We start from the raw sequence: 56907 nt of genomic DNA, 5'->3' as shown, positions 1-56907 counted from the left end.
AGTACACTATATCCTTTAGACGTAAACTCTTTTGCATATGAAGGCGTTTGCAAATAATGAGCACCTTTTAACAGCTCTTCCTTCCCATTCACATAATTCCCGCCATGAGAGTGCTGGAACAGTACTACGGGTCTTTTTTTCACTGTATCCTTCGGTTTCACAAAATAAGCAGGGACTTCCTCTACACCATTCATGGAGAGAATCAGTGTTTCCACTACATATGATTCACGTTCCTCCATTTTTAACGTATAAGCCTCCACGCGATGACGTTCTGGCATTTCTCCTAACAGACTGAGCAGTTGTTCACGTTTGCTTTTCTTTTCCATTGACGTCACTCCTCATTTTCTTGATCACCTGTTAAAATACGAGACCGATGCAGGAATCACCTTGTTTTCGACAAAATTATGTCCCGGGAAATAAAGAACACCCACCGGTTCATACCGATGGGTGTGATCATTAGTTCGCAACAATATTGACAAGCTTCCCAGGAACCGCAATTACTTTACGAATGGTCTTCCCTTCAAGCTGTTCTTTTACGCGTGCATCATTTTTCGCGAGTTCTTCTAACTGCTCCCTTGTTGCATCAGCAGGAACGGTTAATTTTGCTTTCACTTTACCGTTAAGCTGTACGACAATTTCTATTTCATCGTCGACAAGCTTTGACTCATCATATTGTGGCCATGCTTCATAAGAAATGGACCCTTCATGACCGAGTTTATTCCAAAGCTCTTCTGCTAAATGCGGTGCAATTGGAGAAAGAAGCTTCACAAAGCCTTCTGCATATTCTTTCGGCAGTGTATCAGCCTTATAGGCGTCGTTGATAAACACCATTAATTGTGAAATGCCTGTGTTGAAACGCAAGCCTTCATAATGATCCGTTACCTTCATGACTGTTTCATGATAGCTGCGTTCTAAAGCGCCGCCAGATTGCTCTGTCACTTTATCGCTGAGTGAGCCATCTTCATTTGTAAATAGTCGCCATACACGATCAAGGAAACGACGAGCGCCATCAAGTCCTGTTTCAGACCAAGCAATTGACGCATCTAAAGGTCCCATGAACATTTCATAAAGTCGTAATGTATCCGCACCATGAGATTCTACGATATCATCTGGGTTGACAACATTTCCTTTTGACTTACTCATTTTTTCATTATTTTCCCCAAGAATCATGCCTTGGTTGAACAATTTCATGAAAGGTTCTTTTGTTGGAACAACACCGATATCATAAAGGAACTTATGCCAGAAGCGTGCATATAAAAGATGCAGTACAGCATGTTCTGCTCCGCCGATATACACATCAACTGGAAGCCATTTCTTTAGCTTCTCAGGAGATGCAAGCTCTTCTGAGTTATGAGGATCAATATAACGTAAGAAATACCAGCAGCTGCCTGCCCATTGCGGCATTGTATTCGTTTCGCGGCGGCCTTTCTTACCTGTTACAGGATCTACAACCTCAACCCAGTCTTTAATATTGGCTAATGGTGATTCACCTGTTCCACTTGGCTTAATCTCAGTCGTCTTAGGCAAGATCAGTGGAAGCTCTTCTTCTGAAACAGCTGAAGATGTTCCGTCCTCCCAATGAATGATTGGAATCGGCTCACCCCAGTAGCGCTGACGGCTGAACAGCCAGTCTCTTAAACGATATGTGACTTTCTTTTCACCTTTTTGATGTTCTTCAAGCCATGCAATCGCTTTTTCAATCGCTTCTTCTTTTCCTAAGCCATTTAGGAAATCAGAGTTAATGTGCTTTCCATCACCTGTGTAGGCTTCTTTTTCGATGTCTCCGCCTTCTACAACTTCTTTGATTGGAAGATCAAAAGTTTTAGCGAATTCATAATCACGTTCATCATGAGCAGGAACCGCCATAATAGCTCCAGTCCCATAAGTAGCCAGCACGTAATCGGCAATCCAGATCGGCATCTTTTCACCATTTAAAGGATTGATGGCATACGCTCCTGTGAAAATACCCGTCTTCGTTTTAGCAAGATCTGTCCGCTCTAGGTCGCTCTTTGATTGAATCTCTTTGATATACGCTTCGACAGCTTCTTTTTGAGCAGCTGATGTGATTTTTTCAACAAGTGCATGTTCTGGTGCAAGCACCGCATATGTTGCGCCAAATAGTGTATCAGGACGCGTTGTAAAAACCGTAAACTGCTCGTCATGACCTTCTACTTCAAAATGAACGTGCGCACCTTCAGAACGTCCGATCCAGTTGCGCTGCATATCTTTGATGCTTTCAGGCCAATCAATGTCCTCTAAATCTTCTAACAGCCTGTCCGCATATGCCGTAATCTTTAGCATCCATTGCTTCATAGGACGTCTTTCAACAGGATGCCCTCCGCGTTCACTTTTTCCATCAATGACTTCTTCATTTGCAAGCACTGTGCCAAGCGCTGGGCACCAGTTCACTGGTACTTCATCGATATAGGCCAATCCTTTTTCATACAATTTTAAGAAAATCCATTGTGTCCATTTGTAGTAATTCGGATCTGTCGTGTTAATTTCTCGATCCCAATCATACGAGAACCCTAGTGATTGAATTTGGCGGCGGAAGTTATTGATGTTCTCTTCTGTAAAGGCCGCCGGATCATTTCCTGTATCAAGTGCATACTGTTCTGCTGGGAGACCAAATGCGTCCCATCCCATTGGATGAAGAACATCATATCCCTGCATGCGTTTCATGCGTGATAAAATATCCGTTGCTGTATAGCCCTCAGGGTGCCCGACATGAAGCCCTGCTCCTGATGGATATGGAAACATATCAAGTGCATAAAACTTCGGTTTATCTTCCGAGTCAGATGTGGCGAATGTTTTATGTGTCAGCCAATAATCCTGCCACTTCTTTTCAATTTCCCGATGCTGAAAACTCAATGTGAAAACCTCCTTTAATATGTACGGCTTTATCTGCTTAGATGACCACTGCAAGAATTCAGATTTTTCTAAAATCAACAAAAAACCCTCATCCCTGGAAAGGGACGAGAGATTTTTTGGTTCCCGCGGTACCACCCTTGTTAGCGTAACATGCTGTTCGTACGCTCACTTAATATCTTTAACGCAGACATGCGACAGAAGCTTTAACGCAACTGCAACTCTGAGGCGAGTTCAGAAGCAGATTTGATTGACTTTCACCAGCCGTCAATTCTCTAAAGACAAATACTGCTTTCCTACTACTCCTCTTCACTGTTCTTATCGTAACCGTCATCTAAGTAGTATTTTATAGAATTATGATCATAAGTGCAAGCAGGTTTGTATACAATGGGAATGTACCCTAGACTAGGGTAAAGTGAGGATATTATTCGTGTGGAGATCGGTTATGACGGTTGGAGCCTGCATCCTGTGAACGTTCTTCTCTCACAAAATCGAAGCTTCGCAGAACTGCTTCTCCTCCGTAACCTGAAATTATGGATAAGATGATCAAGTGCAGACTAGATTCGGGATTTGAGGATAAGACAAGCAGTGTAGCGGCAATCATCCCAACGAGCCAATCTTCAATAAACCCTAGATAAATAAACTTTTTTGTCATTCTGGGCTTCTCTAGCCTGCCTTTTTTCTTTACGTGACCGAGAATGCCCATGACCCCTCCAATGGCGCAAGCAATAATGACTTGTTGCAGCATTTTCATCACCTTCCTAAAGCCCTTAGAATAGTAAAGCGACTTCAGGCTGTCCAGCCCCCTGTAATGCCATTCTGCTGTTCCGTCATAATCCATGTAAAAGGTCTATTCTCTCTAACGAAGAAAAAAAGCTTGTTTCTTCCATTATATGTGAATGACCCAAGAACAATCTTGATGCATTGGAATCATTTTTACCTAATCCATATTAACTATTTTTGTCATTTTATGAATTATGAGCAATTGATTCCTTCTTTTTCTAATGAAAAGTCTCCTTACTTACTCTATTCTAATGGAGGACAAACTATGATGACAAATTTAACAAAGCGTTTGCAATCGTTGAAACAGAACATATGTTATGTTACGTTTATAAGGATTCATTTGGTTGAAAAGATAACCATTTGATATGTCTTATCGCAACAATAAAGGAGGGTAATATGGTCAGCTCGAACATCTTCGGCTTGCAAAAACAGCTTGAACTCATCAAAAAAGCGCTGGATCATGCGCGGATCGGTGTTGTCATTACAGACCCTTCCTTAGAGGATAACCCTATCGTTTATGTGAATCATGGTTTTACACAAATGACTGGATACAAACCAGATGAGATTCTTGGGCGTAATTGTCGATTCCTTCAAGGAAAAGACACAGATCAAAAGCAGCTTGCTTTAATTCGTCATGGAATTCAGAACAAAACACCTATTACCACACAGCTAAAAAATTATAAAAAAGACGGCACTTTTTTTTGGAATGAACTCAATATAGATCCTCTATACATTGAACAAGATGACAAAACATTTTTCATTGGTTTTCAAAAGGATATTACGAAACAGAAAGAATATGAACAGCTCCTAGAAGATTCCTTACAGGAAGTCACCTCTCTTTCGACGCCAATCGTCCCAATCAAAAATGGTGTATCTGCCCTTCCGCTTATCGGAAAATTATCTGAAGAACGCTTTGATGCCATTGTCGCTAAGTTAACTTGTATATTAGATGATTCAAAGGATGATTATTTAATTGTCGACCTTTCTGGTTTAATCGATGTCGATGATTCCGTTGCAGCACGTATTTTCAAACTGCATCATCTCCTCAATTTAACTGGAACCGAACTAATCATCACTGGGATCAAGCCGCAGCTTGCGATGAAAATGAAAGACCTGGATACAGATTTCCAGAATACGATCACTTATTTGACAGTAAAAGAAGCCATAAAAGGATTACCATTAGCTGAAAACCCTGTGTAAACAGGGTTTTTTTATTTGAACCGGTCCCCAAAATGGAAAAATGAGGTATGATAGGGTTAAATAGCGATTTAGGGGGGCTGCTAGATATGATGTTACTCATCATAGGGCTTTTATGTGTTTGTTTTGCCATCGGATATGCCGTCAATTTCTTCTTACTCAAACGCCAGAACGAGCTGATTTTTTCAAAGAAACTATTTTATCCTTTTTTGATCATTGGCCTTGTCTTTTCCATTATGTCATTACCGTTTGCAAGTGCAAATGCGCCAAAGGCACAAGCCGATCCATCTTCCGAACAGCTGTTAAAGGAGCAAAAGGAGCTCTCAGCTGACATTTCGAGCTTAAAAGCTGATAAAGAGTCGCTTACCTCCTCTTTAGAAGATGCAGAGAAGGAAAAAGAAAAGCTGGAAAAAAAGCTAGAAACCATCACCTCAGAAAAAGATACGGTCAAACAGCAAGAGAAGACCATTCAATCGCTTGAAGAGAAAATAGACAAGCTCACCTCCAGCAATGAAACACTCAAACAAGAAAACAAGAATAATAGCAGTGATACGAAGTCTTCCACCGTCCAGCGCTCTGCTCCTAAAGATGAAGGAAAAAGCACAGGCGGTCATGAATCTCAAAAGGAAACAAAAAAAGAATCAGCTGCCTGTAACATTAAAGGGAGTGTCAACGGCATTTATCACACACCGAGCAGCAGATACTACTCTAGAACAAAGAATGTAACAAAAATGTTCTGCTCTGTTGAAGAGGCAGAGCGTGCCGGATACAGGGCACCTAAGCAATAGCGATGTTTATTTAAGATAAAAAAGAACCTCCTGTGCGCCCGATCGGGTTTCCAGGAGGTTCTTTTTTAGATTTCTCTTCTTAAAGCTGCTAATACATTCGTTTTTGTTGCCTTACGTGCCGGGTTAAGCCCTGAGATGATCGCTACCCCTGCGCTGATCACTGTCGCTGTAATGACAAGGCTGAGAGGAATATAGGAAAAAGTAATCGAGAATTGATCGCTTGATCCTCCCTCAGACATGGACGACAAAATGGCTGGGATGATCAAATTAACGGCGAAACTAATCAAATATGAGATGATAATACCGATGATTGATCCGATTACTCCAATATAAGCACTTTCCATTAGGAACATTCGCTTGATAATGGATGGATTCGCGCCAATGGCTTTCATAATCCCAATCTCTTGTGTTCGCTCTGTTACCGCCATGGTCATCGTATTGAAAATTCCGATGGCAGAAATAATGACTGCAATACATCCGACAAAAATGAGTCCAATTTTGAAGACCGTAAAGAACATATCCATTCCTTCAAGCTGGTTCGTTACAGAGATGACTTGATAGCCCTCATCTGTCAGTTTATTCGTGAGCGTACCGACATTGTCGAATTTATCTGCATAAACAGAAGTCATTTTCTCGACATTTCCTGCTTCAGGAGACAGGTCGAGTATTTGACCAAATTCTTTTTCATAAGCATTCGGAATCAGAATTTTATGATCCTCCTGCCACTCCAAATTCGGCTTTTTCAAAACACCTACTACACGGAAATCAAATGTTTTTTCTTTAACGACTTCCCCTTCTTCATTTAGTTTTGGCACTTTGATTTGAATTACTTTATTTAAAATATCCTTCGTGTAGCCTTTTGGCTCCTTCGGTGTTTCTTCCCCATTTGACGTCTGGTTTAATTCTTTTTCATAGGCTTCGCGTTCTTTTTTTGTCCACAGTTGCTGCGCCATATGATACCCGACCACAATTTCGTTCGCTGATGTTGGAACTTTTCCTCGGTCTAGTTCAAGCCCTGCTTCTTTTTCCTCTTTCATATCAGTCAAAGCAGCCTGCGTTTCACTTGAACGGTCATCGAGCTCGACGTTAACCGATGGATTGATCGCCGTTCTTGAGACGACAGATTTCACATGATCATATTTCTTTAAATCATCAATCTTAACGTCTCCTTTTTCTTTTCCTAACACTTTAATTTCTGTGATGATTTGCTGCTTCATGATTTCATCTTGAGCTGATTTTTGCAGACCAAAACCGACAGACGCTAGAACGATTAAGAAAGAGCATGCCATTGTCGTCGCAAGAATGGTCATAAACACACGCAATCTATTTTTCTTCATATTTCTTCTTATGAATTTGACCTGATCTCTAAATTTCAATGGATTGTTCCCCTTTCTTTAATACACCATCGTGAAGCTGGAACGTTGTGTCTGCGATTGAAGCCACTTCATCGTCATGTGTAATGATGACAAATGTAATTCCTTTTTCACGATTGAGCTGCTGAATAAAGGCTAAAATTTCTCCTTCAGTTTCTGAATCCAGACTACCTGTTGGTTCATCCGCTAAAATAATAGATGGATTTAAAATCAAGGCTCTTGCAATACTCACACGCTGCTGCTGTCCGCCTGACAGCTCATTTGGGTAATGTCCTCCGTGATGTTCAAGTCCGACTCGTTTCAGCATTTCTTTTACTTTTGCTTTTCGTTCAGACGGCTTCACACCTTTTAAAGTGAGCGGAAGTTCAACATTCTCATACGTTGTTAAGCTCCCGATCAATTGAAAGCTTTGAAAGATAAAGCCAAAATGGTCTAAGCGAAAGTCTGCCCATTCTTTTTCGTTAAAGCCGGTCACATCGGTGCCATCAATGACAATTTGTCCGCTCGTTGGCGTAATATAGCCTGATATTAAGTTCAATAAGGTGGATTTCCCCGAACCACTTCTTCCCACAATACAAGCAATATCGCCTCTTTTGATGGACAGGTCAATCCCTTTCAGCACAGGAATTTCATTTTCCCTGCCTTTTTTACCAATTTTAAATACATGATCTAATGCTTGAATCTGAATCATCTCTACTCCCCTGCTCTCTGTTTATCTTTTTCGATAGATTAAGAAATAACTCGTTAGTGCGCCCACAGCTCCACCGATGAGCATGCCAGCGATATAACCAAATATGGAATTATCTGAAGCAAATCCAAACCACCCAAACCCTAGAACACCGAAGACAATGACCATAATCTGAATCGGTCTATCCATATTTGAGTAAAGGAAGAAGCGGCCATTTCTTTCAATTGGATGTTTTATAAAACTAATTAAGCCAATTAGATAGAACAGAACCATCATGACAATAGGTATAATGAATTCTTCACCCGTGAACCAATAAGGATAATCGGGTTGGAAAGGGTGCATTGTAATATAAGTAATTGGAGACATAGGCACTAACAAATACGTGAAGCTCTTATCTACCCAACTACCACTTGTCTTGATGATAATATCTAAATGAAGAAGCGGTAATCCGATCACTAAAAAGGGTAAAAAAGCTGTGCTGAACCCAACAATTGCTTGTGAAATGGAACTTCCAGTTAAAGTACCCGCTGCAAAAAATAAACTATAAAACATCAAGGAGGTTACAAGCGAAATGACATAACCGTTATGAAAACCAGATGTTTCCATTGGATTAAGTCCTAAAATAAGTAAATAAGTAAGAACAAAAGAAATGGCATGAACGACTGCAATGATTCCAGCACCTAAGAAAAACTTTGTGTGATAAATTGCACTTCTACTAAATGGTAAAGATAAGGTAAAGTCCATATGCCCTTTATTTCTCTCAAATCCAAGCTGAATGACAGCAAAGAAGAACCCCATTAACCAAGAAAGGGAGAGAAAAGCATCTGTATTAAAGAAATATGAAAAACGCGGTGAATTGACAATACACCCAGTATCGTTTAGACACGATTGAAAAGAAGAATAATCCATTAAAAATGCGAAGGGCGTCGCAAGCGCAGCAACAAGCATCACTAAAATGAATGTCAGCTCTGATTGCTTCCACTCCTTATATAATAATTGCCGCTTTACCATCTGCGTTTCCCTCCAAACTTCGCAATGAATACTTCTTCTAAATTTACAGGCAGTTCATGCCATACTTTTGGTTTCAGTGACTTCAAATACTCTTTAGCCTCTACGTCGGTTTTTAGAACAAGCGCTGTATAGAAAACGCCCGCTTGATCCAAAATCGCCACGCCATTTTTTCGAATACTTAAGTTCATATCTTCTTCAAAGGCCATTTGGATTTTGACATAGTCATTCTTTAATTCATCTAAATCCATGACACTTGTGAGCTGATTTCCTTCTAAAAATCCAATTCGATTACACATGCGCTCAATATCCTCTAAGCGGTGAGATGTAATTAAAATCGTTGTTTGTCGTTCTGCCACCTCGTCAATCATCAGCTGAAGAACGTCATTTCTTGTGACGGCATCAATTCCATCAGTCGGCTCATCTAATAAAATGACCGCTGGTTTAATGGCAAAGCTTAAAATTAATGACAGCTGTTTCTTTAACCCTGTCGACAATTCACGATACTTCACTTTTTCCGGAATTTCATAGCGGTTCACAAGCTCATTGGCATAGGTCACATCAAATTTTGGATAAATATGCTTTAACAGCTGGACAAGCTGTCCGTAATTGTATCTGTCAAAGTAAGGATTCACGACCGGCATGTATACAATATTTTGCTTTACTAAAGGGTGGTCTCTCACCAGTACGTCTTTAAAATAAATCTCTCCTTCATCTGGAAGAAGAATTTGCTGAATCAATCTGAGAAGTGTTGTTTTCCCAGAGCCATTACGGCCAAGCAGACCGAAGATCTCACCTTCGCCTATTTTGAAGGAAACGTCGCTGAGTACTTCGCGTCCATTTAATTTCTTCGATACATTTCTGACCTCAATCAACTTGTTTTCCTCCTTTTAGACTTGAGCCGATCTCTTCTAGCCATTCCTTGAGCTGATGAATATCAATACCAGCATGATGGGCTTCTATGATGAGTTGTCTTAACTGTTCTTTCATCTGGAGCACCTTCCCTTCATTCAGCTTTAACTGAGCACCTTCTGTTACATACGTACCGCGGCCCCGCAGAGTTTCAATAATCCCTTCCCGCTCTAGCTCTTTATACGCTTTACTGACGGTGTTTGGGTTGGCAATGATAATGGTGGCGAGCTCTCTAACAGAGGGCAGTTTGTCACCAGGCTTCATCACGCCTTTTAAACATAAAATTTTGAGCTGCTCAATGATTTGTTCATATATTGGCGCAGCGCTTCTTGGATCTATTTGAATCATGATGACTCCCTCTTTCCTCATTCATGCTTTTGCAGTCCTATCGCTTGTTCATGTCCTTGCATTAAAGGAACTGAATTGGGTATCAAATCTTTTTGAACTTCAAAACCAATGAAAACGAGAACGAAAAAAAATGTACATGCTAACGCAACAGCCAGCACCATCCACTTCAAATTAATTGGCTTTTTTTCTTTTTTCATGGTTGAACACCTTTCTTCACTTTTTAAGTGTCTATAGTGTATTAGTTGATGTAGTACACTTAATACAATATAGACACCCAACATAAAAGTCAATAACTTATTAAAAAAATAAAAAACAGACCCTTAAAAGAAGGATCTGTTCATCATTCATTATCGTAAGAAATCCCTAAAATCATTTGATTTTGCAAGCTCTGAATTTGAACACGCGCCCTGTCTAATCGTTCTCTTTGCTGGTCATTGGCGACATCTTTTAATTTTTCTAATTCGTTGACCGTATTCTCAAGCATGAGCTGTGCTTTAGAAAACTCTTCCTCATTATAATGTTCCTGACGTGAGCTTAAATCAAATTGTTCATTTGCAAACTCAAGGGTTTCAGTACTTTTTTGGATAAATTCATCGATCGACTGCCTTGTTGCCATCTTACATTCCCTCCATTTCATCATCGCTCCCGCCTATTTTGCCCATGTAAAGCTTTTTCACTAAAGAAAATGTTGGACAGATTCAATTGTCCTCCTTCATGATTTTTGTTAAACTTTAAGGATGCCTATTATTATGCAAGGAGGTTACTGACTTGGATCAGCATAACCCTTTTTTATATTCAAACAGCGAAAAACGTTATCACACATGGAATTATCATTTGCGTGAACACTTTGGTCATAAAGTATTTAAAGTAGCCTTAGACGGCGGCTTTGACTGTCCAAACCGTGATGGTACTGTAGCCCACGGCGGCTGTACATTTTGCAGTGCCGCTGGATCTGGTGATTTTGCAGGAAACCGGGCTGATGATCTTATCACTCAATTTAACGAAATCAAAGACCGGATGCATACAAAATGGAAAGACGGAAAATACATGGCGTATTTTCAGGCGTATACAAACACACACGCGCCGCTTCCTGTCCTAAAAGAAAAATATGAAACCGTCATGAATTTGGATGGCGTCGTAGGTCTATCCATTGCAACAAGACCTGACTGTCTGCCGGATGACGTAGTGGAGTACTTAGCCGAATTAAACGAGCGCACTTACCTGTGGGTAGAGCTTGGTCTTCAAACGGTACACGAACGGACAGCTATGCTCATTAACCGTGCTCATGATTATGAATGCTACGTTGAAGGTGTAGAAAAACTGCGAAAACACGGAATTCGTGTCTGCTCGCATATCATCAACGGATTGCCTCTTGAAAATCGGGACATGATGATGGAAACAGCAAAAGCTGTTGCGGATTTAGATGTGCAAGGAATTAAAATTCATTTGCTTCACCTTTTAAAAGGAACCCCAATGGTCAAGCAATATGAAAAAGGAAAGCTTGAGTTTTTAAGCCAAGAGGAATATGTTCAGCTTGTTTGTGATCAGCTGGAGATCCTGCCGCCAGAAATGATTATTCACCGTATTACAGGCGACGGCCCAATTGAATTAATGGTTGGTCCGATGTGGAGTGTAAACAAGTGGGAAGTGCTAAATGCCATTAATGCTGAGCTCGAAAGACGGAACAGCTACCAAGGGAAACGTTTCGTCAGATTGGAAGAAGCAGCCAAATGATTTTGAAACGCATGCTTCCTTTTAGTAAAGAGCTGTTAGAACGCGCGTGTCAAAAAGGTGACATCGTCATAGATGCAACAATGGGAAACGGCCACGATACACTCTATTTAGCTGACCTTGTAGGAACTGATGGACAAGTGTTTGCATTCGACGTGCAAGAGGAAGCCTTGCAGCAGACAAGCAAAAGGCTTGGCGATCAATATCCTTACGTTCACCTGATCCATGATGGACATGAAAAACTGGCGGATCATCTGCCGAAGGATGTTTATGGACATATATCTGGTGCAGTGTTTAACCTTGGGTATCTGCCCGGAGGCGATAAAGCCGTCACCACTCAGGCTCATACAACCATTGAAGCGATCAAACAACTCCTCGAATGGCTCAAACCTGGAGGTCTGATCGTCCTTGTGATCTACCACGGACATCCCGAAGGTAAAAGAGAAAAAGAAGTGCTTCTCGACTATTGCAGATCACTGCCTCATGAAGAGGTACAAGTTTTATCATATCAATACATGAATATTCAAAACGACCCGCCTTTTGTGGTCGCCATTGAAAAAAAGCTAAAATGATGTGCATTTTAGCTTTTTTTCTTCTTTTCAGCGTGATAGAAAACCTTTGCAGCCCTAGGAAGGGCAAGCACCGGAACGGAGCGAATTTGACATTCGTGAGTACCGGCGCGCAGACCTGACACCGAATGCGATGGTTTGTCTACACGCTGAAGCTCAAATCCTAATGGATTTGAGCTTTTTTATGATGATTTCATCCAAGGCATTTTCTGATAGGTCCGATAGGCTCTTCCGTTAATATAGAAAAAGAACGATGTTTTCCCGCTTGATTTGATCAGCCGTTTTGCCAGCTTGTTCATTTCTTTTTGGGCTGTCACTTTTTCATCGGACAAATAGACCGCCAGTAATCCTCTGTTAATCAATTTGTGAAAGTTTTCGTGCGGAATACCTTTCAGCTGCTCATCCGCTTTTTCGATAAAATGCTGAAGTCTATCCATCATCTCATGATGAGAATCATAGTATGAGCAAAAATTCAGATCTCCCCCAAGCCGGTCCTCTTCTTGGTCAATTAAATAATCGAGTAAAATGTGCAGACCTTGAATATAAGGGAAATAGCTTTCATAAATTTGCTTCGCCTGCTTTTCTGTAAAATCAGGCTGCAGCGCATACGCCACAAGACAGAATATCCCTAACGTTGATCCTGCACAAGCTGAAAACTCATACCATTCCATCTTCGGCAAATCCTTTTCATATTGGCGGAACCACGACTCTAGCCTTGGCACACGCTCATGAGGAACAACGTGCTTATGTACTTGCAGATCACTATAGTAATCACACAGCGTATGTAAATATGGCTGAATGATTGGATAATGCTCAAGGCGCGTAAGCACGTCTTGACATGTGCGGACAAGCGCATGTAAATATCCATGATCCTCTTGATCCTCACGGAATTGATAGTATGGCTTGAGCTCAGCATGAATATCAAGCGCATCTCTCATCGCTTGATGCAGCATATGAAAATCCTTTGGATCAAGCGACGTGCTGCGGTCACATAGATTATCTAAGTAATCACTGATAGTTTGATACGCCACAATAAATTCTATACACGTTTCTTTCTCTTCACCTGCTAGAAGAGATAAAATGCCTCCGCCTTCACAGTGAAACGTTTTACTCGATAAGCTCGCTAGTGCCTGCGTTCTCAGTTCTTCATTTTCAATCAATTCTGCATGAGCCCGCCACTTTTTCAGCTCCTGATGAACAAGCGGAAAAATATCTTTATACACTTTTGTCATCAGTGCAAAAGGACGCTCTGGTACTGACAAATCACTCCACCCCCAACTTAAAGCTCACAATCAAATATATTGATCTGTAAAGGCTCTTGCCGCCTTAAACACATCTTCTCTTTCTGGTTCATTAAAAATTTCGTGATACAGCTCTTCCCATTCACGGTATGATTTATTGGTTGATTCTATGCCATTGAACCATTTGATCACCCTCGTTTTATCGACGATCTTATCATCACCCGCCTGCATTAAAAGGAGCGGGATCGATTTAAAGACATTCGTCGGCTGCATCGCCGCATCGATATTTTTGATCAGCTCTCGATACCAGCGAACCGACACCTTTGTCACGTAAAGAGAATCATTTGAGTCTGCCTCAATGACCGCCTGATTTCGTGTGGCTAGTTCAATCGACAGACCTGACTCCACTTTAAAGGACGGTGCCAGCACATTTAGACCTTTTGACGCAAAATCCATCAGCTTCTTCGGTTTAAATTGCAGACCTAAACAAGGTGATGATAAAATAAGGCCATTCAACTTTGTATGGGTATACTGCTTCATCCACTCAATTGAAATGAGTCCACCCATACTGTGTCCAAGTAAAAAAGTAGGAAGTCTGAATGATTTCGCATGTTCGATCCATTCATCGACTGTATCAATGTATTCTTGAAACGAACGAATGTGGCCTCGCGCACGTGTCGATGTTCCTTGCCCAGGCAAGTCACCCATGACGACGTGATAGCCTGCATTCCGCCACATTTCAATCAGCCATTTATATCGGCCGTGATATTCACTCGCACCATGTACAATCACAATTGTACCAACTGGTCTTTCAGCATGCCAAGTCCACAAAGTAAACACCTCACAAATGTTGTATTAAGAAAGGAAGTCGAAAAAGTGATTTATCCATATCATCAGTTTACACCTGAGATTCATGAATCGGTCTTTGTCGCAGATAACGCCACCATTACCGGTGATGTCACAATTGGAGAATATTCGAGCGTGTGGTTCCAAACCGTCATTAGAGGCGATGTTGCACCTGTGAGAATTGGAAAGAACGTCAACATTCAAGATTTATCGTGCCTGCATCAAAGTCCTGGAAAAACACTTCTTATTGAAGATGGTGCTACCATTGGACACCAAGTCACATTACATAGCTCAATCATTCGAAAAAATGCCCTCATTGGCATGGGGTCTATCATTCTCGATGGTGCGGAGATTGGCGAAGGCGCCTTTATCGGTGCAGGAAGTCTTGTCCCTCAAGGAAAGGTCATCCCAAAAGGATCACTCGCTTTTGGCCGTCCAGCCAAGGTCGTTCGGCTGTTAACAGATGAAGATATCCAAGACATGGACCGAATCCGCAGAGAATATGTAGAAAAAGGACAATACTATCGTTCCCTTTTATCTCGTTAACATCATACGTGTATCTTCACTTTATCATGTTTTTTTCAGGATATTAAGCAATAACTATGAACCGCTTGTTATTTTACCCTTTTCCGCCACTTTCTATCATGACAAAAAAGGTTTTCAGCACAAAGCTGAAAACCTTTTTTCATTAACTAAAGATGACTTCTTTCGGTTGATGATTCAATTGCTCTGGATCAATACTGCGCTCTACGTAAATACTGTGCCAAATCATAAAGATGAGGACAGTCCAAATCTTACGGCTATGATCTGCTTTACCAGCACAATGTTCATTTAACAAATCAAGCACATACTCTTTGTTAATATATTCGTCTGTTTGACTGTTTTTAATGATGTCTTTCGCCCAAGCGTTCATCTCATTTTTCAGCCAATGACGAATTGGAACAGGGAAGCCAAGCTTCTTGCGGTTTAACACATGGTCAGGCACAATGCCTTCTGCTGCTTTACGCAATAAATATTTCGTTGTGCCATCTTTTGTTTTCAGCTCTTCTGGAATTTTAGAAGCCGCTTCAAATACGACCTTATCAAGGAATGGAACACGAAGCTCAAGAGAATTCGCCATTGTCATCTTATCTGCTTTCAGTAAGATGTCTCCGCGCATCCACGTATGGATATCAACATATTGCATTTTGTTAATATCACTGTAGCCTGCACTTTCCTCGAAGTATGTCTTCGTCACATCACGATACGTAATGTTCGGATCATACTGCTTTAAGAGGTTTTTCTTTACTGGCTCTTCAAAGATTTTCGCATTACCGATATAACGTTCCTCTAATGGTGTACAGCCGCGGACGATAAAGCTTTTTCCTTTCATTCCTTCTGGCATTAAGCGCGCCAGACGAAGAAGAAGCTTTTTCAGCATAGATGGAACAGATTCAAATGGTTTAAGAGAAAGCGGCTCACGGTAAATATTATAACCACCGAACAGCTCGTCTGCTCCCTCACCAGAAAGAACAACCGTCACTTGTTTCTTCGCTTCCTTTGCCACGAAATACAAAGGAATCGCCGCCGGATCAGCTAAAGGATCATCTAAATGCCAGACAATCTTCGGAAGCTCATTCATATATTCCTCAGGAGAAATCACAGCGCTGAAGTTTTGTAAGCCAAGCTTATCAGCCGTTTCCTTCGCCACATCTACTTCACTAAAACCGTCCTGCTGGAAGCCAACAGAGAACGTCTTCAGCTCAGGATGAAATTCCTTTGCAACAGATACGATGAAAGAAGAATCGATACCACCTGATAGGAATGAACCAACAGGAACATCACTTCTCATGTGAACTTTCACAGAATCATAGATTGCATCGCGTACTTCTTCAATCAGCTTCTGTTCTTGTGTTTGCTCAGGCTTAAATTGAACTTTCCAGTAAGTCTTAAATTCAATCTCCTGTCCTGGGCGTAAAGTAAACTGATGACCAGGCTCTACTTTGTGCACCTTTTGATCAAGTGTATTTGGCTCAGGTACGAACTGGAATGACATGTATTGCTGCAAGGATGTCTCATCAAATAAAATGTTCTCGCTTACTGCCATCAAGCTTTTGCGTTCAGACGCAAAGTACACTTGCTCATCCATTTGTGTAAAATAAAGCGGTTTGATGCCAAAAGGATCTCTTGCGCCATATAATAATTGCGCTTCTTTATCCCAAATTAAAAATGCAAACATGCCGCGAAGCTTAGAAGCCGCTTCTTCTTTATAATGACGGTATGTGGCAAGAAGTACTTCTGTATCAGAGTCTGTGCTGAACGTATAGCCCTTTTTCACAAGCTCTTCCTTCAGCTCCACATAGTTATAAATTTCACCGTTGAAAATAATCCAATACTTTTCATCTTCATAAGAAAGCGGCTGCTTTCCGTGCTCAACATCTATAATACTTAAACGTCTAAATCCAAATCCTACATGCTCATCATGAAAGTAACCCTCATCATCCGGACCGCGATGAACGATGAGACGATTCATTTGTTTAATTAGCTCTTCCTGTTCAGTAGTTTCGGACAATGGACGGTGATTAAATACACCAACAAACCCACACATATTATTGCCTCCACGTTATGTTATTTCTTAAAAGTAGACCTATAATTAGACAGTATTTTGTCCGATTTTGTTTCACATTTTTTCGCTTTTTGCAGATTTTTTTTTAATCAAAAGGAAAACCGCTTAAAATAAGCGGTTTTCTATGTTGTTATTGTCCCAATGCTTCTTTGCGAAGTGTATCGGCTTTATCCGTTTTTTCCCACGGAAGATCTAAGTCGTGACGGCCGAAATGTCCGTATGCAGCTGTTTGCTTGTAGATCGGACGACGCAGGTCAAGCATTTTAATAATGCCAGCTGGACGAAGATCAAAGTTTGCACGAACCACTTCAATTAATTTTTCTTCAGAAGCTTTTCCTGTTCCGAATGTATCAATTGAAATCGATACAGGCTGTGCTACACCAATTGCATAGGCAAGCTGTACTTCACAAGAATCTGCAAGGCCGGCAGCTACGATGTTTTTCGCTACGTAACGAGCAGCGTATGCCGCAGAACGATCAACCTTCGTTGCGTCCTTACCTGAGAAAGCTCCACCGCCATGACGAGCGTATCCGCCATACGTATCAACGATGATTTTACGTCCAGTTAAACCAGCATCCCCTTGAGGTCCACCGATGACGAAACGGCCAGTTGGGTTAATAAAGTATTTTGTCTGTTCATCAATCAGTTCACTTGGAACGACAGGGCTGATGACATGCTCTTTTAAGTCACTTTGAATTTGTTCAAGCGTCACTTCTGGTGCATGCTGCGTAGAAATAACCACTGTGTCAATACGAACTGGTTTGTTTTGCTCATCATATTCAACTGTGACTTGTGTTTTTCCGTCTGGACGAAGGTATGCAAGTGTTTGATCCTTGCGTACTTCTGTTAAACGGCGAGATAATTTATGCGCTAATGAAATCGGCAGCGGCATGAGTTCTTCGGTTTCGTTGTTAGCAAAACCAAACATCAAACCTTGGTCACCTGCACCAATCGCATCAATTTCTTCTTCAGTCATTGTTCCTTCACGTGCTTCAAGCGCTTTGTCTACACCTTGCGCAATATCAGCAGACTGTTCATCAATTGATGTAAGTACCGCACATGTTTCCGCATCAAAACCATATTTCGCACGCGTGTAGCCAATTTCCTTAATTGTGTCACGCACCGTCTTTGGAATATCGACATAAGTAGACGTTGTAATTTCACCGCTTACTAATACGAGACCGGTTGTAACAGAAGTTTCACAGGCAACACGTGCATTTGGATCTTTCTTTAAAATTTCATCCAAAATGCTGTCTGAAATTTGATCACAGATTTTATCCGGATGTCCTTCCGTCACTGATTCTGAAGTAAATAAACGACGATTTTGACTCATAATGGCTATTTCCTCCTGTACAAGACCACATCATCCCAAGATGAGGCCTCCAATATGATACGGAACTCGTTCCCTCTTATATTTAAAAACGTTTATATTAGAGATGTTATTGGCAATTTGTTCATATGATATCCCAAAAATAAAAAAACCATTTCCTTCATTGCGAGGAAAGGGTCTGAGATCGCATGCCTTTCACTCTTATCGCTCAAGGTGTTCTTGTACCTTGCATCAGGTTAGCACCTTGGTTTCTCAGCATTTTCATGCCTTTTTCATAAGAAACCGGTTGCTGGGCTTCATCGGGCCTGTCCCTCCACCAACTCGGGATAAGAGTATCCGTTCAATAAGATATCTTATCTTAAACACTTGCGTCATGTCAATGCTTCATAAGAATTATCTCCCTCTTTTTTCTCCTCACCATTAGCATCACCAAAAAGCATATTTTCATAGCAGAAATGAAAAAACACACACAAAAATTTTTAAATAGTATAGACTATTATTATTAATGTGTTATACTAATCGAAACAAACAAATTCAACGGTAAAGGAAGGGTTTTTTTATGAACTCAGTGGATTTAAAAGAAGATTTGCAGTCATTGCTCTCATTAGAAAATACGCACCAAAATTTATCTGTTCCGAAACTTGTTGAAAAGATTTTGGCACGTAATGAAGGCGTTTTAACATCAACAGGAGCTGTCCGCGCCACAACTGGAGCCTACACAGGACGTTCGCCTAAAGATAAATTTATCGTCAAAGAAGAAAGCTCTGAACATAAAATCGATTGGGGTCAAGTCAACCAGCCGATTTCCAAAGAAGCATTTGACCGTTTATATACAAAGGTTGTGTCATACTTAAAAGAACGTGATGAACTATTCGTTTTTGAAGGATTTGCCGGAGCTGATGAAAGATACCGTATGCCGATTACAGTTGTAAACGAATTCGCATGGCACAATCTTTTTGCCAAGCAGCTATTCATCCGACCTGACGGATCAACACCTTCTTCAAACGAAAAACCTTTCACCATCTTATCTGCACCGCACTTTAAAGCGGATCCTGCAACAGATGGCACAAACTCTGAAACGTTTATCATCGTTTCTTTTGAGAAACGCACGATTCTTATCGGTGGAACAGAATATGCAGGAGAGATGAAAAAGTCCATTTTCTCTGTGATGAACTACCTGCTTCCTGAGCAAGATATTTTATCCATGCACTGTTCAGCAAACGTAGGTCAAGAAGGCGATGTAGCCTTATTCTTCGGACTTTCAGGCACTGGGAAAACGACGCTTTCTGCAAGCGCAAGCCGCAAGCTGATCGGAGACGACGAACACGGCTGGTCTGGCACAGGTGTCTTCAATATCGAGGGCGGATGCTATGCGAAATGTGTGAACTTAAGTGAAGAAAAAGAACCACAGATCTACAAAGCGATCAGCTTCGGATCAGTTCTTGAAAACGTTGTGCTTGATGAAGAAACACGTGAAGCGGATTACGATGATACATTCTTTACTGAAAATACACGCGCTGCTTACCCAATCGAAATGATTGATAACATCGTGAAACCAAGTATCGCAGGACATCCATCTGCCATTGTCTTCTTAACAGCTGATGCGTTTGGCGTATTACCTCCAATCAGCCGTTTAACAAAAGAACAGGCAATGTACCATTTCTTGAGCGGGTACACAAGTAAATTAGCTGGAACTGAGCGCGGCGTCACATCACCAGAAACGACATTCTCTACTTGCTTCGGTTCACCATTCCTCCCGCTTCCAGCTCACGTCTATGCTGAAATGCTTGGCAAAAAGATTGATGAGCACGGCGCTAAAGTATTCCTTGTGAATACAGGCTGGACTGGCGGAGGCTATGGTACAGGCAAACGAATGAATCTCGCTCATACAAGAGCAATGGTCCAGGCAGCAATCGAAGGTGACCTTGACAATGCCGAGATGATCACTGATGACATCTTTGGATTACACATCCCGCTTCATATTCCTGGTGTACCAGATGAAGTGCTTCAACCTGCTAAAACATGGGGTGATCAAAAGGCTTATCAAGAAAAAGCACACTTCCTTGCCAATGAATTTAAAAAGAACTTCCAAAAATTCAGCCACGCGGCAAGTGATATTGAAGCCAAAGGCGGACCACTCGTCTAACCAAATGAAAAAAGCTGAGGAGATTCAATCCCTCAGCTTTTTTTTAGTTTGTTGAATGTAATGATACAAGACGGTACGTCACCTTCGTGACATTGTCTGTCAGCTCCAGCTTTTCAACATGTGCTGTCCCTGTTTTTTCTCCGTCTTTCGTTTTACGCACCTCAAGTGGAATATTTAGTGGATAAATGCGGTATCCATCCTTCATGAGTTCAAATACATTTTCTTCAATTCTTGTCTCTTTTCCCTTTGTGACAATCATTGTATTAAATTCAACAGGCATTCCCATAATGAAAATCCCCCTACTTTCTATATTTCGTTATACTGCTTATTTTACCACATTTCCGCTTTTTCGGCTGTGCATCCATGTGGTCAGCCTTCTCACAATTTCTCGATTATGCTGCGGCGGGAAGTAGTGGTTGTATCCGTGGAAATACCACGTCTCCACGGACTTCCCGTGCTGGCGCAGCGCATCTTCTAACAAATACGCATGCTCAATCGATACATTTTGATCTTCTTCTCCGTGGATGATGAGGACAGGTGCTTCAATTTGATCCACAACATTTAAAGGGGTTCTGTTCTCATATGCCTCTGGCACCTTATGCGGCGGGCCGCCAATCACACGCTTCATCATCCGTCTCATATCTACACGCTCTTCATAAGTCAGTTTCATGTCACTGACGCCTCCCCATGTGACAAAGGAAGCTGCCTCCTCTTTCATTTCAACAGCGGTCCAAATACCCATAATACCGCCTCGAGAAAAACCAAAGATATGAATGCGATCCTTCTTCACTTTTTTGTGCTGCTTTAACAGCTGAAAGGCAGCGAACGCATCTTTTCGGTCTTCTCCGGCAAAATCTTCGTTCCCTTCGCCTCCCTGATTTCCTCGGTAAAAGGGAGCAAAGACGACAAAGCCCTGCGCGGCAAATTGCACAATCCGGCCAGGTCTGACCATCCCTACATTTTTAATGCCGCCTCGTAAATACAAAAAGCCGTCGTAGAAACCTTCTCCTGCCGGTTCAGCGAGCAGCCCTTTCATCCGAAGTCCATCTGCCTCATAGGTCACAGTATATAAGTGAATATGCGGATGGGGCGACGGAAACCTTCTTTTTTCCACAATCACTCTATTTCTCTCCTTTTCATCTCTGATTATGTCCATTGCTTCAGCATCGCTTCTGCGACAAGCTGACCTGATTTTGTCACCATTGGCGTGCCCCCGCCAGGATGACTTGTCCCCCCAACAAACCACAGTCCTTCAATGTCCTTTGACTGATTATTGATGCGAAAGAACGCCTGTTTGAAAGAGTTTGAAGACATGCCATAAATGGCTCCACGATATGCACCCGTTTTCTGCTGCAGATCAAGCGGGGTTTGAACCGCTTCATATTCAATAAGCTCATCCAAATCAAAAAGACCTTTTTCTTTTAATTTGGTTTTCATATGCTGACGATATGTCTCCTTTAGCATGTCCCAATCTTGCTCTTTTGTCACATAAGGTGCATTAGCCAGTACAAACAGGTTGCTTCTTCCCGGTCCTCCGCTTAAAGCTGGTTCTGAATGACCTGAATAACATATGTAAAGCGTCGGGTCTTGAGGCAGTTGTTTTTTCTGAAAAATATCCTTGAATTCTTGCTCGTAATCCTCAGGGAAAAACACATTGTGATGGGTCAGCTGTTCATAGACTTTAGGTACACCTAATAAGAGAACAAAGCCCGATAACGACGGTTCAATGCCAGAAAGTTTTTGATTTAAAAAATGAGGACGGTCTTTTTCATCTATGAGATGACGGTATACAGTCAGCGCATCTGCTCCTGCAACGACTTGATCTGCCTCATACATCTGCTGATCCGTCTCCACTCCTTTGATCCGCCGATCCTTCACATGAATCTTGTTCACTTGTTCATTGAGGTGAATCTGAACGCCTAATTCTTTTGCCAGTGTCTCAAATGCCTCAACTAAACGATATGTACCGCCCTGTATTCCATAAATCCCTTTCTCCCCTTCTAAATACGCCATCATGTTAAAAATAGCCGGCGCCTCGTAGGGAGAAGAGCCGATATAAGTGGCATATCGTCCAAACATCGCCAATGTATGAGGATGACGGAAATATTGACGCAGCAGGCGCTGAACGGATGTGAACGGTTTGACAGCGAGAAGTGCTTTCATCAGCTTTACATCCGCCTTATCCTTCCAGCTCAATAACAAACGATTTAAAAACTGCTCCTCTGCCTTTTGAAAAAGCATCTTTGATTCCTGCAAAAATGCACGGTATTGCTTCGCATCTTCAGGGCTGAATGCAGCAATTTGTGATTCCATTTGCTCAATATTCGGCGTAAACTCGACCGTATGTCCATCTGAAAAAATATTTTTAGTAAGCGGAGAAATCGGATAAAAGGTCACATAATCCTCCATCCGTCTATGACAAGCTGTAAACACTTCTTCAAAATATGCCTTCATTGTAATGGTACTCGGTCCTAAATCAAAAGAGTAGCCTGCCCCATAATGACGCTGCAATTTCCCGCCTAAAGCCGCTTCTTTTTCTAAAATGGTGACCTGAACCCCGCGTGACTGTAGACGGATCGCTGCTGATAATCCGCCTAGTCCGCCGCCGATGATGATCACTTTTTTCATTCGTACCTTCTCCCTTTCCATTCATACCCTTCTTTTTTCAGACCGATTTTCATAGAAGCAAAGCCAATGGCGATCAGGCTTAAAATACTGACCGGCAATAAAAAAGCCATCGCAGATGTCCGCCCATTTTCAGTATCTATTGCCGCTTTAATCGACACACCCAGCCCATAGCAAAGAATGGCTAAGCATATGCTCAAAACATCCAGCTGAAACAATGCGATCATGAAACAAATGACAGGAACCAAATAAAGGAGGGTGTGTAAACAAAAGACACTGCTTAATAAAGCAATGCTTCGATTCACGCCCGGGAACAAATTTTTGCGGTAACCTTCCCAAACCTCTTGTCCACTCTCATACATTCTCATATACACAAATGGATGAATGCTTGCAAGGGTGAACGGAAAGCCTTTTTCCTTCACCCGTCTAGCCAAGGCCATATCATCAACTAGTGAATCCTTGATCGCTTCATGCCCGCCAATGTCGTAATAACAATTCTTTTCAATGGCAATAAAACCGCCATGTGCTGCGGCAAAAGCGGGATTCTTAGATTTTTTTACCCATTTTACTGGCAGATGACAGCCAATGGTAAACATCATCATAGGAACCACAAGATGCTCAAACAATGTGCCTGTTTTTTGTTCTGGAAAACCTGACAGCATGCCCGTTTTTTGCATACATAACTGCTTATATACTGATTCAACTGCCCCTCTTTTTAACCGGACATCCGCATCTAAAAATAACAGCCAGTCAGAAGCTGCTGCCTCAGCGAGCTGAGAGCAGGCATATGATTTACCAAGCCAGCCCCGCTTTAATGGCTGTCCTGACTGGACACGGATCCACGGATATGTTTCTGCGAAGCGCTCCACTATCGCTCTTGTCTGGTCTGTAGAATGGTCATCAAGGACGATAAGCTCTTTCGGGTAAAGATGTTGATCAACGATCGACTGAAGACAGGCTTCTATTCGTTTTTCCTCATTTCTCGCTGGAATCAGAATTGATAATGAAATAAGTTCATCAGGCGAAATGGATGCTGGCTTTAAAACAGGAAGCTGCTTCATATTCCATATGGTGAAAATAAACTGACAGAGCAAGAGTACACTGATTACGGTTAAGAAGACCGCCATGTTTTCACCCACTTTTTAAAGGAATCAAACGCATCACTTGTTGACTGACTTGTCCTCGTCATCTGTCTAAATTCTTGATTAGTTGTAAAATCAGGATCTGCGATGACCTGTGCTTGATGTGCGTTTAACTGCGTTTCAAGCAGATCCCTAAGCAGATGCGTCACTTCCTTGCTTCGAAGCTCTCCGCCACATACTAAGGTATCTTCACCAAACAAAGCAGATACTGTCGGCTTTTGAAATTGATTAAATGTATAATGCAAGGTCACAGGCTTCACCACGACTTGCTCAAATTGTCTCACTAAAAATGAAGCCCCGCCCTCCAATTCAAGCGGCCTCATATCCTGATGCATGATTTTCCCCTGTGGAAAAAGCCATACAGCCCCGCCAGCCTGCATGTTCTCTTTTGCCGTCATTAATGCTTGCTTCACACTTTTCAGATTCTCTTTATGAACCGGAAACGCACCAAGCTTTCGGAAAAAGGCATATTGCTTCAGCTGCTTCTCTTCCATCATCATATAGTGATCGAGCCCAGACGCTTTTTCTGTTAAAAGAAAGATGATCAGTCCATCCCACCACGAGCTATGATTGGCGAGATAAAGAACAGGCAGCTTCTCGTTTGGATCCACAGCGCCTTTCATCATCACGCAGCGGAAATGTTTATGAAGTAAATACCGCTCAAGATAAAGAGAAAATATACGTCTAAACGATCGGCTTTTGTCGCTTTCTTTCAAATTGAACCCTTCCTTCACACAAAATAACAATGATCAGTGCTAAATAAAAAATGACATCAAGCCCGCCCTTTAATGCCAGCACACCAAAAAAGAACACCATTGCCTGATAAATACGACTCGTCCAGCTGAGGGCCTTTTGACCAACCTGAACACGCGGGAAGAGAAAGGAAAGTCCTGCTCCAATCATACCCCAGCTCACAAAATTCTCAAAAGGAATACCATAAAATCCACCGCCGTCATACCACACCCAAAATTTCCGTTCAGCCGCTACTGGGTCTAATATGAGGTCAAGCAAGACAATCCATATCCCCGTTTCGACAGCTCGTTTCCATTTCGACTGCTGAGTGGATAAAAAAAGGCTGTTTAAAAACACACCAACCCATGCAAAAGCAATGGTTAAAGGCACCCCTGCCACTAGAAAACCTAACGTCGGATAATAGTCATAGGCTCCGAAAGGAAACCCGGTTGTAATCCCTACCCATTCAACCGTAAATGTCAGCACCCCGACAATGGCTGCCCTTTTGATCACAAACCCCCATGATCCATAAATATTTCGCCCAATCTCTATCACACAGCAGGCATACAGCACAAGAAAAATGCCATTTGCAAACTGAAGCCATGCTGGTACTCCAAAAGAGACCATTAATATGAGCCCTACTAAATACCATCCAAGAAATACCCAACTCACTCTATACACGAAACCGCTCCTTTATTTCTTCCAAATTCAAGAAAGTATTCATGCTTCTAGTATAGAAAAAAAGACACGTTCTATAAATAAACAATGCGCTTCTTATTTTCATCTAGGCACTCACCAAAAATCCCTTTTGACATACTTTAATTAGTGATCTAGAACAAAGGAGGCGAATTACTCTTGAATCGTTCCATCAAAGTCAGACTGGCATTCATCGTCGTTGTCCTGCTCTTTATTCCATTTGTCGCCTGTAAAAAAGAACAAGAGCAGACCGTACAAGTAGCCGAGGTGACCCATTCGGTTTTTTATGCTCCGCTATATGTTGCCTTAGCTGAGGATTTCTTCAAAGAAGAAGGGCTAGAGGTAGAATTAAAAACGACTTGGGGCGGCGATAAAACGATGACAGCTCTCTTATCCGGCGGCGCAGATATCGCCCTGACCGGATCTGAATCCTCTATCTATGTAGAGGCTCAAGACACAAAAGACTCTATCATCAACTTTGCACAGCTGACACAAACAGACGGTACATTTCTTGTTTCAAGGGAGAAAGTGAGCGAATTCTCTTGGGATCAATTAAAAGGAAAAGACTTTCTTGGGCAGCGGAAAGGCGGCATGCCGCAAATGGTCGGTGAATATGTCCTGAAAAAGGAAGGCATTGATGTAAAAAAGGATCTCCGCATGATTCAAAATATTGATTTTGCCAACATTTCAGGTGCTTTCTCCTCTGGAACTGGCGATTTTGTGCAGTTATTCGAACCGACAGCTTCCTTAATTGAAAAAGAAGGCAAAGGGTACATTACCGCCTCCTTTGGAGAAGCTTCCGGGAAAGTGCCATATACCACCTTCATGGCAAAGAAGAGTTACTTAGAGGAAAACAAAGAGACAGCAGAAGCCTTCACTCGTGCCATTTACAAAGCGCAGAAATGGGTAAAAGCCAAACAGCCGGAGGAGATCGCCAAAACCATTCAATCTCATTTTCCTGACACAGAACTTGATGTCTTATCAACTGCCATCAAACGTTACAAACAGCAGGACTCCTATGCAACAGATCCCCTTCTGAATGAAGAGGAATGGAACAAATTGCAGGAAATCATGAAGGAGAGCGATGAATTGCCGAAATTTATCCCGTACAAACAACTTGTCGATTCATCCATTGCAAAGAAGGTCACAGATCACAAATAGAATAGGAGGTAGCACATGTCTTTCCTTCAAATTGACCATGTGACCCACACGTACTTCTCTTTAAAAGAAAAAACAACGGCCATACAGCACATCAATATGGAGATAGACCAAGGAGAATTTATCTCATTTATTGGTCCCAGCGGCTGCGGAAAAACCACCCTTTTGTCTATCATTGCAGGAATCACGCCGCCCTCTGAAGGCCGCATTTTAATCGAAGGAAAAGAACCGAATCAAAAGGAGCATCAAATCGGCTACATGCTCCAGCAAGATTATTTGTTCCCTTGGAAAACCATCAAGGAAAATATCATTCTAGGGTTAAAAATTACCAAGCAAGATTCACATGAAGCCACCTCCGCTGCTCTTGGTTTACTGCCTAAGCTTGGCCTTCATGATGTGGAGGAAAAATACCCAAAGGAGCTGTCAGGCGGCATGAGGCAGCGTGCGGCTCTCGCCCGAACGCTTGCAGTGAATCCCGGTCTTCTATTACTAGATGAACCCTTTTCAGCTCTAGACTACCAAACCAAACTCACTTTAGAGGATCTCGTCTTTCATACACTCAAAAACTATCAAAAAACAGCGGTCCTTGTGACACATGACATCGGCGAAGCCATTGCGATGAGTGACCGCATTTTCTTATTCTCAAAGCATCCTGGCTCGATCCAGCGAATCTTTACCGTTCCAGATGATCTGAGGACTCTTTCTCCTTTTAAAGCAAGACAGACCCAGAGTTTCCAAGAGCTCTTTCAAACAATTTGGAAGGAGCTGAAAACAGTTGAAACACAGTGACCTTTTACATGAAGCCTATCGCAAAAAATACCGAATGGAAAAACGCATGACCCGAATCTATCAGTTCATTATTTTCGCCAGCTTCTTTTCGCTTTGGGAGCTTGCCAGTCATTTTCGTCTCATCGATCCACTGATATTTAGTTCACCATCTGCGGTCTGCCAATTGTTTGTACAAAAAATATCCGATGGGTCTTTAGTGAATCATATGAGTATTACATTATTTGAAACAGTGCTCGGATTTCTACTTGGTACCTTTTGCGGCATTTTGCTCGCTGCCGCCCTATGGTGGTCCACCCGCCTGGCAAACGTTCTCGATCCTTATTTAGTCATTTTAAATGCCATGCCAAAAGTTGCCCTCGCCCCGATTTTAATCGTTGCCCTTGGGCCTGGCATGATCAGCATCGTTGCCATGGGCGCAATCATTAGTGTGATCATTACGACGATCGTCATATATACAGCCTTTCAAGAGGTCGATGAGAATTATTTAAAGGTGATGAAAACCTTTGGTGCGAAAAAAAGCGTCGTCTTTCGCGAGGTCATTTTACCAGCTAGTATTCCAACGATGATTTCTGCTATCAAGGTCAATGTCGGCCTTTCTTGGGTTGGGGTCATTGTAGGAGAATTTCTTGTTTCTTCAAAAGGGCTCGGCTACATGATCATTTACGGCTTTCAAGTCTTCAACTTTACACTCGTGTTCTTAAGTCTTTTCATTATTGCCGTGTTTGCGACCATCATGTACCAGCTAGTGGAATGGCTCGAACGCCATTTTCTTCAAAAATAAAAAAGCACAGGGATTGTCTCCCTGCGCTTTTTTTAACGAATCAAACCGTTCTTTTCTAAATAAGCAAGACTTTGTCTTAACACATCATCTTTCATAATAAAACTGAAATTCTTATTTTTTGCGATGGATTTTGGCAAGTCTGCGAAAAGAACGGGTCCTTTCGTTTCAAAATACGTGTCTTGCTTCACTAGCCTTTCAATATCAGCGAAATAAATATTCTTGACAATGACCTTTTCTCTGCCCAGCACCTGATATTGACCAATATACGTTAATTCACGAACAACAGCACCCGTCTCTTCTTGAATCTCCCGTATAGCGGCTTGGTCTGCTTCTTCATTCGGCTCAACTTTCCCTCCTGGAAACTCATAGCCCCGATCCTCATGTTCAGTGAGCAGCCATTTCCCTTGGTAGCGGCAGATAGCCCAAACATGCTTAGGATGACTTGAAAAAGGCTTCTCCTCAAAAGAGAGCTTGACCGTATTATGATAATAGTCTTTAAATACATGCATGTGAAATCCCTCATATCCTGTCCTTGCTTCTTGTAAAACATCATACCACAGATCACATTTCTCTGAAGAATTTTTATCAAAAGTGAAACAAACGAGTGGTTCCAATTCGTCTGTATCTAAAATGAGGTATTGTTGCTAAAACCTTTTTATCATTTCCAACTTCACCCAATGTTAATCATGAAACCTTTTATCCCTATATGACGTAAATGAATCAGTGTTGATCCTATGACAACGAGGAGGAAATCAGCATGAGTATAAACAATGGGTCAAAACAAGACGTACCCCATGAGGTGCTCAAGAAACACCTTATGAAAGGGCAAAAGTTAGATTTAACAAAAGACAATCCAGCGATCGACCAAATTCATATCGGGCTTGGCTGGGACCTGGCTGGTCAGCCAATTGATTTAGATACGCAAGCGTTTCTTTTAAATGAAGAGGACAAGCTGTTGTCCCCTAAGCATTTGATCTATTATCACCAGCAGCAAAGCTTAGACGGAGCTGTTCGTCATCTTGGTGATCATCAATTTGGCGGAGGGTATCGAGACAATGAAATGATCATTATGCAATTAAGCAGAGTCTCACCTGACATTCACAAAATTGTCGTCACAGCCACGATACATGATGCTCACGAACGCCAGCATCATTTTGGACAAGTCACCAATGCCTACGTGCGCCTTACTGATCAAATCTCGCAGCAAGAGATTTGTACCTTTCAGTTAACAGAGGATTATTCGTATTGTACATCCATTATATGCGCTGAACTCACGAGAGATCAGGAGGAATGGAAAATCACCGCGACCGGGCAAGGGACTACTCTAGATTTAAATGATTTATGCCGCATCTATGGATTCACATCTTGATGCAGGAAAGGAGCTGGCACCTATGGGATTTCATTTCATCACAATAGAAGAACTTACCTTACAAGCAGAAGGCAGCGGAATCTTTTTTGCCAAAAAAGGCGCCATGATTGCCGATCAAGGAAGTTTCCAATACCGCAAGCGATTACTCGGAACGAATAAAGGAAATATGGTCAGTCAAGTATTTAACCACATCAGCAGAAAATTCACAGGTGAAAACCTTGAGATGATGGAAGTGAGTGGACAAGGTACTTGCTACTTGGCGGATGCAAGCGAGCACGTAACAGTGATTAATCTTGAGCCAAGTGGTCCTTGGCAGCATGTAAGTGTAGAAAGTGAAGATTTACTTGCCTTTACTGAGGAATGCCATTACGGCGTCACACCAGTAGGCGTTGGTATTTTATCGCAAAAAGGACTGTTTACATCAAAACTTTCCTATCAAGGTCACGGAGCGCAGGTCGCCATTAAAACGAATGGAAATCCGCTCATCTTAAAAGCCCCCTGCCGTGTAGACCCTGACGCGATTGTCGCTTGGACGGGCAAAGCACCGAAGGTCAAACTAGATGTAAACTGGAAAACTTTCATTGGACAAACATCTGGCGAATCCTACTTATTTGAGTTCCAGGAACAAGATCAAATCGTCATTATCCAGCCATCTGAGCGCACATCTGGCTTACGGGTTGGCTTAGACGATAATCGCTATAAGCCTCAGAGCCAGAGCTCCTCTCATGAATTCACCAATTCACAGCAAGAAAATAGAGGCGGCGGGATCAGTGATCTGATCGGAGGCATTTTACAACCGCGAAAATAAAGCATGTAGAGATTCCCTACATGCTTTTTCAATTCATCAAACCATTTGTCTCAATAAAGCTCCTTGTCTCTTCATTGCCGAGCTCATAAATCATTGTGTAAATCTCTTTTCTTTTTCTATCCATTTCATCATTTGGACTATCATAATGATATTCAAGAAACGGAACATGCGCCCTAAAGAAGCCTTTCCAATCTGTCATATATTGTTCATCGAAATAGTCTCTCAGCTGCAAGATTTGATCATCATCTGCTTCTATTTGAAATTGCCAAGCCGCCGCATCTCTATGCTGCGATATCGATCCATCTTGTACGGATACATAGTATGTGTGTCTCGCCATCTGAATCATCCTTTTTCCTTTAGTATGACCAGATATGAGGAAATTACGGCTTTTTGCGCAATTTATTTTTCAACATGTCCAACACATCAATAAACAACTGCGGAATGGGAATTCCAAGGGCTCTGGCTGTCAAGACGATTTGGTAAGATTCATAAATTATATAAAAGATGATCGCTAAATCCTTAATCGTCCCATTTGTCTTCAGCATGACATCGAAGAAATGTGCCATAGATATTAAGGAGACTGTCACAATCTTTCGAACAAGCCGCGTAAAAAACCGCTTCATTGTGAGCTGTCCAGTCAAAGATTCTCTTAGGCTTGAACAAATTAATTCAATAGCCATCAACGTCACTAAAATCATCAGTAAATATCCTGCTCCACCAAACAGAAAGCCCATCGCCGACAAACTCACTGTAACCAACGAAAAGATGCCTAAATCCTTGCTCACTTGGCATCAACATCCTTTCAGAGTGGAACTCCTTACCTCAATAGTATATGCCGGATGCTCGCAATAGCTTGGACGACAAAAAATAAAGGCGCTGTTATGTACTCAGGGAAACGAATGAAACCAAAAAAGCCGCCCCTTGAGGCGGCTTCTCTTTTTTAGACTCTGACATCAATAAATGAAGCATCTGAATCCTTTGGCTGAACAGCTTGAGGCTGCTGCTGCACTTGATCCAGCATCACCATGGCTTGTGCTGTATTTGTAGCAAGCTGTGAATTCAACAAACTGATATTGAGTGTCTTTTGAATGCTCGCTACTTGCTGACTCATCATTCCTGCAATAGAAGACATCTTCTTCCCTCCCTTCTCTTTTCTCTTCGGCTGAAAGCCCTATGATTTCAATGGGCTGTCTGTCCCGATTCCAATAAAAAAGAATGTCGATCTATTGATGACCGACATTCTTTTCACATACGTGTATTATCCTAAATATGCTTTAAGCATCCAGTTGTGTTTTTCAATGGATTGATGAATCGCAAGCAGCATATCACCTGTTGTTTCATCGCCAACCTCTGCAGCCAGCTCCATTCCTTTCTTTAATTCCTCAGCGATATTGGAGAAATCATTATATAGATTTTTCACCATTTGCTCCGCTGATTCTTTGCCTTCTGCTTCTTGAATGCTGGAAATTTCTAAGCACTCTTTCATTGTCGCAACAGGCTGTCCATTTAAAGCAAGCATACGCTCAGCCAAATCATCAATATATGTAGCTGTTTCTGTATATAGTTCCTCAAATTTCTCATGGAGTGTAAAGAAATCTTTCCCCTTTACATACCAATGATAGTTATGTAATTTCACGTAAAGCACAGTCCAATCAGCTACTTGTTTATTCACAACGTTTAATAAATTTTCAGACATGTTTATTCCTCCTTATGTAATTGCGTTTAGTATGAGAATACCCTTTTCTTATTATACTGAAACCTTCCATCAATTTCTTCTATTTTGACTGCATGAAATATATGTTAATATGGAAATAAGGAGGGAGTTAGATGCTGTTACTTGGGATTATCAGCTTTATCATTATCTCAATCGTTGTCTTTTTATCATTATGGACGACATCGAAGGCTTATGAATATAAGCATAAAGTCGATTCACCACAAGATGCTGAACCAAACCAACGTCCTAATCCAAAATAAAACTGTTTTTAATGATGTGAGGTTTCTTCTTCAGTAGATGAACTCTCTTTTTTCATCTCACCTACGTGGATGTTCGTTTTCGGCATATTATGCTGCTGTTTAGCTGTCACATGGACTTGTATGATATAAAGGCCATCTTTTTTGAAGGCTGTGTGTAATTCGTATACACCTTTGTTTTCTTTCTTTGGCTGAATCATCTTGCTGTTATCCTTGTCGCCATCTTTCCACACTTCAAATTGAACATCATCTGCATCATCAACAGGCGTATCACCGTATGTGACAGCTGCTTTTACTATAACGCTTTCATTTTTCTCCACTTGCTCAGGTCCTGTGAGTTTTACTTCTAATAGCTCAGGCACTTCCCCTTTGCCGCTATTTGCTGCAGAGTTTCCACATGCACTCAATAACGTGAGCATCAGAATCATTCCCAACATTTTTCGCATCCTGCGCTTCCCCCTTCTTTTACTGACATGTCCATTTTAACAAATATCCCCTATTTTGACATCTCTGATTGAATTCAAATAAAAAACCGGACATCTAATGTCCGGTTCGTCCTTCTATTAACCAAATACTTTTAAAAGCTCTTCTTGATCCTGAGAAAGCCAGAAACGCATTAAACGTTTTGCTCCTTCAAGATCATGAAGCTTCGCTTGGCCGCATTGCTCTTCGTTTGCAGCAGGAATTTCTGTTACTTCAACCGCATCCTTGAATGTTGCATCAAGAAGTTCAACGATCTCTTTTGGAGTTGGTGCACCACTGACAACTAAATAATATCCTGTCTGGCAGCCCATTGGAGAAATATCAATGATATCAAAATGGTCATATTTCTCTGAGTGTGTTCTAATATTAAATGCAAGCAAATGCTCTAATGTATGAATCGTATCAGGTTTCATCGCCTGCTTGTTTGGCTGACAAAAACGAATATCAAATTTATTTACTTCCCCATCTGATCCCACTTTATGAACGCCGCAATGACGAACATATGGCGCTTTTACAGCATTATGATCAAGTTCAAAGCTTTCAACTGAAGGCATAATCACCACTCCTATAATTGCAATTTCCTATATTATAACATATTTCTCCGACCAGTTTAGTTTATAAAACTTTCCTTCCTTGTCCTTTTTTCTTATACTGTGAAAGACAGACAAGGAGGAACCTCTATGAAGCAAATTTTTATCGGCATGATACGCTTTTATCAAAAATGTATTTCCCCTCTTACACCGCCAAGCTGCCGGTTTTATCCAACATGCTCAAACTATGGACTAGAAGCGATCAAAACGCATGGCGCGATTAAGGGCGGCTGGCTCACCATAAAACGGATTTTAAAATGTCATCCGCTTCACCCTGGCGGCATCGATCCTGTTCCGCCTAAAAAGGAAAAATAACTTACTTTTCTTCATATCCGTTGACAACTAAGTCAAGCTTCCCTGTTCCAGGGTCAATGACAAGCCCATGTACAGGTACATCTGATGGAAGAAGCGGGTGATTTTTCACTACGGACACACTGTCCTTCACGCTCTCTTCAACTGAACTAAAGCTTTTGAGCCACTGTTTAAAATCAATTCCTGAGTATTCCAGTACTTCAATACGTTTTTCTGGAATACCGCGCTCAACGGCTTTATTTAAAAGTGTCTGGCTGTCTATTTTGCTCATCCCGCAATCATGGTGCCCAATGACATATACCTCGTCAGCATTTAATTCATAAACAGCAACTAAAATGCTTCGCATAATACTTCCAAATGGATGAGAAACAAGCGCTCCAGCACTTTTGACAATCTTAATATCGCCATTTTTCATGTTCATGGCACGCGGAAGCAATTCAACAAGTCTTGTATCCATACACGATAGAATGACAGCTTTTTTCTGTGGAAACTTTGTTGTTGTAAATTCTTCGTATTTCTTTTCTTCAATAAATTGTTGATTATATTCGATGATTTCATCTAAAAGTTTCATACGTTTGTCCATTCCTTTATCTTTTTTTAAAAATAAATATAGCACAATGTAAGAAATTTCGTCACGTTTTGCTGCTTATTTTTTTTAGAGGAAACATCTGCTGATGAAAATTTTTTAATTTCCTCTTTTCAAATCGTAATTATTACGATACAATAACTCAGGACATTAAATCGTAATCATTTCTATCTATTAGAATGAGAGGAGACATTTTCTACATGAAAAAAATCTTTTTTATTTTAACAGCTGCTTTATTCGTGATCGGTCTTGCCGCTTGCTCAAGCAGTGCGGGCACTAATGCTTCAAAAGGAAAGGCAGACGGGAAACTAACCATTTACACCACGATCTTCCCAATTCAAGATTTCACTGAAAAAATTGGCGGCTCCCACGTTCATGCTCAAAGCGTGTATCCTGCCAATGCAGATGCACACAGCTTTGAACCAAGTTCTAAAACGATGGTTGAAATGGCTGAAGGTGATGCCTTTATCTACAGCGGTACCGGGGCTGAAGCATTCGCAGACAAAACTGCTGCCACATTAAAAAATCAAGGTGTGAAAACAGTCAAAGCAGCCGAAGGCATCAAATTGTTATCGACAAAAGAAGAACATGCACATGAAGAAGGCGAAGATCATGATCACGAAGGTGAAGATCACGACCATGATGGGCACGATCACGGAGATAAAGACCCTCATGCATGGTTAGATCCCGTTTATGCGCAGCAAATGGCGAAAAACATTAAAGACACACTCGTCTCATTAGATCCAGATCATAAAGACGAATACACAAAAAACTATGAACATCTAAAAAAAGATTTGCAATCATTAGACCAAGAATTCAAAACAACGTTATCTAAAGCGAAACATAAAGAAATCCTTGTTTCTCACGCAGCTTATGGTTATTGGGAAAAGCGTTATGGCATTGAGCAAATCAGTGTTTTAGGATTATCCGCTTCTGAAGAGCCATCACAAAAACAGCTCGAAAACATTGTACAAAAAGCGGAACAGCATCACATTCAATACGTTATTTTTGAAAACAACGTCAGCAGCAAAGTATCAGATACAATCCGCAGTGAAATTGGGGCAAAAAGCTTAACCCTTAAAAATCTAGAATCCATTACTGAAGATGATGCCAAAAATGGAGAAAGCTACGTCAGCTTAATGAAACAAAACTTAAAGACCTTAAAAACTGCATTAAATGATTAATGCTTTGAACCCCGGTTGATCAGCCGGGGTTTTTTGCTGTAAAAAAGCACACCTTATAAGGTGTGCTGCTATTTGATTACATTTGATATTTTTTCTTAAACAGCTCGGCTCTTCCGCCTTTTTCTCCGAATTTTTGGCGTCCTGTATAAAAAGGATGCGTATCAGAGCTTGTTTCTACTTTAATGACAGGATACGTTTTCCCATCTTCCCACTCTACTGTCTCATTTGATGTCTTTGTCGATCTACTCAAGAAGCGGTAACCGCTGTTTACGTCCATAAATACAACTTCATGTGAGGTTGGATGAATATCTCTTTTCAATGTCAAAACTCCTTTCATTATCAAAACGTAATGGTTACGTTTTATACTTATATTCTACTCCCTCTTATACAACTTGTCAAAAAACAAGCTTTCTTAGTCAGGAAGAATAATCTAAAAATGGTGGAGAATAATAAGCATTATGAAAAAGAGAAGCGATAAGAAAGGCGGAGAAAAAATTGACTGATCTCGTTTTAGCTAGAAGCCTGTTCGGCACAACTATGGGCTTTCATATTATTTATGCCTCGCTTGGCGTCGGCATCCCGCTAATGATTTTGTTAGCTGAACTCATCTTTCAAAAAACGAAGGACCCGCATTATGCCATCATGGCCAAGCGATGGACAAAAGCGCAGGCTGTTCTGTTAGGGGTCGCCATTCCAACAGGCACGATTGCTGGTACTCAGCTTGCCCTTTTGTGGCCAGGTTTTATGGAGGTCATTGGAAAGGTCATGTCACTGCCATTCCAGATTGAAATTTATGCCTTCTTTATAGAAGCATTATTTATGTCTATTTATGTGTATGCAGCGGATCGCCTATCAAATGCAATGCGCATCATTACCGTTATTTTTATCGTCATTGGTGCAGCTGCATCAGCGATTCTGATTACAAACGTACATGCTTTTGAAGGAACACCTGCTGGCTTTCAGATGGTGAATGGAGAAATCACAAATATCGAGCCTTGGAAGGCCTTTTTCAATCCAAGCTTTGCTGTGACTGCCACACATGTCGTGCTTTCTGCTTTTACAACAGGTGCTTTTGTGATTGCTTCAGTAGCAGCTTTTAAAATGCTCAAAACTAAAAAGAATGAAAAACTCTATACATTTCATCGAAAAGCCCTTTTTCTAGGACTCATTGTAGGAGGCCTTTTCTCCTTTCTAACAGCCTTAAATGGCCACGAGTCCGCTCAGCTTCTATATGAATATCAGCCTGAAAAGCTGGCTGGAGCTGAAGGTTTGTTTGAAACGCAATCACATGCGCCTCTTGCAATAGGTGGTTTTACGGATGCTGATTCGCAGGAAATTAAAGGTGCGATCGAAATTCCTTGGGCGCTTAGTTTTCTGGCAGGAAATAGCTTCGATACGGTGGTCAAAGGCTTAAATGATTTTCCCCGTGACGAGTGGCCGCCATTATTTATACACACATTATTTAACGGCATGGTCATTATTGGATCGGTGCTCATTCTATTTGCGGTATTAGCACTGCTTTACCGTAAAATTTTAAAACGTGAAAAATTTCCGAAGTTTCTTCTTTTTCTTTACTTATTCGGCGGGCCTCTTAGTCTTTTGGCTATTGAATTTGGCTGGATCTTTGCTTGTACAGGCCGTCAGCCATGGGTCATTTATCGAATGCTCAAAACCTCTGAGGTTGTCACATCATCTGGCTCGATCGGGACACTTTTTATCCTTTTTGCCATTGTCTATCTCATCTTAGGCATTGCAACCGTTATTGTGCTGACGTACTACTTTAGGAAACATACGATTGAAGAAGACTTACGGTTAACAGAATCTTAAAAAGGGAGCGATCTTGATGCAAATGGATGTTACAACTGATGCGCTCATTGCAATCACCATCTTATGGGGATTCGTTTTTATCTATGCAGTGATGGCATCAATGGATTTCGGCGCAGGATTTTGGTCGATGATTTATATGAATAGAGAACAAACAAAAGCCGCTAATATCGCAAATAAGTACCTTTCTCCAACATGGGAAGTGACAAACGTCTTTATTGTGGCCATCGTTGTCGCATTGTTCAGCCTGTTTCCAGGTGCGACCTTTGTACTTGGTACCGTTTTATTAATACCCGGCAGCATCATATTATTACTTCTTGCACTGCGAAGCGGGTTTCTCGTGTTTTCTCATTCACTGCCTAAGAAATACCGAAAAGCGGTGACTTACATTTCAGGGATCAGCGGCTTTATCATTCCGTCCATCCTGATCATGGTTCTCCCAATTACCCATGGTGGATTTATCTTTCAGGAGAACAACGTCTACTCACTAGATCTTGGACTGGTCTTTACAAGTGCAAATGTTTATTCTTTTGTCGGCTTTGCCATCTTCAGCACCCTTTTTCTTTCGTCCTTACTTTTAGCCGATTTCTCTAATGTAGCTAATGAAGATGAAGCTTACAGCATATATAGAAGAGGTGCGCTCATTACGGGTCCTCTTTCACTCATGATGGCCTTTTTTATCATGCTGACTTTACGAAGCGAGGCCAATTGGCTTTTCACAAAAATGATGCAGAACATCCCTATTCTTCTTGTATCTCTCCTAATGTTTCTGCTCGCAGGCCTGGCTCTATTTTTACCAAACAGCCGGTTTAAGAACCGGAAAGGAAGACCACGCCTTGCCGTCATTGCGATTACCATTCAATATTTCTTAGCAAGCTATGTGTACGGGCGTGCCCATTTGCCTTATATGGCCTATCCAGATATTACAATCATGTCTGGATTTACAGACCCTGTCACATTTAGGGCATTATTTATCACCTATATTGTAGGTTTTATCATCTTATTTCCTGGCTTCTATTTCTTCTGGAAATTATTTATGAAGGATAAGCGTTATATTCGCCAGGAAGATTAACATGAATGGGCGAGCTTCATTTCGGTTACATTATAGATGAAAGACATACTCAAAAGGAGGTCATCTGTATGAGTCAAAAAATCCTTTGTGAAGTCAATAACTGTTCCTATTGGAATGCTGGAAACCGCTGTGGTGCAGATGCAATCTATGTCGTCAGCCACACAGGAAATACGGCTGAGAAAAGTGAAGAAACGGATTGTAAAACGTTTAAACCACAAGATCTTTAAGTCTCATTAAAGGAGGCGCTTCAATTTGAAACACGATCGGCTGCTTCAAACGTTTTTTGACGAAATTCATGACGCGGATGAAGCCGCATTCCACCAAGCCGCTCACTCCTTTTTAAATCTTTGGGATTATGAATATGGACATGCATCAAACATGCCAAGTGAAATTCATCAGTATATCGGACAGCTTGCTTATGACAGCGAGCTGGTTGAAGAGTAAGAAAAAGAAAGAGTGGACCACCCGCTCTTTCTTTTTTTGTTCTGACAGGAAGGAAAAACTTTCTCTCACTATACCTAGATTCTATTGGGTATGCAAAAGGTCATTCCTTCGTTTTTATTTCACAAAATCATGTTTTGTAAACACGTCGATTTTATCTGAAAATGAACGGAGCGCTTGGTAATCAACTTCCACGCCCATTCCTGGGGAGCGGGGCACCTCAATAAACCCATTTTCAACTTTAATTTCAGGAAAAATGATATCCTGCTCCCAATATTTTGACGAAGCTGAAATATCACCGGGAATTGTAAATTGAGGAAGCGAAGCAAGTGCCACGTTCTGCGCTCGGGAAATACCTGTTTCAATCATTCCCCCGCACCATAACGGAATTTGATGCTCCTTACTGAACGTATGAATTTTAAGAGCCTCTGTCAGTCCGCCAACTCGTGAAGGCTTTACATTAATGATTTGACAGCTGCCAAGCTCTACAGCTTTTCTTACATCATCTAAAGAACAAATACTTTCATCTAAACAAATCGGCGTTTTTAAATGCTTTTGCAAATGGCGGTGGTCCACAATATCATCTGCAGCTAAAGGCTGTTCAATCATTAATAAACGAATATCGTCGAGCTGCTTGAGTTTGCTAATATCTTTTAATTCATAAGCAGAGTTTGCATCTGCCATTAATGGCAGCTCAGGAAAAGACTCTCTTATCTTTTGCAGCAGTCCAATATCTTGTCCCGGTTTAATTTTCACCTTCACCCGCTGATAGCCTTGGTCAACAAATTGCTGAATTTGCTGAAGCATATCGTCAATAGGGCCTAACCCCGCCACAACACCAGATGGTATTCTATCTTTTGTGCCGCCTAATACATCGCGTAAAGACTTATTCTCACGCTTCGCATAAATATCCCAAACAGCTGCTTCAATGCCTGCTTTCGCCATCCTATTGCCTTTAAATTGATACAGACTGTCAGGTATTTCTGAAGGATGTGTAAAGGTGCGCGTCAGCACGTTCGGAATAAAGAAAGCCCTCAGCATATGATAGCAAGTCTCAATTGTTTCTTCTGTATACCACGGAGAAGAAAAGGCAGATACCTCTCCCCATCCAGTCAATCCGGTTTGATCTTTTACTTCAACAATAATAAACTCACGCTCTGAAATGGTTCCAAGACTTGTTGTAAATGGCTGTTTAAGCTTCATCGTGACATGATATAAAATCACTCGTTCAATTTGAATCATCTAAAAACCCCTTTGATTTGAGTCTGTGCCTTTGCAATTTATTCGACGCATTTCTTGGCAGCTCGTCCACAAAGTGAAAAGCGGCGGGCCATTTATATTTGGCTAAATGCGACTCACATAAAACATAGAGCTCATTCTCCGGTATTTTATCATCTGTTACAAGAAAAGCAGCAGGCACCTCTCCCCATCTATCATCATACATACCCGTTACTCCGGCTTCCTTTACATGCGGATGTGTTAAAAGAACCGCTTCAATTTCCGCAGGATAAATATTTTCTCCGCCAGAAATAATTAAATCTGAACGACGGTCAAGCACAAATAAGAACCCGTCCTCATCCACATAGCCAATATCACCCGTTCTCAGCCAGCCCTCATCAAAGGCAGCCGCGGTCGCTTCTTCACGGTAAAGGTATCCTTTCATCACATTTGCACCCTTCACCATAATTTCGCCATGCTCAAAAGGGATGCAAATGCGATCACCATCTTGAATTTTCAGCTCACACCCAAAAAGAGGTTTTCCCGCTGAACCAAGTTTCTCTACACTAAATTCGGGGGCAAGGGTCACAATTTGTGAACAGGTTTCCGTCATACCGTACGATTGAAAGACAGGAAAGCCCTTCTCTTTGCTTTCTTGGAGCATCACATAAGGCGCAGGCCCTCCGCCTAATAAAAGACAGCGCAAAGAAGATGGACATTCTTCCAGTCTGCTTAATAAACGAGATAACATCGTCTGAACAACAGAAATCATCGTCACGCGATGCCGTTCAATAGAATCCTTTACTTCGTCGACATCAAACTTCTGATGAAGCACGACTGTCATCCCATATATCACAGACTTAAATAACGCGGATAAGCCGCTAATATGAAAAAGAGGCAGGGAAATGAGCCAGCGGTCATCCTCTCTGAGACCCAGATTCAGTGCAGAGGAAACTGCACTATGAAAATGATTGCCAAACGTTTGCTCTACCCCTTTTGGACGTCCTGTTGTCCCAGATGTATACATGATGGTCGCTGTTTCATTCAAATCAAATTCGCTCTCGATCTTCTTGTCATGGCCTTGCCCTGGTTCAGGTAAAGTTTCCATTGTATAAACGGGTAAATCTCCCTCATGGTCGCTTGCATAACTAGATTCTGTTAATAAAGCCGCTGCTTTTGCATCTTCTAGCTGATAGCGTCTTTCAGCCTTTGTCAGCTTGTTGTTCAATAGCACGATTTTTAACCCTAATAAAAAACAGGCATGAACAATCATCACCATGTGAGGATGATTGTTCATCAAAAGCGCAACCGTTTCCCCTTTTTTCAATGATGCCTGTGCAAGTCTATTTGAAAGCTCGTCCACTTCTTGAGCCAATTCGTGAAATGTCCACTCTTTCTCTTGGTATATGAGTGCGACTCGATCTGGCGTTAAATAGGCACGGTGCAGCAGCCAATTAGGTTGCTTCATCATGACACCTCCTTTTCGTAAAAGAAAACAGCTTAGTCTGATGCACTAAGCTGTTTTCATTGATATCATTGAATCAAGGGAAACGCGGGAACTGACCGAAGTCCGGCTTGCGTTTTTCCTTAAAGGAATCGCGTCCTTCTTTTGCTTCATCTGTTGTGTAATAAAGAAGAGTCGCATCTCCTGCAAATTGCTGAATTCCAGCTAATCCATCTGTATCTGCGTTAAATGCAGCCTTCAAGAATCGTAAAGCAGTCGGGCTCTTTTCTAGCATCTCCTCACACCACTTCACCGTTTCCTCTTCAAGCTGATCTAATGGTACTACTGTGTTAACAAGTCCCATATCAAGCGCTTCTTGTGCATTATATTGACGGCATAAGTACCAAATTTCTCTTGCTTTCTTATGACCAACTATACGTGCAAGATAGCCTGAACCATAACCAGCATCAAAGCTGCCTACTTTTGGACCTGTTTGTCCAAAAATCGCATTATCTGCTGCAATCGTCAGATCACACACAACGTGAAGAACGTGTCCTCCGCCAATCGCATAACCTGCCACCATTGCGATAACTGGTTTTGGTATGACACGAATCAAACGCTGTAAGTCTAATACATTTAGACGTGGAATTTGATCGTCACCTACATAACCGCCATGGCCGCGAACTTTTTGGTCTCCACCAGAACAGAATGCTTTTCCGCCAGCACCTGCAAGTACGATCACACCAACTTCTGAATTATCACGAGCTCGTGAAAATGCATCAATCAATTCACTAACAGTCTTTGGCGTAAACGCGTTATGTACGTGTGGACGATTAATCGTAATCTTTGCGATTCCATTGTACGTTTCATATAAAATTTCGTCATACTGACGCTCAGTTTGCCATTCAATAGCCATCAATATTTCCTCCTCTAATCTTGCGCTAAAATAAACTCACTTACTATTTTACCAAAAAAATGTGGTTGTTCCACATGAACTGTATGCCCAGCATGTTCAGCCAATATAAATTGACTTCCTTTCAGCTCTTGCTGCATACGTTTCCCGATATGGCAGAACTTTTCATCAAGCGTTCCGCAAATGAACAATACAGGCAAATGAATATGCTTTAATGCCTTCCAAACAGACGGCTGTGAACCTGTACCAATTCCTTCTAAGCTGCGAGCCAGCCCAAGAGGATTGGCCTTCAGTCTTCCCTCTCTCAGCTCAGTCTGCCTTTCGGCTGATAAAGTTTTCTGCGAAGCAAACAAAGGAATGCTTTCCCAAAAATCCACAAACTTCACTAAGCCCTCATGTCTGATTTTTTGAGCGAGCTGATGATCATGCTTCAGTCTTGCCATCCGCTCTTTAAAAGTGCGTAGCCCTGGAGACGTACTCTCAAGGATCAATTTATTGACACGATCTGGGTAACGAGCAGCAAATGATAAAGCAATACGTCCTCCCATAGAATATCCGAGAATATTCACTTTGTGAAGCTTTAATTGGTTTAAAATCTCTGCAAGATCTGCCAGCTGCTGAGACATTGCATATCTTCTCACACTTTCTGGCGAGTCCGTACGCCCATGTCCAAGCAAGCTGACCTGAATCAGTCTTGTATTCTCCAAATAAGCATTCAAGAACGTCCAAGACGCTGCACTTCCAGTGAAGCCGTGTAAGCATAGTGTGGCATTTGCTGCCGAAGGGTTCTGGTCCACCACTTCGTACGCTACCCCATCACGCATTCTTATAATGAGAGAAGGCATTCTTTTTTCACTTCTTCCAATATGTCATCCATCATTTGACGATGCTTGTCTACACGGGAATGACGATCAGTTTCAATTTCAATTAAATGAAGTCCAGGTTCATCGATATGTGCCATATACACATCATGTAACTCTTGTTTCGTTGCCGGTTTCGAATAGGTTCCCCCATATAACTTCGATGCATACTCAAAATTCAGTCCTGTCGGCGTACCGAAGAGCTTCTCATAATACGGTTCATCAGATGCCTGCGGAAGGAAAGAAAAGATACCTCCCCCATCATTGTTTATCAAAACAACTGTCAGCGGTATGTCCATCAGTTTAGCTGCAAGCAGACCGTTCATATCATGGTAAAATGATAAATCTCCAATGACTAAAGTAACTGGCTGCTTTACAGCTGCATATGTGCCAAGTGCTGTGGATACAACGCCGTCAATGCCATTTGCTCCGCGATTCGCCATCATTCGAAAAGGTTTGGACTGAGTTTCAAAAAATGTATCAACATCACGAATTGGCATACTATTTCCGATAAAAAGGACACTCTCCTTTGGCAAGAGGTGCTGAAGCTGACGGTACACATTCCCCTCGAAGGACAAATCCTCATCTGAATAGCGGGCTGCATGCGTTCTAAATGAAGAATTAGCATTCTGCCAGCGGTTTAAGAAACTTGTCTCCTCACGTTTTTCTGCTTGATTTAATGCCGCTTCTACAAAAGCAGAGACAGTACTTTCAATGACGTATGAAGCACTTAACCCAGGATCACGGAAGCCTCCGGCAGCATCTACAACAATCTGCTTCACTTCCGCATGTTTTTCCAGCCACTTGAATAAGGGCTTAGACACAGGCATCGGGCCAAAACGAATGATCATATCCGGCAATAGATGCTGCTGCAATGCTTCATCTTTCAATAAAGAATCATAAGCGTCGATAATTAGCTCTTTATTCTCATGCCCGTTGCGCAAAAGAGAAAGCGGGTCAGCTAAAATAGGTAAATGCAGGGCTTTTGAAAGGCGTAAAACCGCCTCTTTTTCTTCCTGTGTATGGAGTTCACCAGCCACAATCATTCCCTTTTTGGATTGGTTCAAGGCGGTCACGATTTCAGACATCACTCGATCATTTGGGAAAGCCTGACCTGATGCTAATACCTTTTTCGTGTCTATTTCTTCTCGCGCGAAAGGATCAATAGACAGATCAGGAAGCAATGGTTCTCTCAGAGGCACATTGACCTGAACAGGCCCCTTTGGCTCCTGCATCGACATGTGATTTGCTCTCGCAGCTGCCGTCTGAACATAACGAAGCATCATTTGACTTTCCTCTGGCAACGCTAAGTCTGTGAACCATTTAACAAACTTACCGAATAAGAATTGCTGATCAATCGCTTGAGGTGCCCCAACTTCTCTCAATTCGTGCGGCCGATCAGCAGTTAAAACAATAAGAGGTACACGAGAATAATGCGCCTCTACAATGGCTGGGTAAAAGTTAGCAGCTGCTGTACCTGATGTACAAATAAGCAGCACTGGCGATTGACTTGCTTTTGCAAGACCAAGCGCATAAAAAGCAGCAGACCGTTCGTCCACTAAAACATGGACATGGATGTCTTGATGAGCAAGAGCCAGCATCGCAAGCGGAGTTGAACGAGAACCAGGACAGACAACTGCCTCTTTCACACCACCTTGGACGAATTCATCCATCAATCTGCCTATATATGTTGTCATGATGTGATTATTCAATAGGATGACCTCCAAGAGCAGACAGCATTGGTCTTAACTTCACTTGTGTTTCCTCATACTCCTGCTTTGCAAGGGAATCCTCTACAATTCCGCAGCCAGCAAACAAACGAACACGGTCTTCCTCAATGAGACCTGACCGAATGGCTACAGCAAATTCTCCATTATCCTGAGAATCAATCCAGCCTACCGGCGCTGCATACCAGCCGCGCTTAAGCGGTTCGAGTTCACGAATCACTTCAACCGCCTTTTCCTTCGGATATCCGCCTAATGCCGGCGTCGGATGAAGCTGCTCAATTAATGAAAAGAGGGAACAGCTGCTTTTGATTTCTCCCACAATCGGTGTAAACAAATGCTGAATGTTTTTTGTTTTATAAAGACTTGGTTGATTTGGTTTATGCACATGAAGGCAATTCGCTTTAAATGCTTGTTCAATCATATTGACGACAATTTGATGTTCAATCAAATTCTTCTCATCATGCAGCAGTTCCTCGCCTAATGCGTGATCCTCCGCTTCATCTTTTCCGCGAACAATGGAACCTGCTAAACAGGATGAAAAGACCTCTCCGCCGCTTTTTTTCACTAAGCGTTCAGGCGTTGCTCCGACAAATGCTTGTCTTCCTTGTTCAACCGCAAATACATAACTCGTTGTTTGATGCTTTAATAATTCTGCTAATAGTGGAGCAAGTTCAATTTGATTTTTATAGTGAAGCAAGACTTCTCTTGCTAAAACAACCTTTTCATATTCGTTTGCACGAATGTGGTCTGTCGCTTCTTGGATCGCCTTCATCCATTCCTTCACATCGAGCTCTTCCATATGAACAAGTTCAGCTTGTCCACCAGTCCGTACTGGCAATGTCTCGAAACGAGAGGCCTTTTGTTCTAATTCTTGAATAAGCTGATGAACATTCCCGTCCACCTGCTTCCACTCATTGATCGTAAGAAAACTGCCTTCTTTTGAGACAGTCAACATGATCGATGGCACAAAAAAATGAGCCTCGCCAAATGCTTTCCAATGACGCGCCTTCTCTTCATACGGATCAAACGAGAATCCTCCAAATAAAAGCGGACCAACAGCCGCTTGCTTTAACTCCTTCTCATCATGAAAATGGAACATGTGCTGCTTTAGCTGTTCCCATTCTTGATGGACTATATCGAATCGTTCCTTGGCTTGCTCAGATGATTTAATGACGGCCGCTCTGCCAAGTCCAGAAAATATCATTTGGCTTTCTGGATCAGACCAAAAAAACCGCTCGCCTAAAAAATCCGCTTCACCGCTTTGGAAAAAGGCAAGAGGATCCAGATCGTCAACTCTTCTGGAGTAGCTTATCAAAACAGCATGGTTGACGTTATTCGCTTCTTCTAATGTCGCAAGCGCTTCCTGCCGGAAAGTACTTTGCACTGTTGTCACCATGATACATTCCTCCAAAATCCATGAAATAACATAAAAAAATAAAACCATAATGAAAAAATACATGAACATTCGAATATGTCGAATGACCTGCTTTTCTATTATAAACCTTAACAGATGAACTTAGTAAAGAAAACAGCTTTTAAAACCTCGAATCCTTATTATATCACGCTTTCAAGATTTTTTCGCTCCTGCTTATTGAAACGAGAACATCTAAGGTAAAATGGCAGAACCTGTTCTAAAATCAAGCTTTCCTTCGATATGGCAACGATTAGCAAACATCTTTTTCCCGTTTCATCGCATCAATATATTGACACCTTTTTGAACTTTGCTAAACTGGAATTTGGACGTGTACGTATTTTTTTATTTAAAGGAGTATATTTTATGCAGCATCAATCAGTATCAGATCAGCTTTCACCAATTAAGCCTGATAAAAACTGGCGAATTTGGTGGAATTTACTACGACCGCATACACTAACAGCGGCATTTATTCCCGTTACTTTAGGAACTGTTTTAGCACTTCCAAGTGGTCAAATACATGTTGGGCTATTTTTAGCCATGCTGTTTGCATCTATGTTTATCCAAATCGCAACAAACATGTTTAATGAGTACTTTGATTATGTTCGCGGGTTGGACAACGAGAAATCTGTCGGCATCGGCGGAGCCATTGTAAGAAACGGTGTGAAGCCAAAGACAGTCCTCAGCCTCGCTTATGCACTATTTGCGCTTTCTTTATTACTTGGGGTATATATTTGCATGATGTCTAGCTGGTGGATTGCACTAATAGGACTTATTTGTATGGCAGCAGGGTATTTCTATACTGGCGGCCCTGTACCAATTGCATACACACCGTTTGGAGAACTTGTTTCAGGTGCTTTTATGGGATTAGGAATCATCCTGATTAGTTTCTATATCCAAACAGGCACACTGACGTCTAAAGCTGTTCTCGTCTCACTACCAATTTCTATTTTAGTTGGTGCCATCTTACTGTCGAACAATATCCGTGATTTAGACGGGGATAAGGAAAATGGACGAAGAACACTTGCCATTCTTGCTGGACGTAAAGCTGCAGTGAACATTTTACTTTCCATGTTTTTGGTATCATATGTACTCATTTTTGTTTATATCTTCACAGATATCGTCGGTGCTTGGAGTCTTCTAGTTTTACTCAGTGTGCCAAAAGCCTATACAGCCATTAAAGAGTTTAAACAAAAAGAAAAACCGATTGAATTAATGAATGCCATGAAATCTACAGCTCAAACCAATACATTTTTTGGTTTTCTGCTGACGATCGCTTTAATCTTACAATACTATATCGCTTAACTAAGAACGCCTGCAGCCGCAGGCGTTTTTTTTAATAAGGAATTGCTTCAAATTGGAACTAGTCTTACATATAAAATTGCTCATACTAACAATAAGTTTGATATGAAAGGATGATCGCTTTGTTGTCTAAAGACGAATTACATCATTTGAAACAGCGCCTTCTCGACGAAAAGAAAGAACTAGAAGCCAAAAGCCATGACGATGAACAGAAAGTATCCTTTCCTTACGATTCGGTCGGTGAATTGTCTGCCTATGATAACCACCCGGGTGATCAAGGGACAGAGCTATTCGAGCGTGGGAAAGATAATGCTTTAAACAGTTTGGAACATGAACATATGTTAGACATCAATGAAGCACTTCAAGCCATTGCAGACGGCTCTTACGGTCTGTGCAAGGTCTGTAAAGCCCCTATTCCAAAGGAACGCTTAGAAGCCTTGCCCACTGCCGTCACATGCACAGAGCATTCAAAAGAACAGACCGTTTCACAAAACCGTCCAATTGAAGAGGATTTATTAAGTCCGCCAGCGGGACAATTTGAAAATGAAGAAAGTGCTGCGTACGATGGAGAGGATGCCTACCAAGACGTAGAACGCTATGGAAACTCTGATACCCCGTCTGATATGGAATTCCCTCCTCTGACATACGATGATGTGTATACACAATCAGAAGATGAAGATTATGTGGAGGACTACGAAGGATTCGCAGCTGCTGATATTGAAGGAAAAGCCAGCAAGGTGTATCCGAACAAAGCACACGAGGCCTATGAAGATGCATTAGACGAAGAAGGTGTCATGACGGTATTTGGTGACTTGAAACCGTACGAGGAAGAACCTTATACAGAAGAAAATCATTAGTCCCCTCATATTGGGGGCTTTATGTTTATATCATGTAATTATTGGGAAATCACTTTAAGAGTGAATTTGATTGGAGGAGATTCTTGATGGCTAGAAAAAGTATCATTTGGGCGATTGTCGTCTTCTTGATTACATACGCACTATTCTCTATTGCCGGATTCTTATTCCCCATTGACAGAGAATGGTATGACGCATTGATTAAACCAGAATGGACGCCTGGTGGCGGGGTGATTGGTGCTGTATGGGCTGTCTTATTTGCGCTCATCTCATTGTCCGCAGCGATCATTTATGGAAAGTATGGATTTCAAAAAATTACTTTACCATTTTGGATTCTTTTCCTTTTAAATTATGTATTCAATCAAGCCTTTAGCTTTTTTCAATTTACACAAAAGGATTTGTTTGTGGCTACGATCGACTGCCTGCTCGTCGCACTGACAGCACTCGCACTTGTCATCGTATCACGTAAACTAAGCAAAGTTGTTCCAATTTTACTGATTCCTTATGTCTTATGGGGCTTCTTTGCGACATACTTGTCTTATACGATCTATTCCATGAATATGTAAAAAAAGACCGCCATGATAGCGGTCTTTTGTTTTGAAGAAAATAAAAAAGAGATCTTTGACAAGATCTCTTTTAAAAATGACCCGTACGGGATTCGAACCCGTGTTACCGCCGTGAAAGGGCGGTGTCTTAACCGCTTGACCAACGGGCCAGAACAATGGCGGAGAAGGAGGGATTTGAACCCTCGCGCCGCTTGCGCGACCTACACCCTTAGCAGGGGCGCCTCTTCAGCCACTTGAGTACTTCTCCATTTGGCTCCGCAGGTAGGACTCGAACCTACGACCGATCGGTTAACAGCCGATAGCTCTACCACTGAGCTACTGCGGAAGATCATGGTGGGCCTGAGTGGACTCGAACCACCGACCTCACGCTTATCAGGCGTGCGCTCTAACCAGCTGAGCTACAGGCCCATGAACAGATATACAAATGGAGCGGGTGATGGGAATCGAACCCACGACATCAGCTTGGAAGGCTGAGGTTTTACCACTAAACTACACCCGCAAAAATATGTATGGGGCGATTGATGGGAATCGAACCCACGAGTGCCAGAGCCACAATCTGGTGCGTTAACCACTTCGCCACAACCGCCATACTATGAATATTTTTTTATAAAAGTGGCTCGGGACGGAATCGAACCGCCGACACACGGATTTTCAGTCCGTTGCTCTACCAACTGAGCTACCGAGCCAAGTATTCTTTTGAAAAATGGCGGTCCGGACGGGACTCGAACCCGCGACCTCCTGCGTGACAGGCAGGCATTCTAACCAACTGAACTACCGGACCATTTTGGTTGCGGGGGCAGGATTTGAACCTGCGACCTTCGGGTTATGAGCCCGACGAGCTACCGAACTGCTCCACCCCGCGATGATAAGGGTTTTAAAAAATATGGCGGAGGAAGAGGGATTCGAACCCCCGCGGGCTTTGACACCCCTGTCGGTTTTCAAGACCGATCCCTTCAGCCGGACTTGGGTATTCCTCCGTATAGATGGTGGACCTTGTAGGACTCGAACCTACGACCGGACGGTTATGAGCCGTCTGCTCTAACCAACTGAGCTAAAGGTCCTTTATAGCGGCGGAGGGGATCGAACCCCCGACCTCACGGGTATGAACCGTACGCTCTAGCCAGCTGAGCTACACCGCCATGATCATAATAAACTTTTATAAAGTGGAGCCTAGCGGGATCGAACCGCTGACCTCCTGCGTGCAAGGCAGGCGCTCTCCCAGCTGAGCTAAGGCCCCATAAAAGATGGTCGGGAAGACAGGATTCGAACCTGCGACCCCTTGGTCCCAAACCAAGTGCTCTACCAAGCTGAGCTACTTCCCGATCTTAATGGCGCGCCCGAGAGGAGTCGAACCCCTAACCTTTTGATCCGTAGTCAAACGCTCTATCCAATTGAGCTACGGGCGCTTATTTATAATGCCGAGGGCCGGACTTGAACCGGCACGGTAGTCACCTACCGCAGGATTTTAAGTCCTGTGTGTCTGCCAATTCCACCACCCCGGCGTGGATGGTATAAGCGGAAGACGGGATTCGAACCCGCGACCCCCACCTTGGCAAGGTGGTGTTCTACCACTGAACTACTTCCGCATTACAGGATTTCTTTATTTTATTTGGCAATGCGGGTGAAGGGACTTGAACCCCCACGTCATAAAGACACTAGATCCTAAGTCTAGCGCGTCTGCCAATTCCGCCACACCCGCATGAAACATGGTGAGCCATGAAGGACTCGAACCTTCGACCCTCTGATTAAAAGTCAGATGCTCTACCAACTGAGCTAATGGCTCGCTTTTAAAGCGACTTGTCTATCTTACCATATGAAAGTGGTGCCGGCAAGAGGACTTGAACCCCCAACCTACTGATTACAAGTCAGTTGCTCTACCAGTTGAGCTACACCGGCTTTATCTATCCTAACATTATGTAAGAATAAATATGGTGGAGGATGACGGGCTCGAACCGCCGACCCTCTGCTTGTAAGGCAGATGCTCTCCCAGCTGAGCTAATCCTCCACTATGTAGGAATCTCTCGATCCGACAAAGATTATTATATACAGGTTTTAATCATTTGTAAAGGCTATATTAAAAAAATTTTATTTCAATTTTCATTGCCTATTTCTTTTAACAAATGATCGCCATATCACCTATTCATACAGCTGCTTTTTCTACGTTCAGCAGCTGAACTCTCTTCTCTATATTCTCTTTAAAAACGTTCAATTCCTTCAGAAATATTAGCAGTCTCTCATTTTTATACTTTAATGATATAGGTATCTCTTTAGATGTAAAGAATTTATAGAAATCGAATAGGCTTACACCTCTTCGATTTAAATTAAAGATATATGGAGTGCCCCTATATAAGCTCATACTCTGTCTCTCTATTATTTTTTATTGATAAGGTTTTATGCGATTGGCGCTTTTTCTCTTAATGCCCAGTGTTTCACACGCTGCTTTTAGACATGAGATGATGTGCCGAACTGCTGTCTCAATACATTAGCGATAATTACGTCATGATTAAACGCTACTTGGAGATTGCAGAAGAGAAGTTCCCAGCTTACATCATAATGCTGTTAGAAGAAAAAACAAAAAAGACCAGTTCCAAATGGAACTGATCCTTATAGAAGCTTGGCGGCGTCCTACTCTCACAGGGGGAAACCCCCAACTACCATCGGCGCTGAAGAGCTTAACTTCCGTGTTCGGTATGGGAACGGGTGTGACCTCTTCGCTATCGCCACCAAACCTGATGGAGAGAATGTTCTCTCAAAACTAGATAACAATGTTCATGCTTCACATTAGAATATAGGTTAAGTCCTCGATCTATTAGTATCTGTCAGCTCCACGTGTCACCACGCTTCCACCTCAGACCTATCAACCTGATCATCTTTCAGGGATCTTACTTCCTTGCGGAATGGGAAATCTCATCTTGAGGGGGGCTTCATGCTTAGATGCTTTCAGCACTTATCCCGTCCGCACATAGCTACCCAGCGATGCCCTTGGCAGAACAACTGGTACACCAGCGGTGCGTCCATCCCGGTCCTCTCGTACTAAGGACAGCTCCTCTCAAATTTCCTGCGCCCGCGACGGATAGGGACCGAACTGTCTCACGACGTTCTGAACCCAGCTCGCGTACCGCTTTAATGGGCGAACAGCCCAACCCTTGGGACCGACTACAGCCCCAGGATGCGATGAGCCGACATCGAGGTGCCAAACCTCCCCGTCGATGTGGACTCTTGGGGGAGATAAGCCTGTTATCCCCGGGGTAGCTTTTATCCGTTGAGCGATGGCCCTTCCATGCGGAACCACCGGATCACTAAGCCCGACTTTCGTCCCTGCTCGACTTGTAGGTCTCGCAGTCAAGCTCCCTTGTGCCTTTACACTCTGCGAATGATTTCCAACCATTCTGAGGGAACCTTTGGGCGCCTCCGTTACATTTTAGGAGGCGACCGCCCCAGTCAAACTGCCCACCTGACACTGTCTCCCTGCCCGATAAGGGCAGCGGGTTAGAAGGTCAATACAGCCAGGGTAGTATCCCACCGATGCCTCCACCGAAGCTAGCGCTCCGGTTTCCAAGGCTCCTACCTATCCTGTACAAGCTGTACCAACATTCAATATCAGGCTGCAGTAAAGCTCCACGGGGTCTTTCCGTCCTGTCGCGGGTAACCTGCATCTTCACAGGTACTATAATTTCACCGAGTCTCTCGTTGAGACAGTGCCCAGATCGTTGCGCCTTTCGTGCGGGTCGGAACTTACCCGACAAGGAATTTCGCTACCTTAGGACCGTTATAGTTACGGCCGCCGTTTACTGGGGCTTCAATTCGCACCTTCGCTTACGCTAAGCGCTCCTCTTAACCTTCCAGCACCGGGCAGGCGTCAGCCCCTATACTTCGCCTTACGGCTTCGCAGAGACCTGTGTTTTTGCTAAACAGTCGCCTGGGCCTATTCACTGCGGCTTCTCGGGGCTTTAACACCCTAAGAAGCACCCCTTCTCCCGAAGTTACGGGGTCATTTTGCCGAGTTCCTTAACGAGAGTTCTCTCGATCACCTTAGGATTCTCTCCTCGCCTACCTGTGTCGGTTTGCGGTACGGGCACCTCTCACCTCGCTAGAGGCTTTTCTTGGCAGTGTGGAATCAGGAACTTCGCTACTAAATTTCGCTCGCCATCACAGCTCAGCCTTTACGGGAAACGGATTTGCCTATTTCCCAGCCTAACTGCTTGGACGCGGATATCCAATACCGCGCTTACCCTATCCTCCTGCGTCCCCCCATTGCTCAAATGGTGAGGAGGTGGTACAGGAATATCAACCTGTTGTCCATCGCCTACGCCTTTCGGCCTCGGCTTAGGTCCCGACTAACCCTGAGCGGACGAGCCTTCCTCAGGAAACCTTAGGCATTCGGTGGACGGGATTCTCACCCGTCTTTCGCTACTCATACCGGCATTCTCACTTCTAAGCGCTCCACCAGTCCTTCCGGTCTGGCTTCACAGCCCTTAGAACGCTCTCCTACCACTGTTCGTAAGAACAGTCCGCAGCTTCGGTGATACGTTTAGCCCCGGTACATTTTCGGCGCAGAGTCACTCGACCAGTGAGCTATTACGCACTCTTTAAATGGTGGCTGCTTCTAAGCCAACATCCTGGTTGTCTAAGCAACTCCACATCCTTTTCCACTTAACGTATACTTTGGGACCTTAGCTGGCGGTCTGGGCTGTTTCCCTTTCGACTACGGATCTTATCACTCGCAGTCTGACTCCCAAGGATAAGTCATCGGCATTCGGAGTTTGACTGAATTCGGTAACCCGGTAGGGGCCCCTAGTCCAATCAGTGCTCTACCTCCGAGACTCTTACCTTGAGGCTAGCCCTAAAGCTATTTCGGAGAGAACCAGCTATCTCCAGGTTCGATTGGCATTTCACCCCTACCCACACCTCATCCCCGCACTTTTCAACGTGCGTGGGTTCGGGCCTCCATTCAGTGTTACCTGAACTTCACCCTGGACATGGGTAGATCACCTGGTTTCGGGTCTACGACCACGTACTCATGCGCCCTATTCAGACTCGCTTTCGCTGCGGCTCCGCATCTTCTGCTTAACCTTGCACGGGATCGTAACTCGCCGGTTCATTCTACAAAAGGCACGCCATCACCCGTTAACGGGCTCTGACTACTTGTAGGCACACGGTTTCAGGATCTATTTCACTCCCCTTCCGGGGTGCTTTTCACCTTTCCCTCACGGTACTGGTTCACTATCGGTCACTAGGGAGTATTTAGCCTTGGGAGATGGTCCTCCCGGATTCCGACGGAATTTCACGTGTTCCGCCGTACTCAGGATCCACTCTGGAGAGAATAATATTTCAGTTACAGGGCTGTTACCTTCTTTGGCGGGCCTTTCCAGACCTCTTCGCTTATATCATTCCTTTGTAACTCCGTATAGAGTGTCCTACAACCCCAAGAGGCAAGCCTCTTGGTTTGGGCTGTTCCCGTTTCGCTCGCCGCTACTCAGGGAATCGCATTTGCTTTCTCTTCCTCCGGGTACTTAGATGTTTCAGTTCCCCGGGTATGCCTTCTCATACTCTATGTATTCAAGTATGGATACTACTCCATTACGAGCAGTGGGTTTCCCCATTCGGAAATCTCCGGATCAAAGCTTGCTTACAGCTCCCCGAAGCATATCGGTGTTCGTCCCGTCCTTCATCGGCTCCTAGTGCCAAGGCATCCACCGTGCGCCCTTTCTAACTTAACCATTTCTTACTTTAGAAAGAATCACTATGTGTGATGAACTTTGCATTGCATTCAATGTGAATGTATTACTTATTGTTATCTAGTTTTCAAAGAACAATCCTGTCTCGCTAGAGACATGTTTGAAGGAATGATCCTTCAAAACTAAACAAGACGAAAACGTACGCTGCTCCATATATCCTTAGAAAGGAGGTGATCCAGCCGCACCTTCCGATACGGCTACCTTGTTACGACTTCACCCCAATCATCTGCCCCACCTTCGGCGGCTGGCTCCATAAAGGTTACCTCACCGACTTCGGGTGTTGCAAACTCTCGTGGTGTGACGGGCGGTGTGTACAAGGCCCGGGAACGTATTCACCGCGGCATGCTGATCCGCGATTACTAGCGATTCCAGCTTCACGCAGTCGAGTTGCAGACTGCGATCCGAACTGAGAACAGATTTATGGGATTGGCTAAACCTTGCGGTCTTGCAGCCCTTTGTTCTGTCCATTGTAGCACGTGTGTAGCCCAGGTCATAAGGGGCATGATGATTTGACGTCATCCCCACCTTCCTCCGGTTTGTCACCGGCAGTCACCTTAGAGTGCCCAACTGAATGCTGGCAACTAAGATCAAGGGTTGCGCTCGTTGCGGGACTTAACCCAACATCTCACGACACGAGCTGACGACAACCATGCACCACCTGTCACTCTGTCCCCGAAGGGAAAGCCCTATCTCTAGGGTTGTCAGAGGATGTCAAGACCTGGTAAGGTTCTTCGCGTTGCTTCGAATTAAACCACATGCTCCACCGCTTGTGCGGGCCCCCGTCAATTCCTTTGAGTTTCAGTCTTGCGACCGTACTCCCCAGGCGGAGTGCTTAATGCGTTAGCTGCAGCACTAAGGGGCGGAAACCCCCTAACACTTAGCACTCATCGTTTACGGCGTGGACTACCAGGGTATCTAATCCTGTTCGCTCCCCACGCTTTCGCTCCTCAGCGTCAGTTACAGACCAGAGAGTCGCCTTCGCCACTGGTGTTCCTCCACATCTCTACGCATTTCACCGCTACACGTGGAATTCCACTCTCCTCTTCTGCACTCAAGTTTCCCAGTTTCCAATGACCCTCCCCGGTTGAGCCGGGGGCTTTCACATCAGACTTAAGAAACCGCCTGCGAGCCCTTTACGCCCAATAATTCCGGACAACGCTTGCCACCTACGTATTACCGCGGCTGCTGGCACGTAGTTAGCCGTGGCTTTCTGGTTAGGTACCGTCAAGGTGCGAGCAGTTACTCTCGCACTTGTTCTTCCCTAACAACAGAGCTTTACGATCCGAAAACCTTCATCACTCACGCGGCGTTGCTCCGTCAGACTTTCGTCCATTGCGGAAGATTCCCTACTGCTGCCTCCCGTAGGAGTCTGGGCCGTGTCTCAGTCCCAGTGTGGCCGATCACCCTCTCAGGTCGGCTACGCATCGTCGCCTTGGTGAGCCATTACCCCACCAACTAGCTAATGCGCCGCGGGTCCATCTGTAAGTGACAGCCGAAACCGTCTTTCATCCTTGAACCATGCGGTTCAAGGAACTATCCGGTATTAGCTCCGGTTTCCCGGAGTTATCCCAGTCTTACAGGCAGGTTACCCACGTGTTACTCACCCGTCCGCCGCTAACATCAGGGAGCAAGCTCCCTTCTGTCCGCTCGACTTGCATGTATTAGGCACGCCGCCAGCGTTCGTCCTGAGCCAGGATCAAACTCTCCGAGGTATGCAGGATGCATATCACACATGCGTTGCTACACGATGTAGCGAACTTAGCATGTGATCATTTCCTGCCTCGCCAGTTTGACTGACTACCTATGAAGTATCATAGGATTTTTTTATAAAAACTCGAATTAACAGGTACGTTTTGTCTTGTTTAGTTTTCAAAGATC

At 42.8% G+C, this 56907-nt stretch carries 56 protein-coding genes, 21 tRNA genes, 3 rRNA genes, 1 riboswitch and 1 other annotated feature (1 of these 82 only partly in view); of the genes, 21 read left to right on the top strand and 59 right to left on the bottom strand.

Translation table 11 applies throughout. From position 1 onward, the window contains the following. From JVX94_RS00400 to JVX94_RS00390, 3 genes are all read right to left on the bottom strand, one after another. Positions 1 to 326: the 5' end (the start) of an alpha/beta hydrolase family protein gene (locus JVX94_RS00400; RefSeq protein ID WP_144485007.1), read on the bottom strand. 577 nt of this gene lie to the left of the window's left edge; the window shows 326 of its 903 coding nt (coding positions 1-326); the start codon lies at positions 324 to 326; its stop codon lies beyond the left edge, outside the window. Between the two features lie 130 nt (positions 327 to 456). After that, on the bottom strand, positions 457 to 2871 hold the full coding sequence (gene leuS / locus JVX94_RS00395) for a leucine--tRNA ligase (RefSeq protein ID WP_205184213.1): 2415 nt from the start codon (positions 2869 to 2871) through the stop codon (positions 457 to 459). A 97-nt stretch (positions 2872 to 2968) separates the two neighbouring features. Continuing rightward, positions 2969 to 3190 (bottom strand) — a binding site (T-box leader). 102 nt (positions 3191 to 3292) lie between these two features. After that, positions 3293 to 3622, bottom strand: coding sequence for a DUF4257 domain-containing protein (locus tag JVX94_RS00390; protein WP_008343006.1), 330 nt, complete (start codon positions 3620 to 3622; stop codon positions 3293 to 3295). A gap of 425 nt (positions 3623 to 4047) precedes the next feature. On the opposite strand from JVX94_RS00390, the gene ytvA reads away from it, so the two are divergent. Together ytvA and JVX94_RS00380 are read left to right on the top strand one after the other, a co-directional pair. Beyond that, positions 4048 to 4851 carry a YtvA family blue-light photoreceptor gene (gene ytvA, locus JVX94_RS00385; protein ID WP_048239145.1) on the top strand — a complete coding sequence of 268 codons (804 nt, stop codon included), beginning with the start codon at positions 4048 to 4050 and terminating at the stop codon, positions 4849 to 4851. A gap of 86 nt (positions 4852 to 4937) precedes the next feature. Next, positions 4938 to 5636: a sunset domain-containing protein gene (locus JVX94_RS00380; protein WP_095409339.1), complete on the top strand. Its 699-nt coding sequence runs from the start codon at positions 4938 to 4940 to the stop codon at positions 5634 to 5636. A gap of 65 nt (positions 5637 to 5701) precedes the next feature. On the opposite strand, the gene JVX94_RS00375 is transcribed toward JVX94_RS00380, so the two are convergent. The 7 genes from JVX94_RS00375 to JVX94_RS00345 all read right to left on the bottom strand — a co-directional run bounded on the left by JVX94_RS00375 (position 5702) and on the right by JVX94_RS00345 (position 10581). Further along, complete coding sequence (locus JVX94_RS00375) at positions 5702 to 7012, bottom strand: ABC transporter permease (RefSeq protein ID WP_205184211.1); 1311 nt, start codon at positions 7010 to 7012, stop codon at positions 5702 to 5704. Further along, positions 7002 to 7700, bottom strand: a complete 699-nt coding sequence (locus tag JVX94_RS00370) for an ABC transporter ATP-binding protein (RefSeq protein ID WP_205184209.1) — start codon at positions 7698 to 7700, stop codon at positions 7002 to 7004. Before JVX94_RS00370 ends, JVX94_RS00375 begins: the two co-directional genes overlap by 11 nt. Positions 7701 to 7721: 21 nt before the next feature. After that, positions 7722 to 8708, bottom strand: coding sequence for an ABC-2 transporter permease (locus JVX94_RS00365; RefSeq protein WP_205184207.1), 987 nt, complete (start codon positions 8706 to 8708; stop codon positions 7722 to 7724). After that, on the bottom strand, positions 8702 to 9580 hold the full coding sequence (locus JVX94_RS00360; protein ID WP_048239150.1) for an ATP-binding cassette domain-containing protein: 879 nt from the start codon (positions 9578 to 9580) through the stop codon (positions 8702 to 8704). Before JVX94_RS00360 ends, JVX94_RS00365 begins: the two co-directional genes overlap by 7 nt. Then, on the bottom strand, positions 9573 to 9965 hold the full coding sequence (locus JVX94_RS00355) for a GntR family transcriptional regulator (RefSeq protein WP_024426212.1): 393 nt from the start codon (positions 9963 to 9965) through the stop codon (positions 9573 to 9575). Before JVX94_RS00355 ends, JVX94_RS00360 begins: the two co-directional genes overlap by 8 nt. A gap of 17 nt (positions 9966 to 9982) precedes the next feature. Then, complete coding sequence (locus JVX94_RS00350; RefSeq protein WP_039180825.1) at positions 9983 to 10162, bottom strand: hypothetical protein; 180 nt, start codon at positions 10160 to 10162, stop codon at positions 9983 to 9985. A gap of 143 nt (positions 10163 to 10305) precedes the next feature. Next, on the bottom strand, positions 10306 to 10581 hold the full coding sequence (locus tag JVX94_RS00345) for a YtzC family protein (protein WP_024424902.1): 276 nt from the start codon (positions 10579 to 10581) through the stop codon (positions 10306 to 10308). A 152-nt stretch (positions 10582 to 10733) separates the two neighbouring features. Here JVX94_RS00345 and mnmL point away from each other — a divergent pair, with 152 nt between their 5' ends. Together mnmL and mnmM are read left to right on the top strand one after the other, a co-directional pair. After that, complete coding sequence (gene mnmL / locus JVX94_RS00340) at positions 10734 to 11699, top strand: tRNA modification radical SAM protein MnmL/YtqA (RefSeq protein ID WP_017358356.1); 966 nt, start codon at positions 10734 to 10736, stop codon at positions 11697 to 11699. Further along, entirely contained in the window at positions 11696 to 12268 is a 573-nt protein-coding gene (mnmM, locus tag JVX94_RS00335) for a tRNA 5-(aminomethyl)-2-thiouridylate-methyltransferase MnmM (protein WP_205184204.1), read from the top strand. Before mnmL ends, mnmM begins: the two co-directional genes overlap by 4 nt. A gap of 179 nt (positions 12269 to 12447) precedes the next feature. Here mnmM and JVX94_RS00330 read toward each other — a convergent pair whose 3' ends face one another. After that, positions 12448 to 13527 carry a tetraprenyl-beta-curcumene synthase family protein gene (locus JVX94_RS00330; RefSeq protein ID WP_205184202.1) on the bottom strand — a complete coding sequence of 360 codons (1080 nt, stop codon included), beginning with the start codon at positions 13525 to 13527 and terminating at the stop codon, positions 12448 to 12450. 30 nt (positions 13528 to 13557) lie between these two features. Continuing rightward, positions 13558 to 14337, bottom strand: a complete 780-nt coding sequence (locus tag JVX94_RS00325) for an alpha/beta hydrolase (RefSeq protein ID WP_024424906.1) — start codon at positions 14335 to 14337, stop codon at positions 13558 to 13560. Between the two features lie 45 nt (positions 14338 to 14382). Between JVX94_RS00325 and JVX94_RS00320 the strand changes: the two genes are divergently transcribed. Further along, entirely contained in the window at positions 14383 to 14898 is a 516-nt protein-coding gene (locus JVX94_RS00320; RefSeq protein WP_024426216.1) for a gamma carbonic anhydrase, read from the top strand. A gap of 142 nt (positions 14899 to 15040) precedes the next feature. Here JVX94_RS00320 and asnB read toward each other — a convergent pair whose 3' ends face one another. Both asnB and metK read right to left on the bottom strand, forming a co-directional pair. Next, a complete protein-coding gene (asnB, locus tag JVX94_RS00315) occupies positions 15041 to 16939 on the bottom strand; it encodes an asparagine synthase (glutamine-hydrolyzing) (protein ID WP_144471460.1) in 1899 nt (632 codons plus the stop codon). A gap of 148 nt (positions 16940 to 17087) precedes the next feature. Then, complete coding sequence (gene metK, locus JVX94_RS00310; RefSeq protein WP_095409345.1) at positions 17088 to 18290, bottom strand: methionine adenosyltransferase; 1203 nt, start codon at positions 18288 to 18290, stop codon at positions 17088 to 17090. Positions 18291 to 18485: 195 nt separating this feature from the next. After that, positions 18486 to 18620, bottom strand: a riboswitch (SAM riboswitch). A gap of 226 nt (positions 18621 to 18846) precedes the next feature. Here metK and pckA point away from each other — a divergent pair. Further along, entirely contained in the window at positions 18847 to 20433 is a 1587-nt protein-coding gene (pckA, locus tag JVX94_RS00305; RefSeq protein WP_205184200.1) for a phosphoenolpyruvate carboxykinase (ATP), read from the top strand. Positions 20434 to 20476: 43 nt separating this feature from the next. Here pckA and JVX94_RS00300 read toward each other — a convergent pair whose 3' ends face one another. Genes JVX94_RS00300 through JVX94_RS00275 form a run of 6 tightly spaced genes read right to left on the bottom strand, consistent with a single transcriptional unit; the run spans position 20477 to position 25613 of the window. Further along, the gene (locus JVX94_RS00300; protein ID WP_025092385.1) at positions 20477 to 20719 is read right to left on the bottom strand and encodes a DUF2584 domain-containing protein; all 243 of its coding nucleotides are present in this window, start codon (positions 20717 to 20719) and stop codon (positions 20477 to 20479) included. A 39-nt stretch (positions 20720 to 20758) separates the two neighbouring features. After that, the gene (locus JVX94_RS00295) at positions 20759 to 21553 is read right to left on the bottom strand and encodes an alpha/beta hydrolase family protein (protein ID WP_095409346.1); all 795 of its coding nucleotides are present in this window, start codon (positions 21551 to 21553) and stop codon (positions 20759 to 20761) included. A gap of 26 nt (positions 21554 to 21579) precedes the next feature. Then, complete coding sequence (locus JVX94_RS00290; protein WP_205184199.1) at positions 21580 to 23061, bottom strand: phytoene desaturase family protein; 1482 nt, start codon at positions 23059 to 23061, stop codon at positions 21580 to 21582. Next, positions 23058 to 24185 (bottom strand): glycosyltransferase family 2 protein, encoded by a 1128-nt coding sequence (locus JVX94_RS00285; RefSeq protein ID WP_205184197.1) that lies wholly within the window; start codon positions 24183 to 24185, stop codon positions 23058 to 23060. The genes JVX94_RS00290 and JVX94_RS00285 overlap by 4 nt, the downstream gene beginning before the upstream one ends. Then, on the bottom strand, positions 24170 to 24916 hold the full coding sequence (locus tag JVX94_RS00280; protein WP_111291873.1) for a lysophospholipid acyltransferase family protein: 747 nt from the start codon (positions 24914 to 24916) through the stop codon (positions 24170 to 24172). The genes JVX94_RS00285 and JVX94_RS00280 overlap by 16 nt, the downstream gene beginning before the upstream one ends. Then, entirely contained in the window at positions 24885 to 25613 is a 729-nt protein-coding gene (locus tag JVX94_RS00275; RefSeq protein ID WP_095409350.1) for a carotenoid biosynthesis protein, read from the bottom strand. The genes JVX94_RS00280 and JVX94_RS00275 overlap by 32 nt, the downstream gene beginning before the upstream one ends. Before the next feature lie 174 nt (positions 25614 to 25787). Between JVX94_RS00275 and JVX94_RS00270 the strand changes: the two genes are divergently transcribed. From JVX94_RS00270 to JVX94_RS00260, 3 genes are read left to right on the top strand one after another with little or no spacing between them, the layout of a single operon-like run. After that, the gene (locus JVX94_RS00270; RefSeq protein ID WP_144485014.1) at positions 25788 to 26789 is read left to right on the top strand and encodes an ABC transporter substrate-binding protein; all 1002 of its coding nucleotides are present in this window, start codon (positions 25788 to 25790) and stop codon (positions 26787 to 26789) included. Positions 26790 to 26804: 15 nt separating this feature from the next. Continuing rightward, positions 26805 to 27575 (top strand): ABC transporter ATP-binding protein, encoded by a 771-nt coding sequence (locus JVX94_RS00265; protein WP_034279407.1) that lies wholly within the window; start codon positions 26805 to 26807, stop codon positions 27573 to 27575. Between the two features lie 34 nt (positions 27576 to 27609). Next, positions 27610 to 28356, top strand: coding sequence for an ABC transporter permease (locus JVX94_RS00260; RefSeq protein WP_377970562.1), 747 nt, complete (start codon positions 27610 to 27612; stop codon positions 28354 to 28356). Positions 28357 to 28388: 32 nt separating this feature from the next. On the opposite strand, the gene ytkD is transcribed toward JVX94_RS00260, so the two are convergent. Next, a complete protein-coding gene (gene ytkD, locus JVX94_RS00255) occupies positions 28389 to 28865 on the bottom strand; it encodes an RNA deprotection pyrophosphohydrolase (RefSeq protein WP_095409353.1) in 477 nt (158 codons plus the stop codon). A 248-nt stretch (positions 28866 to 29113) separates the two neighbouring features. Here ytkD and JVX94_RS00250 point away from each other — a divergent pair, with 248 nt between their 5' ends. Further along, positions 29114 to 29725 carry a TerD family protein gene (locus JVX94_RS00250; protein ID WP_205184195.1) on the top strand — a complete coding sequence of 204 codons (612 nt, stop codon included), beginning with the start codon at positions 29114 to 29116 and terminating at the stop codon, positions 29723 to 29725. 22 nt (positions 29726 to 29747) lie between these two features. Then, positions 29748 to 30533 (top strand): AIM24 family protein, encoded by a 786-nt coding sequence (locus JVX94_RS00245; protein ID WP_144485020.1) that lies wholly within the window; start codon positions 29748 to 29750, stop codon positions 30531 to 30533. Between the two features lie 28 nt (positions 30534 to 30561). Here JVX94_RS00245 and JVX94_RS00240 read toward each other — a convergent pair whose 3' ends face one another. From JVX94_RS00240 to JVX94_RS00225, 4 genes are all read right to left on the bottom strand, one after another. Beyond that, positions 30562 to 30870, bottom strand: a complete 309-nt coding sequence (locus JVX94_RS00240) for a hypothetical protein (RefSeq protein WP_024425787.1) — start codon at positions 30868 to 30870, stop codon at positions 30562 to 30564. Positions 30871 to 30913: 43 nt separating this feature from the next. Next, entirely contained in the window at positions 30914 to 31318 is a 405-nt protein-coding gene (locus tag JVX94_RS00235) for a phage holin family protein (protein WP_075611804.1), read from the bottom strand. A 155-nt stretch (positions 31319 to 31473) separates the two neighbouring features. Beyond that, a complete protein-coding gene (locus tag JVX94_RS00230) occupies positions 31474 to 31665 on the bottom strand; it encodes a hypothetical protein (RefSeq protein ID WP_024424925.1) in 192 nt (63 codons plus the stop codon). A 126-nt stretch (positions 31666 to 31791) separates the two neighbouring features. After that, on the bottom strand, positions 31792 to 32229 hold the full coding sequence (locus JVX94_RS00225; RefSeq protein ID WP_095409356.1) for a Dps family protein: 438 nt from the start codon (positions 32227 to 32229) through the stop codon (positions 31792 to 31794). Positions 32230 to 32360: 131 nt separating this feature from the next. Between JVX94_RS00225 and ytzI the strand changes: the two genes are divergently transcribed. Next, positions 32361 to 32507, top strand: coding sequence for a YtzI protein (gene ytzI / locus JVX94_RS00220; protein WP_003217544.1), 147 nt, complete (start codon positions 32361 to 32363; stop codon positions 32505 to 32507). An 8-nt stretch (positions 32508 to 32515) separates the two neighbouring features. Here ytzI and JVX94_RS00215 read toward each other — a convergent pair whose 3' ends face one another. Beyond that, positions 32516 to 32950 (bottom strand): FixH family protein, encoded by a 435-nt coding sequence (locus JVX94_RS00215; protein WP_144471468.1) that lies wholly within the window; start codon positions 32948 to 32950, stop codon positions 32516 to 32518. Between the two features lie 117 nt (positions 32951 to 33067). Further along, positions 33068 to 33541, bottom strand: a complete 474-nt coding sequence (locus JVX94_RS00210) for an S-ribosylhomocysteine lyase (protein ID WP_003217624.1) — start codon at positions 33539 to 33541, stop codon at positions 33068 to 33070. A 126-nt stretch (positions 33542 to 33667) separates the two neighbouring features. On the opposite strand from JVX94_RS00210, the gene yidD reads away from it, so the two are divergent. Continuing rightward, positions 33668 to 33892 (top strand): membrane protein insertion efficiency factor YidD, encoded by a 225-nt coding sequence (gene yidD, locus JVX94_RS00205; protein ID WP_041107381.1) that lies wholly within the window; start codon positions 33668 to 33670, stop codon positions 33890 to 33892. Between the two features lies 1 nt (position 33893). Here yidD and JVX94_RS00200 read toward each other — a convergent pair whose 3' ends face one another. Further along, positions 33894 to 34460, bottom strand: a complete 567-nt coding sequence (locus JVX94_RS00200) for a beta-class carbonic anhydrase (RefSeq protein ID WP_024424929.1) — start codon at positions 34458 to 34460, stop codon at positions 33894 to 33896. 215 nt (positions 34461 to 34675) lie between these two features. Between JVX94_RS00200 and JVX94_RS00195 the strand changes: the two genes are divergently transcribed. Then, a complete protein-coding gene (locus JVX94_RS00195) occupies positions 34676 to 35659 on the top strand; it encodes a metal ABC transporter solute-binding protein, Zn/Mn family (protein WP_095409358.1) in 984 nt (327 codons plus the stop codon). Between the two features lie 76 nt (positions 35660 to 35735). On the opposite strand, the gene JVX94_RS00190 is transcribed toward JVX94_RS00195, so the two are convergent. Continuing rightward, a complete protein-coding gene (locus JVX94_RS00190; RefSeq protein ID WP_041086807.1) occupies positions 35736 to 35978 on the bottom strand; it encodes a type B 50S ribosomal protein L31 in 243 nt (80 codons plus the stop codon). 176 nt (positions 35979 to 36154) lie between these two features. Here JVX94_RS00190 and JVX94_RS00185 point away from each other — a divergent pair, with 176 nt between their 5' ends. From JVX94_RS00185 to JVX94_RS00170, 4 genes are all read left to right on the top strand, one after another. After that, a complete protein-coding gene (locus JVX94_RS00185) occupies positions 36155 to 37486 on the top strand; it encodes a cytochrome ubiquinol oxidase subunit I (RefSeq protein ID WP_205184193.1) in 1332 nt (443 codons plus the stop codon). 22 nt (positions 37487 to 37508) lie between these two features. Continuing rightward, entirely contained in the window at positions 37509 to 38555 is a 1047-nt protein-coding gene (locus tag JVX94_RS00180; RefSeq protein WP_189310210.1) for a cytochrome d ubiquinol oxidase subunit II, read from the top strand. Positions 38556 to 38623: 68 nt separating this feature from the next. Then, the gene (locus JVX94_RS00175; RefSeq protein WP_008360682.1) at positions 38624 to 38782 is read left to right on the top strand and encodes a DUF1540 domain-containing protein; all 159 of its coding nucleotides are present in this window, start codon (positions 38624 to 38626) and stop codon (positions 38780 to 38782) included. 25 nt (positions 38783 to 38807) lie between these two features. Next, a complete protein-coding gene (locus JVX94_RS00170) occupies positions 38808 to 38999 on the top strand; it encodes a hypothetical protein (RefSeq protein WP_024424934.1) in 192 nt (63 codons plus the stop codon). A gap of 114 nt (positions 39000 to 39113) precedes the next feature. Here JVX94_RS00170 and menC read toward each other — a convergent pair whose 3' ends face one another. From menC to JVX94_RS00140, 6 genes are all read right to left on the bottom strand, one after another. Further along, positions 39114 to 40238: an o-succinylbenzoate synthase gene (gene menC, locus JVX94_RS00165; protein WP_205184190.1), complete on the bottom strand. Its 1125-nt coding sequence runs from the start codon at positions 40236 to 40238 to the stop codon at positions 39114 to 39116. Next, positions 40225 to 41685: an o-succinylbenzoate--CoA ligase gene (locus tag JVX94_RS00160; protein WP_205184187.1), complete on the bottom strand. Its 1461-nt coding sequence runs from the start codon at positions 41683 to 41685 to the stop codon at positions 40225 to 40227. Before JVX94_RS00160 ends, menC begins: the two co-directional genes overlap by 14 nt. A 70-nt stretch (positions 41686 to 41755) precedes the next feature. Continuing rightward, a complete protein-coding gene (menB, locus tag JVX94_RS00155) occupies positions 41756 to 42574 on the bottom strand; it encodes a 1,4-dihydroxy-2-naphthoyl-CoA synthase (RefSeq protein WP_024424937.1) in 819 nt (272 codons plus the stop codon). 14 nt (positions 42575 to 42588) lie between these two features. Beyond that, positions 42589 to 43416 (bottom strand): 2-succinyl-6-hydroxy-2,4-cyclohexadiene-1-carboxylate synthase, encoded by an 828-nt coding sequence (menH, locus tag JVX94_RS00150; protein ID WP_205184184.1) that lies wholly within the window; start codon positions 43414 to 43416, stop codon positions 42589 to 42591. After that, entirely contained in the window at positions 43398 to 45143 is a 1746-nt protein-coding gene (menD, locus tag JVX94_RS00145; RefSeq protein ID WP_205184182.1) for a 2-succinyl-5-enolpyruvyl-6-hydroxy-3-cyclohexene-1-carboxylic-acid synthase, read from the bottom strand. Before menD ends, menH begins: the two co-directional genes overlap by 19 nt. After that, positions 45136 to 46554: an isochorismate synthase gene (locus tag JVX94_RS00140; RefSeq protein ID WP_205184180.1), complete on the bottom strand. Its 1419-nt coding sequence runs from the start codon at positions 46552 to 46554 to the stop codon at positions 45136 to 45138. The genes menD and JVX94_RS00140 overlap by 8 nt, the downstream gene beginning before the upstream one ends. 381 nt (positions 46555 to 46935) lie before the next feature. Between JVX94_RS00140 and JVX94_RS00135 the strand changes: the two genes are divergently transcribed. The 3 genes from JVX94_RS00135 (at position 46936) to JVX94_RS00125 (ending at position 49291) form a co-directional block, all read left to right on the top strand. After that, positions 46936 to 47874, top strand: a complete 939-nt coding sequence (locus JVX94_RS00135) for a 1,4-dihydroxy-2-naphthoate polyprenyltransferase (RefSeq protein WP_203128761.1) — start codon at positions 46936 to 46938, stop codon at positions 47872 to 47874. A gap of 119 nt (positions 47875 to 47993) precedes the next feature. Beyond that, the gene (locus JVX94_RS00130; RefSeq protein ID WP_205184178.1) at positions 47994 to 48728 is read left to right on the top strand and encodes a TraR/DksA C4-type zinc finger protein; all 735 of its coding nucleotides are present in this window, start codon (positions 47994 to 47996) and stop codon (positions 48726 to 48728) included. An 86-nt stretch (positions 48729 to 48814) separates the two neighbouring features. Next, positions 48815 to 49291, top strand: coding sequence for a TspO/MBR family protein (locus JVX94_RS00125; protein WP_205184176.1), 477 nt, complete (start codon positions 48815 to 48817; stop codon positions 49289 to 49291). Positions 49292 to 49368: 77 nt separating this feature from the next. Here JVX94_RS00125 and JVX94_RS00120 read toward each other — a convergent pair. The 24 genes from JVX94_RS00120 to JVX94_RS00005 form a co-directional block, all read right to left on the bottom strand. Further along, positions 49369 to 49440, bottom strand: a tRNA-Glu gene (locus JVX94_RS00120). Positions 49441 to 49447: 7 nt separating this feature from the next. Beyond that, positions 49448 to 49538: transfer RNA gene (locus JVX94_RS00115), tRNA-Ser, on the bottom strand. Positions 49539 to 49541: 3 nt separating this feature from the next. Continuing rightward, positions 49542 to 49616 (bottom strand) — tRNA-Asn (locus JVX94_RS00110). Positions 49617 to 49622: 6 nt separating this feature from the next. Next, positions 49623 to 49699 (bottom strand) — tRNA-Ile (locus tag JVX94_RS00105). A 17-nt stretch (positions 49700 to 49716) separates the two neighbouring features. Beyond that, positions 49717 to 49790: transfer RNA gene (locus JVX94_RS00100), tRNA-Gly, on the bottom strand. Positions 49791 to 49801: 11 nt separating this feature from the next. Further along, positions 49802 to 49877: transfer RNA gene (locus tag JVX94_RS00095), tRNA-His, on the bottom strand. 27 nt (positions 49878 to 49904) lie between these two features. Continuing rightward, positions 49905 to 49977 (bottom strand) — tRNA-Phe (locus JVX94_RS00090). 18 nt (positions 49978 to 49995) lie between these two features. Then, positions 49996 to 50072: transfer RNA gene (locus JVX94_RS00085), tRNA-Asp, on the bottom strand. 4 nt (positions 50073 to 50076) lie between these two features. Then, positions 50077 to 50153 (bottom strand) — tRNA-Met (locus tag JVX94_RS00080). A 22-nt stretch (positions 50154 to 50175) separates the two neighbouring features. Beyond that, positions 50176 to 50268: transfer RNA gene (locus JVX94_RS00075), tRNA-Ser, on the bottom strand. A 7-nt stretch (positions 50269 to 50275) separates the two neighbouring features. After that, positions 50276 to 50352 (bottom strand) — tRNA-Ile (locus tag JVX94_RS00070). 4 nt (positions 50353 to 50356) lie between these two features. Then, positions 50357 to 50430: transfer RNA gene (locus tag JVX94_RS00065), tRNA-Met, on the bottom strand. A gap of 25 nt (positions 50431 to 50455) precedes the next feature. Next, a tRNA-Ala gene (locus tag JVX94_RS00060) sits at positions 50456 to 50528 on the bottom strand. Positions 50529 to 50536: 8 nt separating this feature from the next. Next, positions 50537 to 50613 (bottom strand) — tRNA-Pro (locus JVX94_RS00055). A 7-nt stretch (positions 50614 to 50620) separates the two neighbouring features. Continuing rightward, a tRNA-Arg gene (locus JVX94_RS00050) sits at positions 50621 to 50697 on the bottom strand. Positions 50698 to 50707: 10 nt separating this feature from the next. Further along, positions 50708 to 50793 (bottom strand) — tRNA-Leu (locus JVX94_RS00045). Between the two features lie 12 nt (positions 50794 to 50805). Continuing rightward, positions 50806 to 50877, bottom strand: a tRNA-Gly gene (locus JVX94_RS00040). Positions 50878 to 50907: 30 nt separating this feature from the next. Beyond that, positions 50908 to 50990: transfer RNA gene (locus JVX94_RS00035), tRNA-Leu, on the bottom strand. Positions 50991 to 50998: 8 nt separating this feature from the next. After that, positions 50999 to 51074, bottom strand: a tRNA-Lys gene (locus JVX94_RS00030). 37 nt (positions 51075 to 51111) lie between these two features. Next, positions 51112 to 51187 (bottom strand) — tRNA-Thr (locus JVX94_RS00025). 33 nt (positions 51188 to 51220) lie between these two features. Continuing rightward, positions 51221 to 51296: transfer RNA gene (locus tag JVX94_RS00020), tRNA-Val, on the bottom strand. A gap of 607 nt (positions 51297 to 51903) precedes the next feature. Next, positions 51904 to 52019, bottom strand: a 5S ribosomal RNA gene (gene rrf, locus JVX94_RS00015). 61 nt (positions 52020 to 52080) lie between these two features. After that, positions 52081 to 55011: ribosomal RNA gene (locus tag JVX94_RS00010) — 23S ribosomal RNA — on the bottom strand. A gap of 181 nt (positions 55012 to 55192) precedes the next feature. Further along, a 16S ribosomal RNA gene (locus JVX94_RS00005) occupies positions 55193 to 56741 on the bottom strand. The 16S, 23S and 5S rRNA genes sit together here, the layout of an rRNA operon. Between the last annotated feature and the right edge of the window lie 166 nt (positions 56742 to 56907).

Source organism: Bacillus sp. PDNC022 (assembly GCF_016919285.1).
Lineage (GTDB): Bacteria > Bacillota > Bacilli > Bacillales > Bacillaceae > Bacillus > Bacillus safensis.
The sequence above is the reverse complement of the archived record's forward strand: the minus strand, read 5'-3'. Positions and strand labels throughout refer to the sequence as shown.

Coding starts and splice junctions, on each gene's coding strand:
- JVX94_RS00160 (WP_205184187.1), bottom strand. CDS start 41,685: ATGATGAAGCAACCTAATTGGCTGCTGCACCGTGCCTATTTAACGCCA.
- pckA (WP_205184200.1), top strand. CDS start 18,847: ATGAACTCAGTGGATTTAAAAGAAGATTTGCAGTCATTGCTCTCATTA.
- menB (WP_024424937.1), bottom strand. CDS start 42,574: ATGGCTATTGAATGGCAAACTGAGCGTCAGTATGACGAAATTTTATAT.
- JVX94_RS00140 (WP_205184180.1), bottom strand. CDS start 46,554: ATGGTGACAACAGTGCAAAGTACTTTCCGGCAGGAAGCGCTTGCGACA.
- JVX94_RS00250 (WP_205184195.1), top strand. CDS start 29,114: ATGAGTATAAACAATGGGTCAAAACAAGACGTACCCCATGAGGTGCTC.
- JVX94_RS00285 (WP_205184197.1), bottom strand. CDS start 24,185: ATGGCGGTCTTCTTAACCGTAATCAGTGTACTCTTGCTCTGTCAGTTT.
- JVX94_RS00200 (WP_024424929.1), bottom strand. CDS start 34,460: ATGAAACTTTTAGATGAAATCATCGAATATAATCAACAATTTATTGAA.
- JVX94_RS00240 (WP_024425787.1), bottom strand. CDS start 30,870: ATGGCGAGACACACATACTATGTATCCGTACAAGATGGATCGATATCG.
- asnB (WP_144471460.1), bottom strand. CDS start 16,939: ATGTGTGGGTTTGTTGGTGTATTTAATCACCGTCCATTGTCCGAAACT.
- JVX94_RS00180 (WP_189310210.1), top strand. CDS start 37,509: ATGGATGTTACAACTGATGCGCTCATTGCAATCACCATCTTATGGGGA.
- JVX94_RS00380 (WP_095409339.1), top strand. CDS start 4,938: ATGATGTTACTCATCATAGGGCTTTTATGTGTTTGTTTTGCCATCGGA.
- JVX94_RS00345 (WP_024424902.1), bottom strand. CDS start 10,581: ATGGCAACAAGGCAGTCGATCGATGAATTTATCCAAAAAAGTACTGAA.
- JVX94_RS00300 (WP_025092385.1), bottom strand. CDS start 20,719: ATGGGAATGCCTGTTGAATTTAATACAATGATTGTCACAAAGGGAAAA.
- yidD (WP_041107381.1), top strand. CDS start 33,668: ATGAAGCAAATTTTTATCGGCATGATACGCTTTTATCAAAAATGTATT.
- ytvA (WP_048239145.1), top strand. CDS start 4,048: ATGGTCAGCTCGAACATCTTCGGCTTGCAAAAACAGCTTGAACTCATC.
- JVX94_RS00175 (WP_008360682.1), top strand. CDS start 38,624: ATGAGTCAAAAAATCCTTTGTGAAGTCAATAACTGTTCCTATTGGAAT.
- ytzI (WP_003217544.1), top strand. CDS start 32,361: ATGCTGTTACTTGGGATTATCAGCTTTATCATTATCTCAATCGTTGTC.
- JVX94_RS00260 (WP_377970562.1), top strand. CDS start 27,610: ATGGAAAAACGCATGACCCGAATCTATCAGTTCATTATTTTCGCCAGC.
- menC (WP_205184190.1), bottom strand. CDS start 40,238: ATGATTCAAATTGAACGAGTGATTTTATATCATGTCACGATGAAGCTT.
- JVX94_RS00230 (WP_024424925.1), bottom strand. CDS start 31,665: ATGTCTTCTATTGCAGGAATGATGAGTCAGCAAGTAGCGAGCATTCAA.
- JVX94_RS00390 (WP_008343006.1), bottom strand. CDS start 3,622: ATGAAAATGCTGCAACAAGTCATTATTGCTTGCGCCATTGGAGGGGTC.
- JVX94_RS00210 (WP_003217624.1), bottom strand. CDS start 33,541: ATGCCTTCAGTTGAAAGCTTTGAACTTGATCATAATGCTGTAAAAGCG.
- ytkD (WP_095409353.1), bottom strand. CDS start 28,865: ATGCATGTATTTAAAGACTATTATCATAATACGGTCAAGCTCTCTTTT.
- JVX94_RS00225 (WP_095409356.1), bottom strand. CDS start 32,229: ATGTCTGAAAATTTATTAAACGTTGTGAATAAACAAGTAGCTGATTGG.
- JVX94_RS00265 (WP_034279407.1), top strand. CDS start 26,805: ATGTCTTTCCTTCAAATTGACCATGTGACCCACACGTACTTCTCTTTA.
- metK (WP_095409345.1), bottom strand. CDS start 18,290: ATGAGTCAAAATCGTCGTTTATTTACTTCAGAATCAGTGACGGAAGGA.
- JVX94_RS00135 (WP_203128761.1), top strand. CDS start 46,936: ATGCAGCATCAATCAGTATCAGATCAGCTTTCACCAATTAAGCCTGAT.
- JVX94_RS00290 (WP_205184199.1), bottom strand. CDS start 23,061: ATGAAAAAAGTGATCATCATCGGCGGCGGACTAGGCGGATTATCAGCA.
- menH (WP_205184184.1), bottom strand. CDS start 43,416: ATGCCTTCTCTCATTATAAGAATGCGTGATGGGGTAGCGTACGAAGTG.
- JVX94_RS00125 (WP_205184176.1), top strand. CDS start 48,815: ATGGCTAGAAAAAGTATCATTTGGGCGATTGTCGTCTTCTTGATTACA.
- JVX94_RS00355 (WP_024426212.1), bottom strand. CDS start 9,965: ATGATTCAAATAGATCCAAGAAGCGCTGCGCCAATATATGAACAAATC.
- JVX94_RS00350 (WP_039180825.1), bottom strand. CDS start 10,162: ATGAAAAAAGAAAAAAAGCCAATTAATTTGAAGTGGATGGTGCTGGCT.
- JVX94_RS00365 (WP_205184207.1), bottom strand. CDS start 8,708: ATGGTAAAGCGGCAATTATTATATAAGGAGTGGAAGCAATCAGAGCTG.
- JVX94_RS00195 (WP_095409358.1), top strand. CDS start 34,676: ATGAAAAAAATCTTTTTTATTTTAACAGCTGCTTTATTCGTGATCGGT.
- mnmM (WP_205184204.1), top strand. CDS start 11,696: ATGATTTTGAAACGCATGCTTCCTTTTAGTAAAGAGCTGTTAGAACGC.
- JVX94_RS00370 (WP_205184209.1), bottom strand. CDS start 7,700: ATGATTCAGATTCAAGCATTAGATCATGTATTTAAAATTGGTAAAAAA.
- JVX94_RS00245 (WP_144485020.1), top strand. CDS start 29,748: ATGGGATTTCATTTCATCACAATAGAAGAACTTACCTTACAAGCAGAA.
- JVX94_RS00215 (WP_144471468.1), bottom strand. CDS start 32,950: ATGCGAAAAATGTTGGGAATGATTCTGATGCTCACGTTATTGAGTGCA.